The sequence below is a fragment of the Micromonospora sp. NPDC002411 genome (genome assembly GCF_053592955.1).
In genome coordinates, this window is sequence record NZ_JBSFBM010000015.1 from 1 (window position 1) to 40,969 (window position 40,969).

Annotated in this window: 42 protein-coding genes and 1 tRNA gene; 22 read left to right on the forward strand and 21 right to left on the reverse strand. The window is 70.1% G+C overall.

The features are described from left to right. Nucleotides 1–1,261: extracellular catalytic domain type 1 short-chain-length polyhydroxyalkanoate depolymerase (locus ACWCO3_RS03695; protein ID WP_450008304.1), on the forward strand; the 1,261-nt coding region annotated here is incomplete at its 5' end. Nucleotides 1,262–1,343: 82 nt separating this feature from the next. Here the strand turns inward: ACWCO3_RS03695 and ACWCO3_RS03700 are convergent. Further along, nucleotides 1,344–2,864, reverse strand: coding sequence for an arabinofuranosidase catalytic domain-containing protein (locus tag ACWCO3_RS03700; RefSeq protein WP_450008306.1), 1,521 nt, complete (start codon nt 2,862–2,864; stop codon nt 1,344–1,346). 245 nt (nt 2,865–3,109) lie between these two features. After that, nucleotides 3,110–4,945, reverse strand: a complete 1,836-nt coding sequence (locus ACWCO3_RS03705) for an RICIN domain-containing protein (RefSeq protein ID WP_450008308.1) — start codon at nt 4,943–4,945, stop codon at nt 3,110–3,112. A gap of 284 nt (nt 4,946–5,229) precedes the next feature. Between ACWCO3_RS03705 and ACWCO3_RS03710 the strand changes: the two genes are divergently transcribed. The 4 genes from ACWCO3_RS03710 to ACWCO3_RS03725 are packed head-to-tail and all read left to right on the forward strand — an operon-like array spanning nt 5,230 to nt 10,023. Next, a complete protein-coding gene (locus tag ACWCO3_RS03710; RefSeq protein WP_145784661.1) occupies nt 5,230–6,468 on the forward strand; it encodes a sugar ABC transporter substrate-binding protein in 1,239 nt (412 codons plus the stop codon). A 17-nt stretch (nt 6,469–6,485) separates the two neighbouring features. After that, the gene (locus tag ACWCO3_RS03715; protein WP_167524900.1) at nt 6,486–7,457 is read left to right on the forward strand and encodes a carbohydrate ABC transporter permease; all 972 of its coding nucleotides are present in this window, start codon (nt 6,486–6,488) and stop codon (nt 7,455–7,457) included. Beyond that, nucleotides 7,454–8,278, forward strand: coding sequence for a carbohydrate ABC transporter permease (locus ACWCO3_RS03720; RefSeq protein ID WP_145784663.1), 825 nt, complete (start codon nt 7,454–7,456; stop codon nt 8,276–8,278). Before ACWCO3_RS03715 ends, ACWCO3_RS03720 begins: the two co-directional genes overlap by 4 nt. Before the next feature lie 32 nt (nt 8,279–8,310). Continuing rightward, nucleotides 8,311–10,023 (forward strand): amylo-alpha-1,6-glucosidase, encoded by a 1,713-nt coding sequence (locus ACWCO3_RS03725; protein WP_450008311.1) that lies wholly within the window; start codon nt 8,311–8,313, stop codon nt 10,021–10,023. Between the two features lie 9 nt (nt 10,024–10,032). On the opposite strand, the gene ACWCO3_RS03730 is transcribed toward ACWCO3_RS03725, so the two are convergent. The 3 genes from ACWCO3_RS03730 to ACWCO3_RS03740 form a co-directional block, all read right to left on the reverse strand. Beyond that, complete coding sequence (locus ACWCO3_RS03730) at nt 10,033–11,046, reverse strand: LacI family DNA-binding transcriptional regulator (RefSeq protein WP_145784667.1); 1,014 nt, start codon at nt 11,044–11,046, stop codon at nt 10,033–10,035. Between the two features lie 120 nt (nt 11,047–11,166). Next, complete coding sequence (locus tag ACWCO3_RS03735; RefSeq protein WP_145784669.1) at nt 11,167–11,751, reverse strand: alpha/beta fold hydrolase; 585 nt, start codon at nt 11,749–11,751, stop codon at nt 11,167–11,169. 22 nt (nt 11,752–11,773) lie between these two features. Continuing rightward, entirely contained in the window at nt 11,774–11,992 is a 219-nt protein-coding gene (locus ACWCO3_RS03740) for a hypothetical protein (RefSeq protein WP_355024447.1), read from the reverse strand. A gap of 106 nt (nt 11,993–12,098) precedes the next feature. Here ACWCO3_RS03740 and ACWCO3_RS03745 point away from each other — a divergent pair, with 106 nt between their 5' ends. From ACWCO3_RS03745 to ACWCO3_RS03755, 3 genes are read left to right on the forward strand one after another with little or no spacing between them, the layout of a single operon-like run. Continuing rightward, nucleotides 12,099–12,335, forward strand: a complete 237-nt coding sequence (locus ACWCO3_RS03745) for a hypothetical protein (protein ID WP_450008315.1) — start codon at nt 12,099–12,101, stop codon at nt 12,333–12,335. 5 nt (nt 12,336–12,340) lie between these two features. After that, nucleotides 12,341–12,676, forward strand: a complete 336-nt coding sequence (locus ACWCO3_RS03750; RefSeq protein WP_450008317.1) for a VanZ family protein — start codon at nt 12,341–12,343, stop codon at nt 12,674–12,676. Between the two features lie 31 nt (nt 12,677–12,707). Further along, nucleotides 12,708–13,316 carry a class I SAM-dependent methyltransferase gene (locus ACWCO3_RS03755; RefSeq protein ID WP_450008319.1) on the forward strand — a complete coding sequence of 203 codons (609 nt, stop codon included), beginning with the start codon at nt 12,708–12,710 and terminating at the stop codon, nt 13,314–13,316. Between the two features lie 14 nt (nt 13,317–13,330). Here the strand turns inward: ACWCO3_RS03755 and ACWCO3_RS03760 are convergent, their stop codons facing one another. Next, entirely contained in the window at nt 13,331–14,050 is a 720-nt protein-coding gene (locus tag ACWCO3_RS03760; RefSeq protein ID WP_208745073.1) for a VOC family protein, read from the reverse strand. Between the two features lie 100 nt (nt 14,051–14,150). Between ACWCO3_RS03760 and ACWCO3_RS03765 the strand changes: the two genes are divergently transcribed. Then, entirely contained in the window at nt 14,151–14,741 is a 591-nt protein-coding gene (locus tag ACWCO3_RS03765) for a DinB family protein (protein ID WP_145784681.1), read from the forward strand. 327 nt (nt 14,742–15,068) lie between these two features. Here the strand turns inward: ACWCO3_RS03765 and ACWCO3_RS03770 are convergent, their stop codons facing one another. After that, complete coding sequence (locus ACWCO3_RS03770; RefSeq protein WP_450008322.1) at nt 15,069–16,298, reverse strand: cellulose-binding domain-containing protein; 1,230 nt, start codon at nt 16,296–16,298, stop codon at nt 15,069–15,071. Nucleotides 16,299–16,599: 301 nt separating this feature from the next. Between ACWCO3_RS03770 and ACWCO3_RS03775 the strand changes: the two genes are divergently transcribed. The 3 genes from ACWCO3_RS03775 to ACWCO3_RS03785 all read left to right on the forward strand — a co-directional run bounded on the left by ACWCO3_RS03775 (nt 16,600) and on the right by ACWCO3_RS03785 (nt 18,301). Beyond that, a complete protein-coding gene (locus ACWCO3_RS03775; RefSeq protein WP_450008324.1) occupies nt 16,600–17,007 on the forward strand; it encodes a TIGR03618 family F420-dependent PPOX class oxidoreductase in 408 nt (135 codons plus the stop codon). Between the two features lie 83 nt (nt 17,008–17,090). Further along, nucleotides 17,091–17,615, forward strand: coding sequence for a hypothetical protein (locus tag ACWCO3_RS03780; RefSeq protein ID WP_145784696.1), 525 nt, complete (start codon nt 17,091–17,093; stop codon nt 17,613–17,615). 146 nt (nt 17,616–17,761) lie between these two features. Beyond that, nucleotides 17,762–18,301, forward strand: a complete 540-nt coding sequence (locus tag ACWCO3_RS03785; RefSeq protein ID WP_145784699.1) for a hypothetical protein — start codon at nt 17,762–17,764, stop codon at nt 18,299–18,301. A 91-nt stretch (nt 18,302–18,392) separates the two neighbouring features. Here ACWCO3_RS03785 and ACWCO3_RS03790 read toward each other — a convergent pair whose 3' ends face one another. After that, nucleotides 18,393–19,310 carry an oxidoreductase gene (locus ACWCO3_RS03790; RefSeq protein ID WP_145784701.1) on the reverse strand — a complete coding sequence of 306 codons (918 nt, stop codon included), beginning with the start codon at nt 19,308–19,310 and terminating at the stop codon, nt 18,393–18,395. 56 nt (nt 19,311–19,366) lie between these two features. Between ACWCO3_RS03790 and ACWCO3_RS03795 the strand changes: the two genes are divergently transcribed. Then, nucleotides 19,367–19,825 (forward strand): MerR family transcriptional regulator, encoded by a 459-nt coding sequence (locus tag ACWCO3_RS03795; protein WP_145784703.1) that lies wholly within the window; start codon nt 19,367–19,369, stop codon nt 19,823–19,825. Here the strand turns inward: ACWCO3_RS03795 and ACWCO3_RS03800 are convergent. After that, nucleotides 19,784–22,768: an MXAN_6230/SCO0854 family RING domain-containing protein gene (locus ACWCO3_RS03800; protein WP_450008327.1), complete on the reverse strand. Its 2,985-nt coding sequence runs from the start codon at nt 22,766–22,768 to the stop codon at nt 19,784–19,786. The two genes, ACWCO3_RS03795 and ACWCO3_RS03800, sit on opposite strands and share 42 nt — an antisense overlap. A 268-nt stretch (nt 22,769–23,036) precedes the next feature. Here ACWCO3_RS03800 and ACWCO3_RS03805 point away from each other — a divergent pair, with 268 nt between their 5' ends. Both ACWCO3_RS03805 and ACWCO3_RS03810 read left to right on the forward strand, forming a co-directional pair. After that, complete coding sequence (locus tag ACWCO3_RS03805) at nt 23,037–24,122, forward strand: hypothetical protein (RefSeq protein ID WP_450008329.1); 1,086 nt, start codon at nt 23,037–23,039, stop codon at nt 24,120–24,122. Nucleotides 24,123–24,223: 101 nt separating this feature from the next. Then, nucleotides 24,224–25,297 (forward strand): hypothetical protein, encoded by a 1,074-nt coding sequence (locus tag ACWCO3_RS03810; RefSeq protein WP_450008331.1) that lies wholly within the window; start codon nt 24,224–24,226, stop codon nt 25,295–25,297. A gap of 122 nt (nt 25,298–25,419) precedes the next feature. Here the strand turns inward: ACWCO3_RS03810 and ACWCO3_RS03815 are convergent, their stop codons facing one another. The 4 genes from ACWCO3_RS03815 to ACWCO3_RS03830 form a co-directional block, all read right to left on the reverse strand. Then, the gene (locus ACWCO3_RS03815; protein ID WP_357843259.1) at nt 25,420–25,911 is read right to left on the reverse strand and encodes an SRPBCC family protein; all 492 of its coding nucleotides are present in this window, start codon (nt 25,909–25,911) and stop codon (nt 25,420–25,422) included. Beyond that, nucleotides 25,908–26,228, reverse strand: a complete 321-nt coding sequence (locus ACWCO3_RS03820) for an ArsR/SmtB family transcription factor (protein ID WP_450008333.1) — start codon at nt 26,226–26,228, stop codon at nt 25,908–25,910. Before ACWCO3_RS03820 ends, ACWCO3_RS03815 begins: the two co-directional genes overlap by 4 nt. Before the next feature lie 284 nt (nt 26,229–26,512). Beyond that, a complete protein-coding gene (locus ACWCO3_RS03825; protein ID WP_145784716.1) occupies nt 26,513–26,770 on the reverse strand; it encodes a hypothetical protein in 258 nt (85 codons plus the stop codon). 193 nt (nt 26,771–26,963) lie between these two features. Further along, nucleotides 26,964–27,584 carry a CGNR zinc finger domain-containing protein gene (locus ACWCO3_RS03830; RefSeq protein ID WP_450008336.1) on the reverse strand — a complete coding sequence of 207 codons (621 nt, stop codon included), beginning with the start codon at nt 27,582–27,584 and terminating at the stop codon, nt 26,964–26,966. 92 nt (nt 27,585–27,676) lie between these two features. On the opposite strand from ACWCO3_RS03830, the gene ACWCO3_RS03835 reads away from it, so the two are divergent. Both ACWCO3_RS03835 and ACWCO3_RS03840 read left to right on the forward strand, forming a co-directional pair. After that, a complete protein-coding gene (locus tag ACWCO3_RS03835) occupies nt 27,677–28,876 on the forward strand; it encodes an MFS transporter (protein ID WP_145784718.1) in 1,200 nt (399 codons plus the stop codon). Nucleotides 28,877–28,890: 14 nt separating this feature from the next. Continuing rightward, the gene (locus ACWCO3_RS03840; protein WP_357934335.1) at nt 28,891–29,352 is read left to right on the forward strand and encodes a ribosomal maturation YjgA family protein; all 462 of its coding nucleotides are present in this window, start codon (nt 28,891–28,893) and stop codon (nt 29,350–29,352) included. Between the two features lie 43 nt (nt 29,353–29,395). Here ACWCO3_RS03840 and ACWCO3_RS03845 read toward each other — a convergent pair whose 3' ends face one another. Next, nucleotides 29,396–30,475: an aldo/keto reductase gene (locus ACWCO3_RS03845; protein ID WP_450008338.1), complete on the reverse strand. Its 1,080-nt coding sequence runs from the start codon at nt 30,473–30,475 to the stop codon at nt 29,396–29,398. A 90-nt stretch (nt 30,476–30,565) separates the two neighbouring features. Here ACWCO3_RS03845 and ACWCO3_RS03850 point away from each other — a divergent pair, with 90 nt between their 5' ends. Continuing rightward, complete coding sequence (locus ACWCO3_RS03850; protein WP_450008340.1) at nt 30,566–31,450, forward strand: AraC family transcriptional regulator; 885 nt, start codon at nt 30,566–30,568, stop codon at nt 31,448–31,450. Between the two features lie 25 nt (nt 31,451–31,475). Here the strand turns inward: ACWCO3_RS03850 and ACWCO3_RS03855 are convergent, their stop codons facing one another. After that, nucleotides 31,476–32,201: a PH domain-containing protein gene (locus tag ACWCO3_RS03855; protein ID WP_450008342.1), complete on the reverse strand. Its 726-nt coding sequence runs from the start codon at nt 32,199–32,201 to the stop codon at nt 31,476–31,478. Nucleotides 32,202–32,288: 87 nt separating this feature from the next. Next, entirely contained in the window at nt 32,289–33,407 is a 1,119-nt protein-coding gene (locus ACWCO3_RS03860) for an FAD-dependent oxidoreductase (protein ID WP_450008344.1), read from the reverse strand. A 53-nt stretch (nt 33,408–33,460) separates the two neighbouring features. Here ACWCO3_RS03860 and ACWCO3_RS03865 point away from each other — a divergent pair, with 53 nt between their 5' ends. The 3 genes from ACWCO3_RS03865 (at nt 33,461) to ACWCO3_RS03875 (ending at nt 35,513) form a co-directional block, all read left to right on the forward strand. After that, nucleotides 33,461–34,153 carry a TetR/AcrR family transcriptional regulator gene (locus ACWCO3_RS03865; protein WP_357934325.1) on the forward strand — a complete coding sequence of 231 codons (693 nt, stop codon included), beginning with the start codon at nt 33,461–33,463 and terminating at the stop codon, nt 34,151–34,153. Between the two features lie 149 nt (nt 34,154–34,302). Beyond that, nucleotides 34,303–35,142 carry an SAM-dependent methyltransferase gene (locus ACWCO3_RS03870; protein WP_280116497.1) on the forward strand — a complete coding sequence of 280 codons (840 nt, stop codon included), beginning with the start codon at nt 34,303–34,305 and terminating at the stop codon, nt 35,140–35,142. Nucleotides 35,143–35,279: 137 nt separating this feature from the next. Continuing rightward, complete coding sequence (locus tag ACWCO3_RS03875) at nt 35,280–35,513, forward strand: holin (protein WP_088990712.1); 234 nt, start codon at nt 35,280–35,282, stop codon at nt 35,511–35,513. Nucleotides 35,514–35,515: 2 nt separating this feature from the next. On the opposite strand, the gene ACWCO3_RS03880 is transcribed toward ACWCO3_RS03875, so the two are convergent. Next, the gene (locus ACWCO3_RS03880; protein ID WP_450008347.1) at nt 35,516–35,905 is read right to left on the reverse strand and encodes a hypothetical protein; all 390 of its coding nucleotides are present in this window, start codon (nt 35,903–35,905) and stop codon (nt 35,516–35,518) included. Between the two features lie 139 nt (nt 35,906–36,044). On the opposite strand from ACWCO3_RS03880, the gene ACWCO3_RS03885 reads away from it, so the two are divergent. Further along, nucleotides 36,045–37,310, forward strand: coding sequence for a prolyl oligopeptidase family serine peptidase (locus ACWCO3_RS03885; RefSeq protein ID WP_145784726.1), 1,266 nt, complete (start codon nt 36,045–36,047; stop codon nt 37,308–37,310). A gap of 16 nt (nt 37,311–37,326) precedes the next feature. Here ACWCO3_RS03885 and ACWCO3_RS03890 read toward each other — a convergent pair whose 3' ends face one another. The 4 genes from ACWCO3_RS03890 to ACWCO3_RS03905 form a co-directional block, all read right to left on the reverse strand. Beyond that, a complete protein-coding gene (locus ACWCO3_RS03890; protein WP_145784727.1) occupies nt 37,327–38,514 on the reverse strand; it encodes an amidohydrolase family protein in 1,188 nt (395 codons plus the stop codon). Between the two features lie 170 nt (nt 38,515–38,684). Beyond that, a complete protein-coding gene (locus tag ACWCO3_RS03895; protein WP_145784728.1) occupies nt 38,685–40,298 on the reverse strand; it encodes a DUF885 domain-containing protein in 1,614 nt (537 codons plus the stop codon). A gap of 36 nt (nt 40,299–40,334) precedes the next feature. Further along, nucleotides 40,335–40,406 (reverse strand) — tRNA-Pro (locus ACWCO3_RS03900). A 100-nt stretch (nt 40,407–40,506) separates the two neighbouring features. Next, nucleotides 40,507–40,839 (reverse strand): hypothetical protein, encoded by a 333-nt coding sequence (locus ACWCO3_RS03905; RefSeq protein WP_450008350.1) that lies wholly within the window; start codon nt 40,837–40,839, stop codon nt 40,507–40,509. Nucleotides 40,840–40,969: the final 130 nt, after the last annotated feature.

Sequence of the window (40,969 nt, forward strand, 5' to 3'; positions counted from 1 at the left end):
GGCGTCGCTGACCGAGGTGACCAGCTTCGGGGACAACCCCGGGCGGATGCGTATGCACGTCTACGTGCCGGACAACCGCCCGGCCAAGCCGGCGACAGTGGTGGCCATGCACGGCTGCGGCGGATCCGGCCCCGGGTTCTACTCCGGGAGCGAGTTCGCCAGCCTCGCCGACCGTTACGGGTACATCGTGATCTACCCGTCCGCCACCCAGCAGGCCGGCTTCGGCAACTGCTTCGACACCTGGTCGGACGCCGCGAAGCGGCGAGGTGGGGGCAGTGACCCGGTCTCGATCATCTCCATGATCCGGTACGTGCAGCAGCAGTACGCGGCCGACCCGGACCGGGTCTACGCCACCGGCAGCTCGTCCGGCGGCATGATGACCAACCACATGCTGGCGCTCTACCCCGACGTGTTCAAGGCCGGCGCCGCGTTCATGGGCGTGCCGTTCAACTGCTTCGCCAACGCGGCGGACTACCCGCCCGGCAGCAGCCAGTGCACCGGCGGGAACATGAACCGCACGCCGCAACAGTGGGGCGACGCGGTGCGCCAGGCGTACCCCGGCTACTCCGGGCCTCGTCCACGCGTGCAGCTCTGGCACGGCACCAACGACACCCTCGTGCCGTACTCGCTGTTGCAGGAGACGATCGAGCAGTGGACGAACGTGTTCGGCCTGAGCCAGACCCCCACCTCCACCGACACACCCCAGGCCAACTGGAACCGGCGTCGGTACGCCGACAGCAGCGGCACCGTCCAGGTCGAGGCGTACAGCATCCAGGGAGCCGGGCACAGCCTGCCGTCCGGCGGTATGGCCGCCGCTGCCCTGCAGTTCTTCGGCCTGACCAACCCCACGACGCCGCCGCCGACCACCCCGCCCCCGACCACCCCGCCGCCGACCACCCCGCCGCCGACGACGCCGCCTCCGACCACGCCGCCGCCGACCAACGGCGCGTGCCGGGTGACCGTCGCCGTCAACGCCTGGAACAACGGCCTGACCGAGAACATCACCATCACCAACACGGGCACCAGCGCCGTCAACGGCTGGTCCCTGGTCTTCACCCTGCCGAGCGGGCAGACCATCACCTCGGGCTGGAACGCCACCTACTCGCCCAATTCCGGGCAGGTGACGGCCCGCAACGTCGCCTACAACGGGGGCATCCCCGTCAACGGCTCGGTGACCATCGGCTTCCAGGCCAGCCACAGCGGTAACAACGCCCGACCGTCCTCGTTCACCCTCAACGGCGCGTCCTGCGCTGTCGCCTGAGACCGGCCCGGCGTCGACGAAACCGTGCGCCGGTCACCACCTCCGTGGTGACCGGCGCACGACTCGTTCCGGCGTCGCCGGGTCAGCGGTAACCGGCGCCCACCACGCTGGCCTGCACCGCGTTCTCGGTCGCGTCGGACGGGTAGCCGGCGACCATGGCCCCCTCGTAGAAGGTGCCGGCGCTCAGGTTCGCGCCACCGTCGGGCTTGCAGCAGTCACCGCCACTGCCGAGGATGATCGCGCCCTGCTTCTTCATCGGGCTGTATCCCGGCGGGAGCGAGCCGTCATACAGCGTGTAGAGGCTGCCGGACTGCGCGTCGCTGCCCTTGATGGCGAAGCGGGTGGTGCCGTTGTTCTTCAGCGTCGCGGTGACGAACTTGCTGGTGAACGCGCGCTGGTTCGGGTTCCAGGTCTGGCTGCCACCCGGGAAGAGGCCCCACTCCAGGTCCGCCTGCACCCAGGGGCCGGAGCCGGAGCAGCCGCCGAACCAGCACTGCTTGCTGAAGTTGATGGCGTCCATCGCGCCGGCGGCGTCCGCCTTCCTGGTCGTCTCGCTGTTGCCGTAGTCGAAGCAGCAGCCGCTGTTGACGTGGGTGCCGCTGGTGACCATGTACATGCCCTCGGGCGCCGCACCGGTCGGCACTCCGGTGAGGTGCCCGTCGCGCCAGTAGCTGTTGCCAGGGTTGATGTAGAGCGAGTACGCCTTCGCCCCGCCCACGGTCAGCGACTCCGACGTGGCGATCGCCGGCTTGCTCTGCGGCGAGCCCGGAACGACGCTGGAGCCCTGGTACCAGAGATCGTTACCGCGCCCGGACTGGTCGAAGACGACGGTGATCACGCAGGTCGTGCCGGAGCAGAAGGAGTCCTGTGTGGCGGCGACGGCGGTGCCGCCGGCGCCGGACACCGCGATGTTGCGGGTCGTGTTGTCCGACGAGCGACGCACCTGGTAGAGGTTGCCGGTGTACGCCGCGTAGAGGGCGCGCGTCGTGCTGTGCGCCGCGATGCACGGCGTGCCGCCGGAGGCGTAGATGTCGCACGGGCGCGCGCCGCTCGGCGGTGGAGTGGTCGGCGGTGGGGTCGTCGGCGGGGTGCTCGGCGAGATCCACTGCTGGTTGGCGCCGCCGTTGCAGGCCCAGAGGATGAGCTTGGTGCCGTTCGCCGTGCCGGCGGCGTTGGCGTCGACGCAGAGCCCGGACTGCACGCCGGTGATGGTGCCGTTGCTGTTGACGTTCCACTGCTGGTTGTTCTGGCCGTTGCAGTCCCAGATGATCACCTGCGTGCCGTTGGTGGTGCCCCGGCCGTTGGCGTCCAGGCACTTGTTGCCGTACACCGTGAGCTGTTTGCTCGACGTCCAGGTCCAGGTCTGGCCGGCGCTGCCGTTGCAGTCCCAGAGTTGGGTCTGGGTGCCGTTGGTGGTGCTGGAGTTCGGCACCTCCAGGCAGCGACCGGACTGGGTGCCGACGATCGTGGTGCTCTGCCCGGGCTCGATCGCCGCGGACACGGCTGCGGCGGCTTCGGCGGCGAAGGGTGAGGTGGTTGGCGTGGTGCCGTAGCCGACGAGGACGCCGACCAGGGCGGCGGCGAGAACTGTCAGACGTCGCACGCGGCGGCGTCTCGGGATGGGATCGAGGGCCGTTCCTGGCCCACCGGGGGACGGGGTTCGCACGAGGTACTCCTCGGAGTCGCGGAGGTGGGGGATGGTCGACGCGCCACGGGCGAGGGTGGTGTCGGCGAATCGATTCGCAACGAATGGTAGGATCTTTGTTTCATTCATGTCAATGAATGCGCTCGGTGGGAGATGCGCTGACCGCCGGACGAGCGGCCAGCGCATCACCTCCCCCGAGACATCTACCGCCCCAGGAGCCGCCACGTCTGGTTCAACGGGCTGCCCTGGTTGACCGCTCGGCAGGTCCACTGGTGGACCAGCGCGCCGGCCGCCGTGGAGACCGCGTTGACATCGACGCACTTGCCACTGTGCCGGGCGACGAGTTGGTAGTCATGCGAGTCGTTACCCGAGTAGGTCACCTTGCGCAGCGCGAACTGCTGGTTGGAGCTGTTCAGGCAGGTCCACTGGTGCACCGCCGCACCGTCGGCGGTGGACACGCCGCTGACGTCGAGGCACTTCCCGCTCTGCTGGTTGACCACTGTGTACGTGTTGGCCACGCCGGCGACCGGCCGGAAGTTCCAGAGTTGCTGGTCACCGCCGTCGCAGTAGTTCTGCTGCTGGACGTTGCCGTCGGCGGTGCTCAGGCCGGCGTTGTTCAGGCACTGCTGGGAGTGCTGCGCCACGGCCACCGACTGGAAGCCACCCTCCGAGGGCGGCAGGAGTGTGAGCGTGTAGGTGTCGGTCTGGTTGGAGTACGGCAACGTCACCGTGGCGTTGTTGTTGGACACGTTCACCACGCTGCTCGAGACCGTGACCGGCCCCTGCACGGCACCGCCGTTGTTGTGCGGGATGCGCTGGGTGAGCACCCGGACCTGGTTGTTCTGCACGATGCCGCTGGTCGTGTCCAGGCGTTGCAGGTTGACGGTCAGGTTCCCGGTGGTCCGACCACCACCGACCAGGACCTTCGCCGAGCCGGCCTCCTTCGTGGCGTACGCGTCGAACGACTGGCTCGGCGTCACCCCGACGATCTGCCCGGTCTGGGAGGCGTAGAAGCGGTAGTTCCACCACTCACCCTTGGGCTGGTGCTGTCCGGCCGAGTTACGGATCAACAGGTTGCCGAGGTCGTTGTGCAGACTGCCCCCACTGGCCCAGTTCGCCCGGAGCCCGTCCGCCCTGGCCCGCTCCAGGCGCGCGATGTACCAGGCACCGTCGGCCGGGTTCTGCTCGTCGGGGGCACCGTACTCGTTGATCTGGTACGGACGCGGGTGGGCGATGCCGCGCGGGTCGAGGGTGGCGTTGGCCGCCGCGACATTGGCGACCGGGTCGCCCGGCAACGAGTGCCAGCTGACGATGTCCGGCACCGTGTTGGTCGAGCGGACGAAGTCCAGGTACTGGTTCCAGAAGGTGTGGTTGGTCGACGGTACGCAGGCACAGCTCGGCCCGACGATGAGCTGACTGGGGAACTCCGCCCGGATGCGCTGGTAGGTGCGGCGCCACAGTTCGAGGTACTGGGAGATCGGGCGGTTCCAGAAGATAGTGATGTTGGGTTCGTTCCAGATGTCCCACTGCACCGACAGCCCGGACGCCCGGACGTCGCCGATCAGGCGGGTCAGGAAGTTGTCGTAGTCGGTCCAGTTGCCGTTGTCACCGGGGAAGCGGGAGATCCCGGCGCCGTCGGCACCCCACAGGTCGTGCGGCAGGATGATGAACTGCCCACCGAGGGCGTTGGTGCGACGCGCCTGGGCGAGTGTGGAGTTCCAGCGGCGGTCGTAGGTCCCGCCGACCCAGCCGCTCCCCGGAAGCTGCGCGCCGCCGGCACGCATGTACTGGAACTTGACGTCCCGGTAGAAGTGGTCGGCCGGACCGCTGGCGTTCTCGGTCATGCCGTAGATCCAGCCGGAGGCGCGGTAGGTCGGCGTACCGCTGGTCGAGGAGAAGTTGACGCTGATCGACTCGTCGGCGGCCTGGGCGGGGGACGGGGCGACGGCGACGGCGGTCGTGGCGGCGAGCAGGCCGACCACGAGTCGGGCGACGATCGCACCGGCTCGTCCTGACCTGCCGCGGGACGGGGTTTTCACGGGCGGCTCCTTGGTGGGGCGTGGGGGACGCTCTCCGGAGGGCAGCACTTGCGAATCGATTCGCACGGATCGTAGGACCGGGCACTGAACCGTGTCAATGAATTGACAGCCGGATGAAGACCATGTTTCCGCGCTCGGCCGTCAATCTCTTGACCACCGCTTCCGGACCGTCTTATCTTCGTGCGAACCGATTCGTCGAATCGATTCGCCTCATGGTCGGGCTCCGCTCGGCCCGCGACTGTCACACCACCCACCCTGACGATCGACTTGAAGTGAGGCACCACATGACCGGACTCAGTCGTCGGCAGCGCCTGGCCGCCGTCGCCGTGATAGCCCTCGCCGCAGCGGCCGGCAGCGCCTGCTCGTCGTCCTCGGACAAGTCCGCCGACGGCGGCGCCTACCTCGTCTGGGACCCCTATCCACAGTTCGCCGACGACTCCGAGTGGGTCGCGCTCCTCAAGAAGTGCGGCACCTCGGCGGGCGTGACCGTCGAGCGGACCGGCTACGACACCACCGACCTGACCAACAAGGCGCTGCTCGCCGCCCAGCAGGGCAACTCGCCGGACGTGCTGATCGTCGACAACCCGGTCATCTCGACACTGGCCGAGGCCGGCGCGCTCACCACCACCGACGACAACAAGCTGGACGTCTCGTCCATGGAGAAGAACCTGCTCGGCGCGGGACAGAGCGAGGGCAAGACGTACGGGGTGCCGATCGGCGCGAACACCCTCGCCCTCTACTACAACAAGGACGTACTCACCGCCGCCGGTGTCGACCCCACCGCCGTCAAGGACTGGACGTCGCTGAACGAGGCGCTGGGCAAGGTCAAGGCCAAGGGGAAGAAGGGCATCACCTTCTCCGCGATCGGCACCGAGGAGGGCAGCTTCCAGTTCCTGCCCTGGTTCTGGGGCTCCGGCGCCCAACTGACCGGTCTGGACTCCCCGCAGGCGGTGGCCGCGCTCACCCTCTGGACGGACTGGCTCAAGCAGGGCCACGCTCCGAACTCGGTCATCAACAACACCCAGACCACGAGTTGGCAGGAGTTCGCCTCCGGCGACTACGCCTTCGCCGAGAACGGCACCTGGCAGCTCGCCAACGCGGAGAAGCTCGGCTTCGCGTACGGCACCATCGCGATCCCGGCCAGCGCGGGCGGGCCCGCACCGGCACCCACCGGCGGTGAGTTCGTCTCCATCCCGGTGCAGAAGAACACCGGACGGTACGACACGTCGCAGAAGCTCGTCACCTGCCTGACCAGCGCCGACAACCTCCTCACCACCGACACCACGCTCTCCTACGTCGCACCCGTCGCCGCCGTTCAGGACCGACAGGCGACCGCGGACCCCAAGCTCAAGGTCTGGGTCGAGGCGGTTCGGGCAGCCAAGGGCCGCACCGGCGACAACCTCGGCACGAAGTACCCGAAGATCTCCGAGTCGCTGTGGACCGCGGTGCAGGCGGCCCTCAGCGGCGGGAAGTCTCCGCAAGAGGCGCTGACCGCAGCGCAGGCCGCGGCCACGAACAGGTAAGGCGTCGAAGCGACCCCATGGCCCAAACGACAGAGACCTCCACCGACGTACGGGGCCCGGGTGAGGCGGCGACCACCGCCCCACCCGGGTCTCCCCCGCCCCGAGTTCGCCGGCCACGCCGGTGGCTGGCCTGGGGCTTCCTGGCACCCGTGACCCTCTACCTGGCGGCCTTCTACGCGTACCCGCTCTACCGCAACATCGAGTTGAGCCTGCGGGAGTACACCGTCCGTTCGTTCGTGCAGGGCGGCGCGCCCTTCGCCGGTCTGGACAACTACCGGACGGTGCTGACCGATCCGGCCTTCGTGCCGACGCTGACGCACACGGTGGTCTTCACCGGCGCGTCGCTCGCCTTCCAGTTCAGCATCGGCATGGCCCTCGCGCTCTTCTTCCACCAGCACTTCCCGCTGTCGCGCACACTGCGCGCGCTGTTCCTCGTACCGTGGCTGCTGCCGTTGATCGTCTCGGCGTCGACCTGGTCGTGGCTGCTCAACAGCGACTCGGGCCTGGTCAACTCCGCACTCGGGGTGGTGGGCGTCGACCCCGTCAACTGGCTCACCTCGCCGGGCTGGTCGCTCACCTCGGTGATCATCGCGAACATCTGGATCGGCATCCCGTTCAACCTGGTGGTGCTCTACAGCGGCCTACAGGCGATCCCGGCCGAGGTGTACGAGGCGTCCGCTCTCGACGGCGCGACGGGGTGGCAACGGTTCTGGTCGATCACGTTCCCGTTGCTGCGCCCTGTCTCCGCGATCACGCTGCTGCTCGGGTTGATCTATACCCTGAAGGTCTTCGACATCATCTGGATCATGACCAAGGGCGGACCGACCGGCTCGTCCGCGACGCTCGCCACCTGGTCGTACCGGCTCGGCTTCGGCAACCTGCTGCCCGAGTTCGGACCGGGCGCGGCCGTCGGCAACCTGCTCATCGTGATGGCCCTGATCGCCGGGCTCGTCTACATCCGAATCGAGCGAAGGCAGCACCTGCGATGACCACCTCCACGCCGCGGGCCTGGTGGAAGACCGGCGTCGGCCTGGTGCTGACCGGGCTGATGCTCTTCCCCGTCTACTGGATGATCAACGTGTCGTTCACGCGGGACCAGGACATGCGGGCCAGTCCCCCGCACCTGATCCCCACCAACGGCACGCTGGACGGCTACCGGGCGGTGCTCGACCAACAGCTGCCATACCTCGGCACCAGCTTCCTGGTCGGCCTCGGCACCGTCGCGCTGACCGTGGCGCTGGCCGCCCCCGCCGGGTACGCGCTGGCGAAGCTCCGACCACCCGGTGGCCCGGCGCTGAGCTTCGTGCTGCTGATCGCCCAGATGATCCCGGGAATCATCATGGCGATGGGCTTCTACGCCATCTACCTCAGCCTCGGCGTCCTGAACACACTGCCCGGGCTGATCCTGGCCGACACGACACTCGCGGTGCCGTTCGCCGTCCTGATCTTCACGGCCTTCATGTCCGGCATCCCCGACGAGTTGCTCCAGGCCGCAGTGGTCGACGGCGCCAGCCGGCTACGGACCTTCTGGTCCGTCGTCCTGCCGGTCAGCCGCAACTCGATCGTCACGGTGTCGCTGTTCGCGTTCCTGTGGTCCTGGTCGGACTTCATCTTCGCCTCGACCCTCACCGGTGGCGGCGACCACCAGCCGATCACCCTCGGCATCTACCACTACATCGGCAACAACAACCAACAGTGGAACGCCATCATGGCCACCGCTGTCGTCGCCTCCATCCCCGCCGCCGTGCTGCTGGTCCTGGCCCAGCGCTACGTCTCGATGGGCGTGACCGCCGGCGCCGTCAAGGACTGACCACCCGCACCACAGAAAGGCACCCGCCACCCATGACCGTCGCCCCGTCCGGTCCGGAGTTCTCCATCCAGGACATCCCGTTCAGCTACCGAGGATCCTGGTTCAACATCTCCCCGGTGGTAGCCGAGAAGACGTACGCCGACGATCTGCACCTGGTCTCGCACCAGACCGGGCTGCACCCCGTCCTACGTCTCGCCCCCACCGTCGCCGACACCACCATCGTCGCCACACCCACGCTGCTGACCTGGCGCAACGGCGCCGACCGAATCGAGGCCGTCTACGACGGGCCGGACACCCTGCGGATCCGGGGCCGACGGCTCGGTCTGCGGGTGGCCGCGGCAGCCGGCACCCTGACCCCGTTCAGCGGCACCTACCTGTACCTCGATCCACTCGACGGGTCACACGTCTTCACCTCGTACGAGACCGGTCGCCGCTACCGGGTCACGGTGCTCTCCGGCACCCTTCAGCGGACCGACGGCGTGGAGGCGCTCGGCACCGCCGACCGGTCAGTGGACCTCCCCGCCGACGGCCAGTGGGAAATCGCGATCGAGGAGTACGCGACAGCCCGCCGCCGGTACGACGGGTCCGTTCCGTTCGAGCAGTTGTGCCGCGACCGGACGGCGGAGTTCACCGCTTTCGTCGACGCAATCGCGCCGTGGCGTGGCCCGGACACGCCGGCCGCCGAACTGGCCGCGTACGTCCTGTGGTCGGCGACCGTCGCCCCGGCGGGCTTCGTCACCCGCCCAGCCGTCCTGATGTCCAAGCACTGGATGGACAAGGTGTGGAGCTGGGACCACTGCTTCAACGCGATCGCCCTGGCCGCCGGCGAACCGGAACTGGCCTGGCACCAGTTCCACCTGCCCTTCGACCATCAGGACGAGGCCGGCGCACTACCCGACTCGATCACCCACTCCGAGGTCCTGCACAACTACGTCAAGCCCCCCATCCACGGCTGGGCGATGCGACACCTGCGTCGACTCCTCCCCCAGCCGCCGGACCGGGCGGCGCTGGCCGAGACGTACGACCGGCTGGCCCGCTGGACCCGGTTCTGGCTCGACGCACGTCGAGCGCCCGGTCAGGACCTGCCCCACTACCAGCACGGCAACGACAGCGGCTGGGACAACGCGACCACCTTCGACGGCGACCGGGTCCTCCAGACGGCCGACCTCGCCGCGTTCCTGGTCTCGCAGCTCCGCTGCCTGGCCGACCTCGCCGCCGAACTGGGCGAGCCCACCGAGCAGTGGTCCCGGGAGGCCGACCGGATCTGCGCGGCCATGCTGCACGACCTGTGGGACGGCGAACGGTTCCTGGCCCGCAGCCCGCACACCGGTCACCGGCGGGCGAGCCGCAGCCTGCTCGACCTGATGCCCATCGCCCTCGGCGCCGACCTGCCCGCGCCGGTCGCCGCCGCCCTGGCGCGAGGCGCCGAAAAGCACCTGACCACGCACGGGCTGGCCACCGAACCGACCGACTCGGCCCACTACCTCGCCGACGGCTACTGGCGCGGCCCGATCTGGGCGCCCTCCACAGTGCTGGTCGAGGACGGCCTGCGGCGGGCCGGGCAGACCAGGATCGCCGACGAGATCAGTCGACGGTTCCTCGCCCTGTGTGAGAAGTCCGGGTTCGCGGAGAACTTCGACGCCGAGACCGGGGCCGGGCTCCGGGACCGCGCGTACACCTGGACGGCCAGCAGCTACCTCATCCTGGCAGCCGCCCAGGAGCAACGGCGTGACACCGGCGGGTAGGGGGCGGACTCAGCGGGCCGGAACCGGGCCGGTGCTGGACCGCAACGAGATGGGCGGGGTGTAGAGACGGTGTCGGGGCACGGCCCCGCGCTCGGCGATGGTCTCCAACAGCAGCGACACCGCCTCGGCACCCATCTCGACCATCGGCACGTCGGCGGCGGTCAACGGGGGACGGAAATCCTCCGCCCAGTGCTGGGCGGCGACCCCGGTGACCGAGAAGTCGCCCGGCACCGACATCCCGGCGCTGGTCAACGCACGCTGCATTCCGGGCAGCGCGGCCTCGTTGATGGTCGCCACCGCGGTCACGTCCGGATGCGTCGCGAGCAGCTGTTCGACGCACGCCTCGCCGGAGGCGCTGTCGTCGCCGCAGCAGACCTCGACACCGGTCAGGCCGCGTTCCGCCGCAGCCGCCCGGAAACCGGCCAGCGCACGGTGGCTGGGGCCGTAACCCGCGGCCACCAACTCGGCGGAACGGTTCACCAGTGCCACCTGCCGGTGCCCCAGATCGGCCAGGTGGTGCACGCACCTGGCGATCAGGCCGGCGTAGTCGATGTCGATCCAGCTCATGCCGTGCGGTTCGGCCGTCCGACCGATCGTGACGAAGGGCAGACCCGCCTTGGACAACCGGGTCACCCGGTCGTCCTCCAGTCGGATCTCCATCAGGATCACCCCGTCGACCCGACGCCCGGTGACGATCCGCTCGAACGACCGGTCGTGGTCGCCACCGGACGGGGACAGCAGCACGTCGAGGTCGTGGCGGGCAGCCGCCTCGACGACACTCGCGACGAAGCCCAACTGCATGTCGGTCAGCCGTTGACTCGCGGGCGGGATCACCAACCCCAGGGTGCGGGTGCGGCCCTCCTTCAACGCCCGAGCGCTGGCGTTCGGCCGGTAGTCCAGCTCGTCGATGACCGCCTGGATCCGCTGCCGGGTCGCCTCCGACACGGCCCGTTTCCCGCTCAGCACGTACGACACAGTGCTGCGGGACACCCCCGCCCGGCGGGCGATCTCGCCGATGTTCATGGACCGCCCTCGAATCAGCTCCTGCCCCGACAGCGGGGCACACCAGGCTCTGCCGACGAGCATATCCACGGTGAGCTCGCCACCTGTCGAGCCGGTCGGCTGAGGCGGGATCGGCCGCCGTCAGCGACCACGCCGGTCGGTCGCCCCGGGGGCGTCGCGCCCGATGACAGTCGCCACCTCGCTCAGGTCGTTGTTCAGCTGGTGGTCGCGTCCGGGCAGTCGGTGCAGCCGCGCCTGCGGGATGACACCGGCGTACAGGTCGGCGTGCGACGGTGGAGCGGTCTCGTCCCGGAGCCCGTGGAAGACGTGCACCGGCACGTCGCGCGGCAGCCTCGCGCCCAGGTCGTACGGCGCCTCGAACTCACCACCGGGCCAGCCGCCCGCACCGACGAATGGGGCGGCGACCAGCACGATCGCGCCGAGTCGCCGCTCCGGGGGCCGCTCGGCGAGCATGTTGACGAGGATCGTCCCGCCCACCGAGTGGCCCACGACCACCGCCCCGTCGTCCAGGGCGGCGATCTCCCGCCGGATGACGACGCTCCAGGAGGCGTAACCGGGGTCGTCCTCGTCGGGCATACGCGGGTAGCGGACCTCGTAGGCGTCCCCGAGCTCCCGACTCAGGCTGTCGAACAGCTTGTCGTCCCAGTCGTCGTGCACGCCGGCACCGCCGCCCTGGATCAACAGGACCTGCGTACGTCCCGGCATGACGATCCTCCCCGCGTTGGTGTCAGCGCGTACCCGGTGTCGTGGAGGCCGGTCGGCGGGCCCCGCCGGAACGCTTGAGCAGGACCGCTCCGCCGACGACGAAGACGCCGGCGATGATCAGCCCCACCGGATTGCCCTCGGCCAGACTGCTGAAGAGCCCCAGTATGCCGAGGATGACCAGCACACCACCGAGAAGTCGCAGGAAGTAGCCGCCGACAGCTTTGCCCCGTTCATTCGTCATGGTGTTTCTCTGCCCGACGCGCGGGGCCCGCAAACGGCTCACCGGCGCGGTGCCCGCATGTCGACCGAGGGCCGGTAGCTTTCACCAGTCGGGGAAGGGGATCCGCATGGTCAAGGGGTGGCACGGCTGGCTCGGTACGTTCAACGGCGTCGTCCTCATCACGATGGCCGTACTGCCGTTGGCCGCGCTGGTGGTGTGGGCGCTGGCCCGCCGTCGCCGAGCCACCGGAAGCATGGCGTTGCGGATGTCGCTGGCCGAGGTCGGCATCGTCTACGGCACGGTGCCGTGGGTCTGGATGATCATGCTGCCGGGTGACCAGGCCGGCGTCGTCCCCGGCCGGTGAGCCTGGTGCCCCTGCGGGACCTGCTCACGATCGTCGCCGACGGCGGCCCGCTCACCGCGACGGTCCAGGTGGTCGGCAATCTGCTGGTGTTCGCGGCGCTGGGTTTCTTCGCCCCGCTGCGGTTCGCGGCGCTGGCGTCGGTGCCGCGGATCCTCCTGCTCGCGGCGGCCTGTTCGGTCCTGGTCGAGGCCGCCCAGTACGTGCTGCGGCTGGACCGGGTGTCGTCAGTGGACGACGTGCTGCTCAACGCCGCCGGGGCGGGGCTGGCCGCGCTGGCGTCGCGGCGCTGGTGGCCCGCAGCGGCGCCCGATCGACCACCCCGACCGGCCCCGGCACACTGAGCAGGCGGTGCGTGACTCGTATAGTGCCGGCGTGGACAGGGACAAGGTTCGGCAGGCGTACGCGTCCGTCGCGGATCTGTACATCGGGCTGTTCGGCACGCGCGAGCAGGTGGACCCTGACGACCTCGCCTTCATCGGGCGACACCTGGCAACCCGGACGGGCCCGGTGCTCGACCTGGGCTGCGGCCCCGGCCATCTCACCGGTTACCTCCACTCGCTGGGTGTCAACGCGACGGGAATCGACCTGGTCCCCGAGTTCCTCGCCCACGCGCGGGCGGCCCACCCGGACGTCGAGTTTCACAGCGGATCGCTGGAGAGCCTCGACGTCGTCGCCGGCTCGGTCGACGGCATCCTCGCCTGGTACTCGTTGATCCACCTGCCGCCCGAGGAACTCGACGGGGTGCTCGCCGAGTTCCGGCGCGCGTTGGCCCCGGGCGGACCGTTGGTGCTCGGCATGTTCGACCACGACGAGGTCGGCCCCTTTGACCACAAGGTTGTGACCGCCTACCGCTGGCCCGTCGACGAGATCAGCGAACGACTCACCCGCGCCGGTTTCGTGGAGGTCGAACGCCTCCGACGGCCCAGGGAGGGCGACCGTCGCCCGCATACCGCCTTCGCGGCGGTCGCGGGAGACAGTTGAGCCCAGACCCGCTGTCACGCAGGGCGGTGACCGGCACCCCGCACGCGGAACTCGTTACCGTCCGGATCTGCCAGCACGACCGCGCCGTCCTCGGCGACGTCGAGTCGGGTGGCACCGAGGGAAACCAACTCGTCGACCGCCGCCTGCTGGTCGTCGGCAGCGGGGACCAGCTCGAGGCGTTCCCGGTTCGGCTCGTTCTTCGGCGCCACGGGCGGGCCACCCCAGGCGATCTTGGTGCCGCCGTGCGGTGACTGGATCGCCGTCTCCTCGTCCTGGTCCCACACCAGCGGCCAACCCAGCGCCCTGCTCCAGAACAGGCCAACCTCCCGGGTGCCCTCACAGGTCAGCTCACCGAGGAAGCCGGTGCCGGCGAGGTACGCGTTGCCGGGCTCGATCACGCAGAACGCGTAACCCGCCGGGTCGGCCAGAACGGTGTGCCCCTCCTCGGGCAGCTGCCCGACGTCGAGGTGGTCGCCACCCAGCTTCAGCGCCGTCGCGATCGTGTGCTGCTGCTCGTCGACATCGGCGCTGGTCAGGTGCAGGTGCATCCGGTTCACGGCGAGTTGGCCCGGGCGGCCCGACACGAACCGGAGACCGAGCTGGGTCTCGTCGCCGGGCAGGAGCACGCCGCCGGCATCTTCGATGACGTCCCGATTCAGCAGAGCGGCCCAGAACCGCGCCGCACGGAACGGGTCGAGGGCTTCGTAGGTGACGGCCAGAAGCTGCGTACGCATCATCGGACAATAGGCAGCGCTCTGGCACCACACCACCGCATTAACGAGTCGGTGATCACCGGCCTGCGGACCTGGTGTGCCATAGGGAAGACTGGCCGGCATGGTTGACCTGGGCGATGTGAAGGCTGCGCTGCACCTCTACCTACGGGAGACTCGCGAAGACCTGATCTGGAAGCTGGACGGGCTGAGCGAACGCGACGCCCGACTGCCCCGCACCGCGACCGGCAACAATCTGCTGGGTGCCCTCAAGCACTGCCTCAACGTCGAAGCCCTCTACTTCGGGCCTACCTTCGGGCGCGAGTTCCCGACGCCCGAGGAGCTCGTGCCCTTGGCGGCGTTCGACGACGACCCGCAGGCAGACTGGTACGCGCGCGACGACGAGACGAAGGACGGCCTCATCGACACGTATCGCCGGGTCGGTGTGTTCGCCGACCAGACGATCGAAGAGCTCCCACTCGACGCGCCAGGGCTGGTGTCGTGGTGGCGGCCTGGCGCACAGGCCGTGACGTTGCACCGGATCATCACCCACGTGACGTGCGACCTCGCCCGCCACGCGGGTCACATGGACATCATGCGCGAGCAGCACGACGCGGCGATCGGCGTACGGCAGAACAGCAGCAACATCCCGGACGGCTACGACTGGCCGGCGTACGTCACCAGGCTGACGAAGCTGGCGGACCGCTTCGGCTGAGCCGGACCTGGTCCACTCGTCGCGGGCGCCCTGGGTGCCGGCAGCCAGCACGGCCACGAGGTGATCGCGGACGACGCTGACCCGCTCGCACTTGAGCCACCTCACGACGACCCACGGTTCCTCGCCGAGACGGCAGCCTGGCTGCGGCTGTGGGCACAGTCAGCGGCCGGCGGTGACCGTCGGTCACCTCCGTCCTGGGCGGATGCGGTAGTGGGCGGTATACCTCAGAGGTATGAATATGACTCTGAGGTATACCGCTCAACAGCACATCGACCCGGTGGGCAGCACCAGAGCGGCGGCGAACCCAGCAGCGTGCGAGGCGGAGGGTCAGCAGCCGATGCGGCTGGACCCGAGCGCGACGTCGTCGTACCAGAGGGTGTCGGCTCCTCCGCCGTAACTCTCCCAGCCCAGCTTCAGGTCGGTGAGCTGCGGACGCCAGGTGCGGTTGTACCACTGGCCGTCGATGTCGTGCGTCGGTGTGCCGTCCGCGGTCAGCCCGGTGACGGCGGTGCCGTCCACCCAGGTACGGAGCTGACCGGCCGAGCCGTCCACCATGAACTCCACGCACACCCACCGGTTGGTGGGTAGCGGCAGGCTCTGTGCCACCCCGGCGGGGCTCTGCTCGGGCAGGGTCGCGTCGTCGGACGCGCGGTTCCACTGCAACGCGCCGTTCTGGCCGCCCAGCCGCAGATCCTTGTTGCCGTCGGCGGAGTCCGCCATCGCCACCATCGTGGTGTGCTCGGTGGGCTGGGCGGTGGTGTGTCGCATCCACATCCGGCCGTACCGGACACTGCCCACGCTGCCGAGGTTCTTCGTGGACCTGACGAAGACGTGGTTGCAGTAGCCCGCCGCGCCGTTGATCCGCACCGCGCGGCTGCCGCTGTGCGTGGTGGCCGTGTCGATGGTGGCCGTGCCGGTGCCGGAGCAGTCCGGGCTCACCACGGCCCAGTCGCCGGACGGCGTCGACCCGGTCTGGTTCTCGAAGCCGTCACAGAGCACAGCGCCGGCACAGCCGACCGGAGGCGGCGTCGTCGGAGGCGGCGTGGTCGGAGGTGGTGTCGTCGGAGGCGGTGTCGTCGGAGGCGGCGTGGTCGGGGGTGGTGTCGTCGGCGGCGGCGTGGTCGGGGGTGGTGTGGCGCCGTTGCACGGTACGCCGTTCAGTGTGAAGCCGGACGGCGCGCCGCCGCTGGAGCCGTACGTGCCCTGCACACCGAACTCGGTCGAGCCACCGGCCGGGATGCTGCCGTTGTACGACAGGCTGCGGGCGGTCACCGTCGACCCGGACTGGCTGACCGTGGCGTTCCAGCCGTTCGTGACGCGCTCGTCCCCGGCGTACGTCCAGGTGGCGGTCCAACTGGAGACGGCCGTGTCCCCCGGGGCGATCTTGACCGTGGCGGTGAATCCGCCAGGCCACTGGTTGGGCGTGTAGTCGACCCGGCAGCCCTGGGCGGCCGTCGCCGGACCGGTGAGCACTGCCGAACCGGTCACGGTCACGGCGGCGGCCAGCCCGGCGACGACCGCGAGGGTCAGGGCGGGGCGGGCGCGGAGAATCGTCATGAGAGAGGTCCTTCTGCCATCGAGCTGTGGGAAAGGCGGCGCGGCAGTGCGCGTCCTGGACGGACGCGACGCGGCAACGCACCGTGGGTGCGGCGCAGCGGTGCGCCACAGCGGCTGGTCGGCGCGTACGACCGAAGTGCCCGGCTCGGGGTTGGACCTGTCAGCCGCCGGCGGCCCGATCACCCGGACCCCGGCGGTGCCCGCACCCAATCTATTCACAGGCCTCTATTCAATCAAGCGTCCGCAGCCTCGATCGTGACCTTCGCTGGCCCACCGACTCCGGTCGTGATCGACTGGTGGGGTGACCGAACCACTCGCCACCCCACCGACGGACGTCCAGGCACGCCTGGCCCGGGAGTCGAACGTCTGGCTGTGCACGTTGCGGCGTGACGGCTCCCCACACCTGACGCCGGTCTGGTTCGCCTACGTCGCCGGCACCTGGTGGATCGGTTGCGACGGCCGCAGCGTCAAGGTCCGCAACGTCACGGCCGACCCACGGGTGTCCCTGGCCCTGGAAGGCGGCAACGCCCCCGTGGTGGCAGAAGGCACCGCCCGGGTGCACCGAGACGGATTCCCGAACACGGTCGTGGAAGCGTTCGCCGGCAAGTACGACGGATGGGACGTCGGCAGGCAGGTCAGCCCGGGAGGCGAGCGCGTGCTGCTGGAGATTCCCGTCCGGCGGTGGCTGCTCGCCGGCACGGCGCAATAGGCCGCGTCCCACGCGCCAGGCCCCTCGCGATTTGGCACCTCGTGTGACAGTGAGGAACCTCAGTCCGTCGATGGGGAGGTTTCGTGGACTTCGCTCAAGCCGGTCTCGCCGCCGGGACGACGCTGCTCGCCGTCCTCCTCGGCGGCTGGCTCACCACCCGCGCTCAGGACCGGCTGTGGCGCCGCGACGATCAGCGGCAGTGGCGGGACATCAGGCTCACCGCGTACACCACGTTCCTGACCGCATTCCGGGAGTACGTGGCCTACGTACTCCTGCCTTCCGCTCGAATCACCGCCGTGCCCCGCCCCCACAGCCCGCACGACCTCATGCCGTTCTTCGACGAGCAGGGCACCCGCTACAAGGAGCAGTTGGAGGCGACCAAGACGGAACTCCGGCTGATAGCGGGACGACCGGAGATCGTGGCGGCGTCGCGCACGATGGTGCAGCAGGCGCGGCTGCTCGCCGCGGCCCGCGCCACGCATGACGCCGATGCGTTGCCCGCCGAGCGCTTCGACGAACTCTGGGCGGCAGAGCGGCGGTTCGTCGCGGCGGCCCGACGGGAACTGGCCGTCCGTGACCTGGCAGCCGACCACCCGGCGAGCGCCTGACGGCGTGACCTCGCGGACGCCAGACCTGACATTCGACAAATTCCATGACAAGCGTGGATCGCGACGGATGTGCGCAGCTGAACCGTGGGTGCCAACTGCGACTGACATCTCGGACTGTCGACGCACATCGTGGCGATAATCGTTCGATGGGGACAGTCGTGCATCCCGCGTCCGGCCTCCGGAAGGCCACACTGACCGATCAGGAGTTGCTGGAGACCTCGTGGGATCACTGCCGGATCCACGCGCTCGCCGTCACCGACGACGAAGGTCCGCCTGAAGGGCTGACCCCGGAGGAGTTCCAGGAGCAGGACGACCTCGATCCCACAGCCCCTTCGGCTCTGCGGTTGCATCTCGACATCGACTACATCGTGGGTCGGGGCGACCCGGAACCAATGCGGGACGTCGAATACTGGGTCGCGCCGGCCACGTTGATCTTCGACAACGTGTGGGATCTCGTCGGAAACCTGCACTCGGTGTGCCTGCCGTTGGAGCTGACCAACCTGCGCCAGGAGCCCGACGGGCGCGTGGAGGAGCGCTGCTGGCGCCTGGAGGGACGCGACATGGACTTACGGTTCCAGGCGTCGCGCTACACCCTGCACCTGCGCAGGCCTCCGAGGTACGGCCGGCGGGTGCTCCGGATGGCCGAACGGGGTGGCATCAGCTTCGACCCGCATCCGTTCGCGTGACTGATCGCTGATCCAGTCGAGTCCGCAACCGCCACAGCAACGAGGTTCGGCGAGGTGTGCGGCGGAATGAACGAGCCCAGTCGGATCGAACTCAATGAGTGAGATCGACGCCGGTCAGGTCGGCCGACAGCGCCCAGAGTCGGGCTGCCTCACTGCTGTCGGTGGGGTTGCCGTCGACGATCCGGCAGTCCACGCAGTAGTCGCCGCCGTTCCCGTCGAGGTGCGGTGACGTGGCGGCCCAGACCTGGGTCGCCGCGCCCTGGTCGGCGGTCTTGAACAGACCTGGCGTCGGGGTCCCGTCCGCGTCGATCCAGCCGGCGGCGACCATCTCCTCGACGGGAAGGTGTCGTTGCAGGGGTGTGCGGATCCAGCCCGGGTTGACCGAGAAGGCGCGGACACCGTGCGGTCGGCCGAGCAGGTCGAGGTGGCGGGCGAACAGGATGTTCGCCAGCTTGGACTGGGTGTAGGCCTCCCACTTGTCGTAGCCCTGCTCGAACTGCACGTCGTCCCAACGGATGCGCCAGGTCGGGTTGTGCCCGGAGGTGACCGAGACGACGCGAGCCGAGCCGGACGCGGTGAGCGCGGGCCACAGCAGGTTCACCAGCGCGTAGTGGCCGAGGTGGTTGGTCGCGAACTGCGCTTCCCAGCCGGGTCCCACCCGGGTCTCCGCGCAGGCCATGATCCCCGCACTGGCGATCAGGATGTCGAGAGCGGAATCGCTGTGCAGGAAGCGTTCGGCGAACGCGCGGACCGAGGTGAGGTCGGCGAGATCGAGCTGGTCGACCTCGACCCCGGCGACGCCGGCGAGCGCCTGCCGCGCCGCCTCCGGCCTGCGGGCCGGGACGACGACCCGGGCCCCGGCCCGGGTGAGCGCGAGGGTCGTGGCGAGACCGAGGCCGGAGTAGCCGCCGGTGACGACGGCGGTCCTGCCGGTGAGGTCGATTCCGGCGAGGACGTCTCCGGTCGTGCGGTGAGCGCCGAACATGGTGTGGGTCGTGTCGCTGGTCATGGTGCGGACGCTAGGTGCTGGACCGAGGTCTAGGTCAAGCAGATACGGTCGATGTCATGGCGGGCAAAGGGCTGGGCATCGGGCAGGTCGCGCAGCACACCGGGTTGAGCGTGCACACCCTTCGGCTCTACGAGCGTGCGGGCCTGTTGGCCGGTGAGGTGCGGCGCGACGCTTCCGGCAGGCGCGTCTACAGCGAGTGGGACGTCGAGTGGCTGACGAACTGCGTGAAGTTCCGGACCTCCGGGATGCCCCTCGCGACGATCAGCCGCCTGGCCCAGCTCGTCCGCGAGGGCGCCGGCAACGAGGCCGAGCGACTCGATCTGCTGCGCGAGCACCAACACCGCATCACCGAGCAGCTCGCGCACCTGCGCGACTGCCTCGATCTCATCGACCGCAAAGTGGACAGCTACGAGCGACACCTGGCCGCCGGGGCATCCGGAGACCCCTGGCAGCAACCCCCGCCAGCATCGGCCTCACCCGGCGCCGAGCTGGCCCAGCAGGTCGGCGGCGCGTAGCACCGTCCAGTATGTGTCGGGCGTGCCGGTCACTGTCACGACCGTCGAGCCGGACGCCACCGGAGCCGTGCCGCCGAGGCGGGGAACCAGCCGATCGAGGGTCTCCGGATCGACGACACCGGCCAGGACCGTGCGGCCGGTCAGGTCTGGTAGCTGCCGCGTCTCTCCCGTCTCCGCCACTGCCGCCGCCCGAATGGCACCCGCGTCCGCCGGCACCTCGGTGTAGGTGTTGTCGGCGTGGCCGACCAGGATCCGATCGGCGCGTCCGACCGCGTGCCACGCCAACAGATCGAGGATCGTCGGGCGGTGGCCACCGAGGAAGTGCTCCCACTGGTCGGCGGCTGCTCGGGCAAGCTGGTCGCCGTGCCGACCGACGCTGTGGTTGTCGCCACGGCCGTTGAGGGTCAGGTCGGTCCAGAGCAGTCGTCGGGTACGCAGGTCCACGACCATCGGCAGCAGCATGCGGGCGTTGCCTCGCAGGTCGAACCGCTGCGCCACCCGGGAACCGTCGAACTGCTCACCGCCCCTGAGGGGCAGCATGACACCGGCGATCGCCTCGGTGAGGTTCTCGAACGGCACGGCGTTGTAGCTGAGCAGGGTCGGCGCGGCGTAGCGGACGCCGTGCTCGACCAGACGGGTCAGATGGAGGTCGAGGTATTCGGTGGCCCCGAGGGGGGCCGGGGCGGAGGTGAGGTCGCCGGAGTGGATCGCGCCGTCACCGGCGAATCGCAGCTGGGTGTAGTCGCAGTGGCCGACCCGTTGCCAGTCCTGGTCGAAGAACACGCAGGACAGGTCGAGGTCGACCCGGGTGGCGTCAGGTTCCTCCCAGTGCAGGAAGAACCGCAGCACCTCGGCGTCGGGCAGCGCCCGCAAGCTGCCCCGGGGCCATCCTGCCAACTGTGTCGAGGCGGCCCGTTCCCGCATCGGGGCGGGCACCTCGGCCAGGGCGGCGTCGAGCACTGCCACGTCGTACCGGCCGAGTCGGGCGGCCCTGGTGGCCAGCTCATTGTCGACGAGGTCGCGTACACCGGTGATCGCCGCTGTCGGCAGCGTCGGCCGCCGTTCGGGCTCGGTCCAGGTCGTGGCGACGCTGCCGCGGGGGAAGAAGACGCGCCGGGGCATCCCGGGGCCCGGCCGGCCACCGACGATGCCTGCCGCCTCGGCGGCATCGTCTTCGGTTGGCTTCTCGGCCGGGGCGGGCGTCCGGACGCCGGACCGGAACACCTCCCGCAGGACGGCCGGCCCGTCACCGCGTATGCGCAGCGCCGCGGCGCGCAGGGCGTCACCCAGGCCACCGACGACCGCCGACTCGGTGGTGGCGTTCGCCGACGCGCGGGCCCGCGCTGCCGCCGCCCGCGCCCGCGCGGTCGCCGCGAGCTGAGCGTCCGTCGCCCTCGTCGTGTCGTCGCGGCCGGCAAGCTGGGCTGCCGCCGAGGCGAGCACACCTGGTGCCACCCGGGCCGCCGTGCTGCGCGCGGCCTCCTCGATGGCCGCCTGCGCCGCCGGGTCGTCGCCCGCCGCCCGCAGCAGGTGGTCGAGCCGACGCCACAGCTCGCCCGGACGTTCGGTGAGCAGCCGCGCGGCCTCGACCACGTCGCCGGCTGCCAGCGCCTCCTCCACCAGTGACGCGTGGGTCCGCACCCGAACCGACGCGGTGCCGTCAAAATGGTCGGTGAGAAGGAGGTGCCGAGGCGCCCGGGCGCAGGAAGTCACCATCGCGACGCCGAGGGCGCTCTCCACGGCGGCGCGGGTGCCGCGCAGCGTGGCGAAGGCGACGGCGGCGGCCGGATGCGCGGCGACGTTCTCGTAGGGGTGCAGCCGCTCGCCGAGGCGTTTCCACACCGTCGGGTGCCGGCGCAGATCCTCGGCCGCGACCACGGCACCGAGCGCGTCCAGGTGTGCGAGGACCGCGCGTCGCAACGGCCTGGGCAGCGCCCGTACCCGGGCGACCGGCACCGTCACGACCGGTTCCCGCGACGGACGCCCCATCGCGCCCGGCGGCTCGTCGTCCCGTCGAGGCAGGACCAGCCCCGGGTCCCCACCGGAGTACGCCCACAGCGTCCGCGCCGCATCCGTCGCCGTCGACCACCGCCGGGCGGCGGCGGCGACCAGGTCGCGATAGCCGGGGGTGAGTGCCGCGGCGTGCAGCGCCCAGGCGATGACCTGCGCGAGGGTCTCCCGGGCTGGCACCACGTCGGGCAGCCAGTCGAGGCGGCCCGGCGCGGTGGCGTCGACGAGCACCTTCAGGTCGGCCCGGTCGGTCTCGCTCAGCGCGGCAGGTTGACCGACGAGCTGGTCCCTGATCCGGATCGCGGCACCGATCGGGTCCACCTCCAGCCCGGCGATCCGCATCGGGAGCGGCGGCGCGTCACGAACGGTGCGCTCGTCCGCGTCCTCGGTCGGCGTGCCGGCCCGCCTCGGGCGGCTGCGTACCGGGGACGAAGGCTCGACGATGGTGAGGTACGTGTTGTCCGCCGACACCCGGCGCCCACACACCGGGCACCCCGTGACCTGATCCGGTGGGAAGCAGGCCGGACAGACGAGGTGACCGCACGGGTCGAGGGGCGCGCCCACGTTGTCGCGGCCACACAGCACGCAGGGCGCGTCGGGCACGGCGAACAGGTGGGTGAGCAACCGCCGCACGTAGACCGCTTCGACGTCCTGCGGGGTGTTGGGGAACGAACGGTAGAGGGGAAGCAGGGGACGGTCCGCGCCGACCAGTTCGTCGACGGTAGCCAGCAGCCAGTCGGCCCACCGGATCCGCACCGCCGGTGGCAGCCTCGTCGCCCCGGCACGGAGGTCCTGCCGCAGCAACCAGCCACGATCGGCCAGGTCCGCCTCAAGGGAGGCCACCCACGCGGCGCCGTCCGCGGGAGCGGCGCCCGAGCCCACCACCGAGACCCGGGCGGTACGGCGCAGCAGCACCACGGCCAGCGCATCCATGCTCGCGTCCTCCCCAGGGAAGCGGTGGGCGGAGAGTCGCGACGCTAGTTCGCCAGAGAAGTGAGAAGGAAGCACCGCGGGGAGCCGCCCACCGCGGGCAAGATCCTATGGGGAGCACGGCGAACACGTCACCCCGATTACGAGTCCGAGGACGGTCCGGACGATCGTGGCGTACACCCGACACCGACTCACGCGGTAGCCGACTGTGACCGTGACATCACCCGAAGCACACTCCTCCCCGACACGTTCCCGAGGGATGGAGGAACACATGCGTCTCCGATCGTTCGTCACCGCAACACTGGCGGCCGTCCTGGCCGCCAGCGCACTCGCGCCGACGGCACCGGCCGCGGCGGCCACCGCCGACCGCTGGGGGTTCGCGTACGTCAAGGACCCGACCGTCGCGGTCTGGACCGTGCTGGACACCAGCCGGCAGTGGGGTAGCTGGAAGACGGCGTTCCCGGCCGCCTGGGCCGACGGCATCAAGCTCGCACCCGGCCGGTTCCAGGTTCGTTTTCCGCAGGTGGGCGCCAGCTCGCGTGGCGTGCCGCACGTGACCCCGGTGAACCGAACCGGGCACTACTGCGAGGTGGTTCGCTGGTTCCAGTCCGGTGCCGACGAGATCGTCGACGTGCAGTGCCACAAGCCTGGCGGCACGCGCGACGACACCCCGTTCACGGTGCTCTGGACGACCAGCTCCGGTGTGCTGCCGGCCGGCACCTCCCACGCGTACACGCAGTGGAGCGGCGGAGCGCTGGTGCAGTCGTACAACTCCACGGGTGCGGTGAACGCGGTCGGGCCGGTGGGCGTCGGGCAGTACCTGGTGCGGCTGCCCGGGGTGGGGCTGGCCGGTGTGCTCGCCGGAAACGTGCAGGTGACCGCCGTACAACCGAACGCCGGACCCCGCCGGTGCAAGGTCTACTCTTGGAGCCCGGTCGGCAGCGACGTGCAGGTGTACGTCTTCTGCTTCGACCAGGCCGGCGCGTTCGTCAACACCGACTTCGCCCTCTCGTACCACCGTCGGCGGCCGGTGATCGGCTCCCTCGGCCCGCCGTCATACTTCGGCTACCTGGGCACCGCCGTCGGCGGTCCGACCAACGACAACTCGGTGCTCGGCGTCGGCGCGAACACTGTGGCGCCACTGGCGCCCTCCGGCCGTTACCTGGCGACCTTCCCGCAGATCGGGCTCAAGGAGACCCACGCGCAGGTCGTTGCGCAGGGCGCCGGCAGCAACTACTGCCACCTGACCCAACCCTGGACGTACACCACCAACGCCGACGTCGACGTCATCTGCTTCGACAACGCCGGTGTGGTCACCCCGCACCGCTTCCTGGCCACCTTCACCTCCCGGCTCTGACGCCGGGCCGCGCCTGCGGTGGCCCTGACCGGGTCGCCGCAGGCGCGGCGGTGAGCGGCACACTTGCGTCGTAGGATCCTCCCCGGCCAAGGGGGCGAGACGTGGGTGGCGAGTGGACGGTCGTCTCGGAGGACGAGGCTCTTGCCCGGTTGGGCGCGGAGCGTGAAGTCGTCCGGGGCGACGCGGTGACGTTCGCCAGGGGCGCGGACGGCACTGTCGTCGTCATCGTCGACGCCGGCGACCGCCCCCACGGCAACGCCGTCGCCGGTGAGCGAGCGATGGTGCTGCACGAGCCGTTCCCGGACGGGGTGCTCGACTGGCTGAGCCCGCCGGGCTGGTCGCATCCGCCCCTCTCCGCATGGGTACGCCTCGCCGAGGGCTGCCTGGAGTTGGGCGAGGCGTCGGAGAGCTTCTCCGCCTCCGGAAGCAACGGGCTTCGGTGTGAGTTGACCTGGGACACCAAGCTGCCGCCTGAACTGCTCGAACGGGCGCGGCCGGTGGCGGCCACACAGGCGCCAGGCATTGAATGGCTGGCTCACCTGCCCACCGACCCGGGTGCCGGGCTGCGGGACTTCCTGACCGGCTGGTACGCCGACGTACCGGCCTCCGTGCCGTTTCCGCCGCCTGCCGTACGGATCCCGCCCGCGCTGCAAGCCTTCTACGACCTTGCCGCTGGGCGCGTGGACGTCCTCGGCCAACAGAACGCCATCTACCCGCCGGACCAGTTGGAGATCGGTGGCGTGGACGGCGACCGGATCGTCATCGGCGCGGAGAACCAGGGTGTCTGGACGATCCTCGTCGACCGCGACGACCCCGACCCGGTTGTCTACTACCGGGGGTCGGGCAACGGTCGGATGGTCGCCGAACGCGAACCCCTCGGCGCCTACCTGTTGTTGTTCTCGCTCGTGGAGGCGGCGGTCACGTCGCCGGTGAACGGACACACCGTCCTCGACGACGAGCAACTCGAACGCTTCACTCGACATCTCGTTCCGGTGCCACTGCGGCCGCTGGCGGTGCCCGTCGACCCGACGTACCTCCATGTCGCACCCGGACTGGTCGCTCTCACCGCGGGGACGCCCGGTGATGACACCCATGTCTTCGTCGGCGCCCGCCACCGGGCCAGCCTGCGCGTCGCCCGGGACTGGGCTCCCGACTGGAGCACATTCAACGGTTGACTGCCGGTGAGTGAAAGCGCGTGGAACCTGGTCGTTCTGGCACGGCGGGGACAGTACGCGAGGCTGTCCAGACCGCTGACCGTGTGCGCTGCCGCCGGCTGGGGAACGAGTCGCAGCAGCGATCACGCGTCGTCGGCCGCCCCAAGGACAAGTGATTGATACCGGTCGAGGTAGAGAGGCCATCCGGAATCGGTGTCGACCCCGTCCCGAACCGACTCCCAGCCGGGGCCGTGCCGGTCGATGTGCCGGTGCTCCAGCTCGACCCTGGTCTGGTCCGGCGTCTCGGCGACGAAGGTGACCTCGACCTCGCTGGTGAGGTCCAGATTGGTTTCGATCTGCCAGGTGGGCCCGATGTCCCAACTGAAGACGACCCGGGTCGGCGGCTCGTACGCGAGGATGCGGGCCCATCGGCACTCACTGCCGTCGGCGCCTCGGTCGCAGATGAACCCGCCGACCCGCGGCTCGAAGACGGTCTCGACGATCGGGACGGCGAGCAGTGTGTGTTCGCGCGGTTTGAAGTCACCGAACCGCTCGGTGAACACCGTGAAGGCCCGCTCGATTGGTGCCTTGACGACGACGTGTCGGCGGACCACTGCCGTAGCGGATTGCGTCATGAGCTCTCCTCGGTCTCTTCAACGAAGTCCTGATATCCGTCCAGAGCCCGACGCCAGAACGTGTCGAGCTGGTCCCGCAGCGCGGCCAATCCCACCGGACTGAGCCGGTAGACGCGCCGGGTTCCCCTTGCCTGGTCGACGACCAGGCCGGCGCTCTTGAGCACCTTGAGGTGCTGTGACACGGCTGGCCGACTGATCGGCAGCTCGTCTGCCAACTCCCCCACGGCGAGGGGTCGCTCCGCCAGGCGCTGGACGATGGCGAGTCTGCGGGGATCGCCCAGCGCCTCCCACCCCGGATGCGCTCCGTAAGTCACCACGAACGTAAGCTACGACTTACGGTTACCGTCGTCAAGACGAATCGCTCAACGGCCTCGAAACGGGGCCCGACAAGACTCGATTCCTCGACGCCCGACTGAACGGCAAGCATGGCGGCGTCCATCCGGCAGCTCCAGCCTGAGCCAGGCGTCGCCCGCCACAGCGTCAGCCGCTGCCGCCGGCACGCGCCGGGGCGGCGGCGCGTGCGGCCCGCCAGAGGCGGCCATGACGGGGTACGTCCGCTTCCACACCACCGGCAGCCCGTCGCGCCGGCGTGGAGCGTTGCCTAGTAGGTGAAGGTCCAGAGGAAGTAGAAGCCGGGGCCGGTGGGGCCGGACTGGCGGTATTCGCAGTAGTACCAGCTCCACAGGCCGGTCCGGGCACCCTCGCTGCCGTAGCTGTTGCAGAACTGGCCGTCGTAGTAGACGCCCCGCAACGTGCCACCCGGCGGGTCCGCCGCAGCCGGAGTGGCGGCGGCTCCGACCAGTCCGCCCAGTGCGAGCGCCATCGCCACCAGCAGGGTCTTCCATCTGCGTCCGCGCATGGAGCCTCCTAACGTCACTGCCACAGCGCACAGCGGCTCCACACCGAGCCGAGCCCGAGGCATCGAAGTTCGTGAAAGCAAGGCTTGCACGGGCGGGCACGGTTCGGGTCCCGACAATGGGCGACGCCCTCGCGATGATCCGCCAGCGGGATCTCCGTCGAACGGGCATCCGCCCTGACGACACCGGGTCAGCTCAGCCCGACGCGCGGGTGCGCCGGGCGGCGACGTAGCGGCGAATCTTCTCGGACGTTCCGCAGTCGTCCATGCTGCACCAGCGGCGACTGCGGTTCTTGCTCTCGTCGAGGAAGAGGAAGCGGCAGCCTCCGCATCCCTTGATCCGGTCGAGTGCGCCGGTGGTGAGAAACTGGACCGCCGCGTGCACCACCGGCCGTAGCGGCCGAGCGAGCGTCTTGTCGTCCCGCCAGGTCCAACTGAACGCGCGCCCACGATCGAGCCGTGCGTGACCGAGCGCGTCCGCCTCGTCGTCTCGCAGCCGGGCCAGCACTGACGCGCTCGGGCCGCGGTCGGCAGCCACGGCCCGGAACACCTCGTCGAGGTCGTCGCGGATGCGCAGCGATCGGGTGAAGGCGGCCTGAGCGCCACCCGGATCGTCGCGGGACCGCCGGCGCAACGCCTTCGCCTCCGGCTCGCTGAGCGCGCCCGCGTACACGCCCCAGGCGACCAGCTCCGGGTAGCCGGTCAGCACGTCGTCGTCGGGGGGACCGACGGGCGGACCGGCACGGGTGTTGAGGAAGTCCAGGGCGAGGTTGCCGCCCACCAGGCGCATCCGCGTGACGCCCGCAAGTGTTTCCATCGAAACCCACTTTACCAGTTGACCACCATCGAAGGACGCCACTAGCCTGTTTCCATCGTAGACGGTTTAGCCGGTAACGTCGGGAGGGCCTGATGGGTCGTGGTCGGGCAGTGGGGGCGCTGATCGGCTTGTCCGGCGGGACGTTCCTCTACACCACCGCCGAGGCGCTGCCGATCGGGTTACTGCTCCCGATGGCGGTGGACCTGGCCGTCTCGCCATCGCAGGTGGGCATGCTCGTCACCGCGTACGGCGCGGTGGTGATGGTCGCCTCGGTCCCGTTGACGGCCCTGGTCCGCCGGGTTCCTCGCCGGTGGCTGCTGTCGGCGCTCCTGGCCGGCTTCGTCCTCAGCACGGCGGTCACGGTGCTGACGAGCACCTTCACGCTGCTCCTGGCGGCCAGGATGGTCACCGCGGCGACCCATGCGCTGTTCTGGGCCGTGGTGGTGCCGGCCGCGGCCGAGCTGTTCCGGCCCGCGCTACGTGGGCGGGTCGTCGCTGTCGTATTCGCCGGCGGCACCGTCGCGTTGGCCCTGGGGGTGCCCGCGGGCACCTGGCTGGGTGAGCGCGCCGGGTGGCGGGCCTCCTTCCTGGCGGTGGCCGGGCTCGGTGCGGTCGTGCTCGTCGTGGTGGCCGCGCTGCTGCCCTCGACACGGCCGGAAGAGGGGCACGCCGCCCGAGGTGCGGCGCCCGACGCCCGACGCTTCTGGCTACTGGTGGCGGTGGCTGTCCTGGCGACCGCCGGCGCCATCGCCGCGTACACCTATGTCGCCCTGTTCGTCACCGAGGTCAGCGGATTCTCCGCCGCGTCCGTCGGGGCCATCCTGTTCGCGCGGGGCATCGCCAGCGTGCTCGGCATCCTGGCCATCGGCCCGCTGCTGGACCGCAGCCCGTGGAACGCGTTGCTCATCACCGTCGCGATCCAGTCGGCGGCACTGCTCGGGTTGTACGCGTTCGGTCAGCGACCGTCGGTGTCCGTCGGTCTGATCGCGCTGGCCGGACTGGCGTTCACCGCCTTCACCGCGGCGCTCGGCGGACTCGTGCTGCAGGTGGCACCCGGGCGCTCCGACCTCGCCGCCGCCACGGTCTCCGCCGCGGTCAACGTCGGCATCACCGCCGGGGCGTTCGTTGGCGGACTCGTCCTACCGAGCCACGGTGTGCGAGCCGCGGTCCTGATCGGCGCCCTGCTCGGCGTCGTCGCTCTGCTGCTGGCCCTCGGCGAACGACTCGTTCGGCCGACGCCCGCCGCACTCGAAGAACGACGCCAGGCGGAGTCGCTCCAGTTGGCGCAGTGACTAGCATTGCCGGAATGCCGATCACGGCCCGCAGAGTACGGCTGCTCACGCCGCTGGCCGCGCTGGTGTTCCTGGGTCTCGCACTGCTGATCCGTGCCGTCGACGACGGGGCTCTGCGGCAATACTCCGGCACCGCGCTGTATGCGTCGATGGTTTGGTCCGCGGCGCTGTTCGTCAGGCCGCAGATGGCACCGATGTCGGCCGGTATCGCCGCCACCGTCTTCTGCTGGGCGGTCGAGATCGCGCAGCTGACCGGGGTGCCCGCCGAACTGTCGGCGCGGAGCCTGGCCGCGAGGCTGGCGCTGGGTGCGCAATTCGACCCTGTCGACCTGGTCTGGTACCCGGCCGGCGTTGTTCCCCTGGTGGCGCTGCATCACCTGGTACGCGTTCGTCACCGCCGGGCGGCGTCGACCCCCGAGCAGCCAGCTCTGCCTCTCGCGCCGACGATCCGCAAGGCCATTCGCCCGTCGGAGTAAACCGATCCACCCCTCATGTCACCGACGAATTGGTCGGTTCGTGTCAGTACCTGACGCCGCCGGGGGTGAGCCAGGGCATCGCGCTGCTCGGCCGGCCGTCCACTGTCGCCCCCGCGAAGGCGAGCCCCGGCGCGAGGAGCCGATTGTTGTCGGCGGGGAAGTTCAGCACGGGCGTCGACACCTCGTCGAGTCGCCCCGTCTGCTGCGGCGACAACCGCACGTCCACGGCGTCCAGGTTCGCCTTCAGCTGGTCGAGGCGCCGCGCACCGATCAGCACCGAGGTCACGCCCGGTCGGGCCCCGACCCAGGCCAGCGCTGCTGCCGCCGGTGTCACTCCGGCGTCATCAGCGACCTGGTGCAGCACGTCGATGACCTGCCAGTCACGCTCCGCCGGACCGCCCACCAGTGCGCCACGCTTCGTGTCGACGGCGTCGTTCCCCCGGACGAACTTGCCGGAGAGCCAGCCGCTCTTGAGCGGGCTCCAGGGCAGCACTCCGAGGCCGTGCTCGGCCGCCATCGGGACGAGGTCCCCTTCGACGGTCCGTTCGAGCAGCGAATACTCGAGCTGCAACCCGATCGCCGGCGTCCACCCGCGGAAGTGGGCGACGATCTGCGCCTCGGCGGCCTTCCACGCGGGCAGATCCGACAGGCCCACGTATCGGATCTTGCCGGCCGTCACGAGGTCGTCGAGGGCACGCAGCGTCTCCTCGACCGGTACACCCCGGTCCCAGTTGTGCAGCCAGTAGATGTCCAGGTAGTCGGTGCGCAGCCGGCGCAGCGACTCCTCCACCTGGGCCATCACGGCCTTGCGCCCGGCGCCGCCGCCGTTGGGATCGCCGAGGAACAGGTTGCCGAAGAACTTGGAGCCGAGGACGATCCGGTCGCGCAACCCCGGCCGAGCAGCCAGGTAATCGCCGATGATCTTCTCGGAGTGGCCGTTGGTGTAGATGTTGGCGGTGTCGATGGAGTTGCCGCCACGTTCCAGGTATTCGGTGATCATCGCCTCCGACTCGGCGACCGAGGCTCCCCACCCATGATCCTCCCCGAAGGTCATGGCACCGAGGGTGTACGGGCTGATGCGCAGGCCGGAGCGGCCCAGCGTGACGAAATCGTTGAGTGACATGCGCCCAGTGCACACCCGCAGACGCCCATGCGGGTAGATCGATGCTGCCACCGCGTTGCCTGATCCTGCCAATTTCGGCAGGATAGGACCATGAGCGCGCTGCCCGAGATCCGCGACCTGGTGCGGCGCCACGCCGGGCGGCCGACGCCGAGCGGCCTCGTCCTGCACCGCAGCGACTCCCCCACCGAGCCGGTGCCGGCCCAGACCGCGCCGACCTTCGCACTGGTCGCACAGGGCGCGAAGCGCGCGGTCCTGGGCACGAGCGTGTTCGCGTACGGGCCCGGGCAGTTCGTCGTCGCGTCCCTGGAACTACCGGTGATCACCCACGTCAGTCGGGCCACTCCCGACGAGCCGTACCTGGTGCTGGGCCTGACACTGCGGCCGCCGCTGATCGCGGAGCTGCTGTTGGACGCACCGCCCGCCGTACGAGGGGAGCCGGCGGCGGGCATCGCCGTCAGTACCGCCGACGACAACCTGCTCGACGCGGTGGTGCGGCTGCTACGACTGCTCGACCGCCCGCACGACCAGCGCGTGCTGTGGGCGGGCCTGGAGCGCGAGGTGGTCTGGCGGTTGCTGACCAGCGAGCAGGGTGGCACGGTCCGGCAGATCGGGCAGGGCAGCGGCAACGTCGTGCAGGTCGAGCGGGCGATTCGTTGGATCCGCGACCATCACGCCGACCTGTTCCGAGTCGAGGACGTGGCACGGGTCGCCGGCATGAGCGTGACGTCCCTGCACCGCCACTTTCGGGCGATCACCACGATGACTCCCATCCAGTTCCAGAAGCTGATCCGGCTACAGGAGGCACGGGCGCGGCTGCTCGCCGAGCCCGGCGACGTGGCGGCCGTCGGATTCGCGGTCGGCTACGAGAGCGCGTCGCAGTTCAGCCGTGAGTACCGTCGACTGTTCGGGCTGCCACCGGGCCAGGACGCGGCCCGCCTCGCCCGGCTCGATCCCGCGCAGCTCGCCGACGTGTAGCTCCGACGTCGACTGACGAAGGCCTCTACTGCGCACCGCCTGCGCGCTGGATCTTCGCCAGCGCCGCGGCGTACTCGGCGTCGGTGAGCGCGCCACGCTGATGTTGCCGAGCCAGCGCGTGGATGTCCCGCCGCTGATCAGCACCGGGAACACCGCTGGCGGTGCGCTGTTGGCGCCCTCGGGCGGACGGGCTCGTCGGTCCGGCACCGTCTGCGAGAGGCAGCGCCGACCTGCCGACTGGTGCGCCAAGCCGGGGCTGCGCGTCACTGTGGTGAGCCCGCAGCGTCGCCAGGATCTCGTCGTAGTGCTCCGGCCAGGTGGCCAACCGCCCCAACTCGAGTCGGAACGTGAACGGCCGCCGCAGGTCACCGCGCTGGAGCGCGGTCTGGACCGGCACGCCGTCGGTTCGCTCGATGATGATCGCCGAGCGACCCATGTCCAGGCCAGCGATGGTGGCGATGCCGCGGTGTATGGACGCCACCGACTGCCAGGGCACCGTGGTCGTGCGCAGAAGGGTCCTGGACCGGATACCGAACGCGCTGACGTAGACCCCGAGCATCGCCTGCCGTACGGCGACGGCGATGCAGACAGCCATCCACACCCCGCACAGGATCGCGACGGGCAGGGGGAACGGTCGCTCGCGTACGTACATGATCGACAGGAACGTGGCGAAACCAACCACCCCGACCAGGCCCATCATCGCGAAGCCGGTCGCGGCGTCCAGGGAGTACGGGCGCTGCCATCTACCCATGCCGGCATTGTGACCTGCGGCGTCCAGGAGAGGCACCGTTGCTGATCCCGCACCGCCACCTGCGCTGCCGGTCCGCACGGGCGGCGGTCAGGACGGTTGGACCTGGTCGAAGAGGGCGAGGGCTTCGGCCGGGTCCGGGCTCACGAGGCGTTCCAGGCCGGCCGCCGTGATCGTCGCCCATCGGCCGGCCCGCACCCACATCTGCTCCTCGAAGGCGCGGACGACCTCGTCCAGGTCCTCGGCGCCGGCGGCGATGGACTCGGCGAGTTCGGCGCCCTCCAGCATCGCGAGGTTCGCGCCGGCCCCCAGCGGGGGCATCAGGTGGGCGGCGTCGCCCAACAGCGTCACCCCGGGGGTGTGGGTCCAGGTGTGGGACACGGGAAGGACGTAGAGGGGGCGGTTGACGAACGCCGTCCCGTGGCGGAGAAGGTCGAGTACGCGAGCGGCCCAGCCGTCGAACAGAGCCAGCAGACTCGACCGCACGGCCTCGACGTCCGCCAGGTCCAGGTTCGTGTGCCAGTCCAGCGGCACGCGGAACTGGGCGTACACCTTGACGTGGCCGCCGCTGTTGCGCTGGGCGACGAGGGCCCGGTTCACCCCGTACACACCCAGGGATCCGTCGCCGATCAGCCGGGCGAGGTCGGGGTGGCGGGTGTCGACGTCGTCGAGGAAGGTCTCGACAAAGGTGACGCCGGTGTAGTGCGGCGTCACCGACGAGACCGCCGGGCGGACCCGCGACCAGGCGCCGTCAGCGCCGACAACGAGGTCGAACGCCTCCTGTCGTCCGTCGGCGAATTGCACCAGCACGCCGTCCCGGGCCCCTGGCACCACCTGGGTGACGCCCCGACCCCACTGGACGTCCAGTGGGCCGAGCAGCAGATCGCGGAGTTGCCTGCGGTCGATCTCGGGATTGGCCCGGTCGTCCAGACGCGGTCGCCAGTCGCGTAGGACCGTGCCGTCGGTGTCCAGGATGCGCATGGCCTGCCCCTCGGGGCGAGACAGTGCCTGGAAATCCGCCAGCAGCCCCGCCTTGTCCAACGCGAGTTGGCCCAGCCCTTCGTGCAGGTCAAGCGTGCCGCCGGGAGGACGGGCGTCGGGGGCGGGATCACGTTCGAAGACGGCGACGGGGTGACCGTGGCGGTGCAGGACTCGGGCGAAGGCAAGGCCGCCAGGGCCGCCGCCAACGACGGCGATACGCTGTCTCATGTCGATACACCGTATCGGGCCATACGATGCCTGGCAACAGAACGGGTGTGATCATGACTGTGTGGGACCGGCCGGAGCCGCCGAACCGACTCGTGCCGCTCGATCGGGAGCGGATCGTCGCCGCCGCCATCGCGCTGGCCGACGAGGACGGCCTCGATGCGGTGTCCGTGCGCAAGGTCGCCGCCCGACTGGGCGCCGGGCCCATGCGGCTGTACGGATACATCGCCACCAAGGACGAGTTGTTCGATCTGATGGTGGACGAGATCTACTCCGAGATTCTCCCCGCGGAGCAACCTGGTGACTGGCGGGAGGCGCTGCGCGTCCTCGCGCACCGCACGCGGCAGACCGCCCTTCGACACAATTGGCTGGCCGACCTGCTCGGCGGACGCCCGGCGCTGGGCCCGAACGCCCTCGCCGTGACCGAGGCAACGCTGGCCGCCCTCGACGGGCTCGCCGACATCGACACCGTCATGCGGGCCGTGGAGACCGTCAGCGCCTACTTCACCGGCGCGATCAGGCGCGAGGTCGCGAACCTTCGGGCCGAGCGCGCCACGGGTCTGTCCAAGCAGGACTGGCAACGCGCCTCCGGCCCCCATGTGACGAGGATGCTCGCCACGGGCCGCTTCCCGGCGCTGGCCAGGGCGGTGCACGACGGCACGGACGTGGATGCCGAGACGTCCTTCGCCACCGGCTTGGAGTGGGTGCTCGATGCCATAGCCGCGAAACTCACCCCACCCCGAGCGTGACGGTCAGTCCGGCACGAGTGTGCTGCGGGGAAGACGTTTGTTGGGAGCGGTACCAGTCGGGGCGAAAATTCAGACCGTCCGATCGCTACACTCGCCGCAGCACCGGCACCGCTGCCCCACAGACCTCAGCCTGCGCTGGTCCGAATCGAATGGAGACGCCTGTGACCCGCGACAAAGCGGTCCCCCCCGGCATCGACCCCCGTATTCCCAGCGTGGCACGGGTCTATGACTTCTTCCTGGGTGGCAAGGACAACTTCGAGGTCGACCGGAAGGTCGCCGAACACGCGCTGCGGATCACGCCTGACGGGCCGGCAGCCGGCCAGGCCAACCGGGCCTTTCTGCGTCGAGTGATCCGCTTCCTCGTCAGCGAGGCGGGCATCGACCAGTTCCTCGACATCGGATCGGGGCTGCCCACCCAGGGCAACGTGCACGAGGTCGCCACCGAGCAGAACCCGAAGGCTCAGGTGGTGTACGTGGACAACGATCCGATCGTCCTGACGCACGGGCGGGCTCTGCTCGCCGCGGAGGGCACCGCCACGGTGATCCAGGCGGACATCCGGACGCCGCAGGAGATCCTCCACCATCCGGACGTACGCCGGTTCCTCGACTTCGACCGGCCGATCGGGTTGCTGCTCTTCGCGATCCTGCACCACCTCGGCGACGACGAGGACCCGCGAGCGGTGGCAGCAGAATTGATCGACGCGCTCCCCTCCGGCAGCTACGTGGCAATTTCGCACTTCCGTGACCCGGCTGAGCGAGACCCGGAGGGCTCCCGCAAGGCCCGCGAGGTCGAGCGGGTCTTCAACGAGTCGTTGGGCACCGGCCGCTGGCGTACGGACGAGGAGATCCTCTCGTTCGCCGACGGGCTGACAGTGCTGGAGCCGGGGCTGGTGCCGCTGGCCGAGTGGCGTCCGGAGCCGGATGCACCCGCTCCGACGCAGACCGACACCTATCACACCTTCGTCGGTCTCCTCGCCCGCAAACCGTAGGCGCTCCGCCTTGCGGTGACGTCCGTCGGATCTCCACCGGTGGGGCGAGCCCGGAAAGGCGACAAGCACTTACCCCTCCTGAGCAGGCATTCTTGGCTTATGGACCAGCCGAGGAACCTACCCATGGAGGTACCACGATGTTCACCACCAAGTTCTGGAAGGCCACCGCCGAGCGCGCGGTGAAGAGTGCCGCGCAGGGTCTGCTGCTCTACTGGGGCGCCGACGTCGTGTTCAACGCCTGGCAGGCGGACTGGGCTGCGGCCGGTGGCATCGCGTCCGGTGCTGCGGTGCTGTCGGTGCTCACCTCACTGGTGAGTGCGAAGGTCTCGGGAGAGGGCGACTCGCCCAGCCTTGTCGGTGCCGAGCAGTAATCTCACGTTGCTGCGAACGGTTCGTCCCCGCTGGCCCCGGCCTGCGGGGACGTCTCAGCTCCTCCGGGCTTCGGCAGGTCGAGGTAGGCCAGCAGGCGTAGAACGCCGGCTAGGTGCTGCAGGTCGTGCCACAGCACCAGCACGTCGTCTGCCGGCCGGCGCAGGAGCGCATGCAACTCCGCCACGTCGTCACTGCTCTGCCCGAGGTCGATCCCCGCCTCCGGAGCGCCGTACAGGTCGAACGCCGACCGCAGATCGATGCTCCAGTAGAAATCCACATCGATGCGTTCAAGGTCGATCTCCCCGCCGAACTGCTCCTCCACGACATCCAGCAGCTTGCCGCAAACCCGGCGGAGGTCCTGGACCCTCAGCACATCCGTCACGTCCACCACCCTCGTGGGGACGCGACACAAACACAACGGCATTTCATGATCCGCGCCGGCGGCCGGCAGTGCCGGTTGCCAGCGGATCTTTGCGGCGCTAGGTTGAAATGCCATCGATGAACATCGACATCGCAAGGTCGGGGGCCGCATGTCCGCGTCTGTCACTCGCCGCACCGTCCTGGCCGGTGGCGCCGGCGCCGCCATCGGCCTGGCGCTGCCCGGCTCCGCCGCCCAGGCCGGTGGTCACCATTCCACCAGCGTGCGCTTCACCCTGGACGCGAGAACGCTCGACGGCGGTGAGCAGGTCACCTCGGTCACCCTCGACACCGGCCGGCTCGGGCCGATCGACCCCGCCGGGCTCACCCCCGGCACGTTCAGCGTGCACGCCAAGGCCACCAGCCCGATCCCGATCGCTCCCGGCGATCTGATCTTCAGCGAGTACGACCTGGACCGCACGGTGACCGCGGCCCGGCTCGACCGACGCGGAAACATCGTGCTGGAGTTGAGCCACGCCGAAGGTCAACCCGGTGGTGGCACCCTCGGCTACATCCTGAGCAGGGGCCGTAACGTCCAGCTGGACCTCGTCTACACCATCACGCAGAACACCCCGCTCGTCCGGCGCAGCGGTTCGCCGCTCACCATCACGCGCTTCGTGCAGGGGCGGCTCTCGAACCCCGAGGTGGACGCCTTCAGCCACCACGTTTCGGGCTCGGGCATGAAGTACCGGTTGTACTCCCCCGAGCGTTCCCCCCACCACGGTCGTCGGCCACTGATCCTCTGGCTGCACGGTGGCGGCGAGGGTGCGTCACTGCCCGACGACTACTACGACAACGAGACCACGCTGCGCGCCAACCGCGGGGCGCTGGGCTTCGCCACCCCGGAGGCTCAGCGGATCTTCTCCGGCGCGTACGTCGTCGCTCCGCAGAGCACCTCGTACTGGATGGAGGACGGCCCCCGCTTCGCCCCGCTGATCCGCGAGATCGTCCAGGACCTCGTACGCCGCAAGCGTGTCGACCCCGACCGGATCTACGTGGCCGGTTGCAGCAACGGCGGTTACATGTCCCTGGAGATGACTGTCGCCTACCCCGGCCTGTTCGCCGCGTCCGTGCCGATCTGCGGTGTCGTCGAGCCGCTCGGCGGGGACGGCCCGCCGCTGATCACCGACGCGGAGCTGGCAGGTATCCGCACCCCGACCTGGCTGGTCACCTCGCGCGACGACGACACAGTGCCGCCCGAGACCAACACGGTCCACGCCCACGACCTCATCCCGGGATCACTGATGAGCCTGTACGACAACGTGGTGTGGGACGGGTACCAATTCCCCGGTCACTGGTCCTGGATCTACGTGGCGCGCAACGACCCGAGCCTCAACGGCACCCACATCTGGCAGTGGATGGCCCGCCGCCGTCGGTGATCCGGCCACGCCCACCTCAGCTCACCAGGTCACCGGCACGGTAGACGGCGAGAGGGCGGCGCAGCACAGTGATGTCGCTCGTCGGGTCGCCGTCCACGATCAGGAGGTCGGCCTCGAAGCCTGGGCGGACGCGGCCCTTGCGTCCGCCCAGGCCACACACTTCGGCGCCGACCGAGGTGGCCGCGGTCAGGGCTGCGGTGGCGGGAATGCCGCAGGCCACGTACTCGATGAGCGTTTCCGGCAGGATTCCGTGCGGCTTCGCGGGGCCGAGGCCCGCGTCCGAACCGGCCACCAGACGGACCCCGGCCCGGTGCAGGGTGGCAGTGTCGGCTCTCAGCGCGGCCTCGCTGAGCCCGGCCCGTGCCGCCATCTCCACCACCTCCGGCGGCGTGACCACGGCCGGATCGGTGCCGAGCGTGGCGCAGACAGCGATTCCGGACGCGGCCAGCCGGTCCGCGAGTTCCTCGGGTACGCGCGCCCCGGTCGTGGTCACACACGTGCAGTGTTCGATGCCGTCGACCCCGACGCGCAGCGCCTGCTCGACAGCGCTGAGCGCGTGCGCGTGAGCGGTCACCGGCAGGCCCACATCGTGCGCCTGGTTCAGGGCGGCGGCCAACTCCTGGTCGGTGAACTGCGGCCGGGTGGTGTCCGTACCGGGGGTGAACACCCCGCCGCTGGCCATGATCTTCACCAGGTCGGCGCCGGCCGCCGCCCGCAGCCGCACGGCCTCCCGCACACCGTCGACACCGCTCGCCTCGCCCCCCAGCGCCCAGCAGTGCCCGCCGATGCTGGTGACCGGCGCACCCGCCGCCACAACCGACGGCAGGTCGTCACGCACGCCCCGGTCCCGCCATCGGAGCACCGCGTCACGTCGGTCGCCCAGGTCCCGTACCGTCGTGATGCCGGCCGTCAGGTGCGCGCGCAGTGACGCCTCGACGACAGCGTCGAGGTCCGTCTCGGCGCGGTCCGCGAGCCGGCCGAGCGCGTCGGGTCCGGCGTCGGCGCACAGGTGTACGTGAGCGTCGACCAGCCCGGGCAGCAGCGTGCCGTCCGGGGCCTCGCGCACCGGCCAACCCTCCGGCGCCTCGGCCCGACCCCGGCGCACATCAGCGATGCGCCCGCCGTCGAGCAGGACCAGCACCCCGCCATCCACGAGCCGCTCGCCGTCGAACACTCGTTCCGCCCGGACAGCATGCTTCGTCATCGTCACCCCAGCCTCCTGCACGGCCACAGCCCGACGTCGTCCTCGCCCTGCGGCGACCATCGGTCGTGACCCGACGATCGCACCGCCATCGGGTGCACAGCCTCCCTCGCCAGGGTGATCCCGCCTCCCTCTGGCGGGTCAGGGGCGCCCGCCCAGGTGTTTCTGCGCGTTCACCCCTGGAGGGCGGCAGTCAACTGATCCAAGCCCAGCGAACCCAGCTCCAGCGCCTGTCGATGGAATGCGCGCCGATCGCTGGGGAAGGACGAGCGGCCTGCCAGCCACACGCGCTCACCCACCTTGTAGGCCAGCGCCTGCCCTGGCCGGCCCAGGTAACGCGCGAGCTCGGCGGACGCGTACGGCCCCTGGTGACAGCGGTCCCGCAGCAGCTCCAGCGCGGCGTCCGCCGTCCACAGTGCTCCGTCAGCCGACGGATTCGGCAGTCGCAGGTGCAGGCCGATGTCGAGCACGACCCGGGCCGCCCGCAGGAGCTGCATGTAGAGATACCCCAGTCGAGCACCCGGCTGTTCGTAGAACCCGAGCTCGTCCATCAGCCTCTCGGCGTACAGTGCCCAGCCCTCCTGGCTGCCGGAGAGGCCGCCGAGCAGGTTCAGCCGCTGCCCGAGGCCTCCCCGGCAAACCTCAGAGCCGAGGTGGAGGTGGTGGCCGGGAACGCCCTCGTGATAGGCGGTGCTGTAGGCGTACCAGGTGGGGAAACTGGTTGCCTGCTCGGGGATGGACCACGAGACCCGGCCCGGCCGGGTCAGGTCCCGCGACGGCCCGGTGTAGGCGATGCCGGACGACGTGGTCAACCGCGACTCGATGCGCCGCAGCGGGGCGGGGATGTCGAAGTACACGCCGTCCAGTCGCTCGGTGGTGGCCTCAAGCAACTCCTGCAGCCACGCGCCGAACGCCTCCCTGCTGTGCAGCGTTCCGGGTGCGTCGGGGCTGCCGAGCCAGGTGAGCACCTCTGGCACGCTTCCACCCAGGGCCTTCGCTTCCGCGACCAGCGCTGCCTCTGTCGCTCGGAACTCGTCCCAGCCCCAGTCGTACAGCTCGCGCAGGTCGGGCTGGGCCGCGAGAAACGTGCGCACCCAGAGTGCGTACCGCTGCTGGCCGAACGCTTCCTCCTCGACGGCCCGCGGTGCCAGGTCCGCGGTCAGCATCTCGGCCAGTTTCCGGTACGCCTTTCCCGCGCCCGTCGCCGCAGCTTGCAACGACGCCCGCTGAGGCCCCTCGCCGTAGCGATCCACCAGGGCGACATCGTCGTCGATCCAGGTGCGGCAGCGCTGCGTGACGAGCTCCACCTGACGCCGCGCCGGCCCATTGCCGCGCTCGGCGGCGAGGAGGAGGCTGCGCGCGTACCCGTCCAGGGCCGCGGGGATCGCGGCCAGGCGTGCGCCGACACGAGCCCAGCCCTCCTCGAAGGCCGCGCCCTCGGCGTCACGGCCGGGGACCGCGGCCTCGACGGCCTGACGAATGAGCTGGAGCGGACCGGTGGCCGCCGCGTGCAGTTCGCGCAGGTCCTCCCCGGCGTCGTGAAACGCGACACGGCTATGCAGCCGCTCGACGAGGTGAGCGTGCAGCGGGGTCTCGGCTGGCAGTGCGTCGCCCAGGAGATCGAGCTCGCGAAGGGCGCGGGCTGCGAGGTCGGCGCGGGCCTGGTGGCCCTCCGGGCCGTAGTCGGTAAGCCCGTCGATGTCCTTCTCGCCAGCCTCGACGACCGCCGCGCACGGGTCGAGGCCAGCCATGTCGCGCAGGAGCCGACTCGCGAAGTCCTCGATCACGGGTCAATGCTAAGCACCGGGTGGTCGCGGCGGGAGATCCGTTGACCGGGCTCGAACCGGCGTCCTCCCGGTCCCTAGCCGGGTGCTCTACCACTGAGCTACAACGGATCTCCACGTGCTCCGACGACTGGGCTCGAACCAGCGTCCACCCGGATAAGAGCCGGGCGCTCTACCACTGAGCTACGACGACACCGGTCATGCTGCCCGATCACGGTCTGGAGTGTCCACCCGGTTCGGGTAGGTCGCTGACCACGACATCCGCCGGGACCAGTGACGACTCCAGGCCACCCTTGATCTTCCTCCCGGAGAACGCACCGGCGGCCCGCAGGATGGACGCCCACGCCGGGTCCGCGATCGAGACCCCGTGCACCAACTCGGGTGTCGGCCGGAACGTCCCGACGGCGGCTTGCGCCCTCGGCCCCGACCAACCCGACGTGACCGGGTCAACGCCACTGTCGGCGCATGCTGCCTCCACGTCGGCACGGGTGCAGGCGGCCGTGCCGTCGAGCACGTCCCACGGCAGCGGCAGCCGCGCCCACACGCCGACGTCGGGGTGCAGGCCGCCACCGGTCGACCTGGGCTCTCCGCCTGCATCCCACTCCTCCGCTCAACCGCCGAGCGGATCCTACAGAGCCGACGCCATCCCAGCGGCCCGCCGGTCGGCCGTGCGA

What these genes read in the sequence shown, in the direction of transcription:
- ACWCO3_RS03800 (WP_450008327.1), bottom strand. Translation starts at nt 22,768, where the DNA reads ATGGATGCGCTGGCCGTGGTGCTGCTGCGCCGTACCGCCCGGGTCTCG.
- ACWCO3_RS03740 (WP_355024447.1), bottom strand. Translation starts at nt 11,992, where the DNA reads ATGACGAATGAACGGGGCAAAGCTGTCGGCGGCTACTTCCTGCGACTT.
- ACWCO3_RS03850 (WP_450008340.1), top strand. Translation starts at nt 30,566, where the DNA reads ATGAGCGCGCTGCCCGAGATCCGCGACCTGGTGCGGCGCCACGCCGGG.
- ACWCO3_RS03885 (WP_145784726.1), top strand. Translation starts at nt 36,045, where the DNA reads ATGTCCGCGTCTGTCACTCGCCGCACCGTCCTGGCCGGTGGCGCCGGC.
- ACWCO3_RS03760 (WP_208745073.1), bottom strand. Translation starts at nt 14,050, where the DNA reads ATGCGTACGCAGCTTCTGGCCGTCACCTACGAAGCCCTCGACCCGTTC.
- ACWCO3_RS03865 (WP_357934325.1), top strand. Translation starts at nt 33,461, where the DNA reads ATGACTGTGTGGGACCGGCCGGAGCCGCCGAACCGACTCGTGCCGCTC.
- ACWCO3_RS03725 (WP_450008311.1), top strand. Translation starts at nt 8,311, where the DNA reads ATGACCGTCGCCCCGTCCGGTCCGGAGTTCTCCATCCAGGACATCCCG.
- ACWCO3_RS03835 (WP_145784718.1), top strand. Translation starts at nt 27,677, where the DNA reads ATGGGTCGTGGTCGGGCAGTGGGGGCGCTGATCGGCTTGTCCGGCGGG.
- ACWCO3_RS03805 (WP_450008329.1), top strand. Translation starts at nt 23,037, where the DNA reads ATGCGTCTCCGATCGTTCGTCACCGCAACACTGGCGGCCGTCCTGGCC.
- ACWCO3_RS03795 (WP_145784703.1), top strand. Translation starts at nt 19,367, where the DNA reads ATGGCGGGCAAAGGGCTGGGCATCGGGCAGGTCGCGCAGCACACCGGG.
- ACWCO3_RS03765 (WP_145784681.1), top strand. Translation starts at nt 14,151, where the DNA reads ATGGTTGACCTGGGCGATGTGAAGGCTGCGCTGCACCTCTACCTACGG.
- ACWCO3_RS03890 (WP_145784727.1), bottom strand. Translation starts at nt 38,514, where the DNA reads ATGACGAAGCATGCTGTCCGGGCGGAACGAGTGTTCGACGGCGAGCGG.
- ACWCO3_RS03870 (WP_280116497.1), top strand. Translation starts at nt 34,303, where the DNA reads ATGGAGACGCCTGTGACCCGCGACAAAGCGGTCCCCCCCGGCATCGAC.
- ACWCO3_RS03720 (WP_145784663.1), top strand. Translation starts at nt 7,454, where the DNA reads ATGACCACCTCCACGCCGCGGGCCTGGTGGAAGACCGGCGTCGGCCTG.
- ACWCO3_RS03745 (WP_450008315.1), top strand. Translation starts at nt 12,099, where the DNA reads ATGGTCAAGGGGTGGCACGGCTGGCTCGGTACGTTCAACGGCGTCGTC.
- ACWCO3_RS03715 (WP_167524900.1), top strand. Translation starts at nt 6,486, where the DNA reads ATGGCCCAAACGACAGAGACCTCCACCGACGTACGGGGCCCGGGTGAG.
- ACWCO3_RS03785 (WP_145784699.1), top strand. Translation starts at nt 17,762, where the DNA reads ATGGGGACAGTCGTGCATCCCGCGTCCGGCCTCCGGAAGGCCACACTG.
- ACWCO3_RS03730 (WP_145784667.1), bottom strand. Translation starts at nt 11,046, where the DNA reads ATGAACATCGGCGAGATCGCCCGCCGGGCGGGGGTGTCCCGCAGCACT.
- ACWCO3_RS03825 (WP_145784716.1), bottom strand. Translation starts at nt 26,770, where the DNA reads ATGCGCGGACGCAGATGGAAGACCCTGCTGGTGGCGATGGCGCTCGCA.
- ACWCO3_RS03875 (WP_088990712.1), top strand. Translation starts at nt 35,280, where the DNA reads ATGTTCACCACCAAGTTCTGGAAGGCCACCGCCGAGCGCGCGGTGAAG.
- ACWCO3_RS03845 (WP_450008338.1), bottom strand. Translation starts at nt 30,475, where the DNA reads ATGTCACTCAACGATTTCGTCACGCTGGGCCGCTCCGGCCTGCGCATC.
- ACWCO3_RS03840 (WP_357934335.1), top strand. Translation starts at nt 28,891, where the DNA reads ATGCCGATCACGGCCCGCAGAGTACGGCTGCTCACGCCGCTGGCCGCG.
- ACWCO3_RS03735 (WP_145784669.1), bottom strand. Translation starts at nt 11,751, where the DNA reads ATGCCGGGACGTACGCAGGTCCTGTTGATCCAGGGCGGCGGTGCCGGC.
- ACWCO3_RS03710 (WP_145784661.1), top strand. Translation starts at nt 5,230, where the DNA reads ATGACCGGACTCAGTCGTCGGCAGCGCCTGGCCGCCGTCGCCGTGATA.
- ACWCO3_RS03790 (WP_145784701.1), bottom strand. Translation starts at nt 19,310, where the DNA reads ATGACCAGCGACACGACCCACACCATGTTCGGCGCTCACCGCACGACC.
- ACWCO3_RS03770 (WP_450008322.1), bottom strand. Translation starts at nt 16,298, where the DNA reads ATGACGATTCTCCGCGCCCGCCCCGCCCTGACCCTCGCGGTCGTCGCC.
- ACWCO3_RS03815 (WP_357843259.1), bottom strand. Translation starts at nt 25,911, where the DNA reads ATGACGCAATCCGCTACGGCAGTGGTCCGCCGACACGTCGTCGTCAAG.
- ACWCO3_RS03855 (WP_450008342.1), bottom strand. Translation starts at nt 32,201, where the DNA reads ATGGGTAGATGGCAGCGCCCGTACTCCCTGGACGCCGCGACCGGCTTC.
- ACWCO3_RS03830 (WP_450008336.1), bottom strand. Translation starts at nt 27,584, where the DNA reads ATGGAAACACTTGCGGGCGTCACGCGGATGCGCCTGGTGGGCGGCAAC.
- ACWCO3_RS03860 (WP_450008344.1), bottom strand. Translation starts at nt 33,407, where the DNA reads ATGAGACAGCGTATCGCCGTCGTTGGCGGCGGCCCTGGCGGCCTTGCC.